Origin of the sequence: Marivita hallyeonensis, from assembly GCF_900129875.1 — a bacterium.
GTDB lineage: Bacteria > Pseudomonadota > Alphaproteobacteria > Rhodobacterales > Rhodobacteraceae > Marivita > Marivita hallyeonensis.
In genome coordinates this window covers 1-55,690 of record NZ_FQXC01000010.1, presented here as the reverse complement: position 1 = coordinate 55,690, position 55,690 = coordinate 1, and the positions used below count along the sequence as shown (strand labels likewise).

Below are 55,690 nucleotides of genomic sequence, written 5' to 3'. Positions count from 1 at the left end.
GTGGAGCGAGTATGATTGGCACGAGGACAAAGACTGGGACCCGTTCGCTAAGATACATGGCCTCATCTGATCAGGCGGAGTTTTTCACCGGTATCGGTCGTTTTTGTCACGTCGCCCTCCTAGGCTAAAAGACCAAATGCTTACCCAGACCACAAACCCCATGCGAAACCTTTGGGGTTTTGCGAGGTTTCTGACACCGACCCACCCTCCCGAACTGAGTTTCCGCTAGCCTGGGTTGGTCCCCTCAGACCCGTATTCCAGCCACGCCCGCTCCTCTGGTGGAAGGTGGGCGTCCATCATCGCGTTGTAAGCCGCCAGTTCGTCGGGTGTCAGAACGCCGTGCCATTTGCCGCTGGTGCCGCTGTGGAAGAACTCCGCATCGGATTTGAAGAAGCCTTTGCCGCCCGAGGGGGCGAAGCGGGTGGCGTTGGTTTTCATGTTGTCGAAGGTGGCGGCCTGAATGAGCTTGTCCACAAGCGCGCGCGGGTGAGAGATGTCGAGCAGCGCCGCAACGGTCTCCATCGTGCCTGCCAGATCGCGCGTCATGTCGGCGTAGTGAAAGAGCGTCACGTTGGGCCGGTCGGCCAAGGCCTTTGCGGCTTTGTAATGCTGCAGGATATGCGCCAGCGGCATTACGTCGGTGTCGAAGCCCTCGGCCCCGCCATCGAGGAAGCGGCGGAAGGTGATGCCGTCGGTGTCGTCCTCGGGATACCACAGATCGAACCACGGCAGCGGCACGTTGCGGACGTGTTTGCGGTACGAGAAATGCGCATCCAGCGGGTGCCGGAAGACGCAGAGATACTGCGCCTCATCGTGGAGCGGCAGGCCGTCCATCGGCGTATGGCTTTTCATGCTGCGCCGGTGGGTCATGGCGTCGAGCCGGGCGGCGACCTCGGACATCTCGCGGACGCGGATATCGACCCAGGGCATCTTGACGGAGAGTTCGGTCTCGACCTCCGGATCACCCGAGAACAGCAGGGCGACGATGGTCTGCATCCAGGTCGTTCCACATTTCGGCGGGGTCACGACGATCACGTCGTCGGGGCGGATGTCGACGCTGTCCCAGCGGCGGTTGTCGGTCAGCGGGCCAAGGTAGAGCTTTGGTGGCGACATATCTGGCAGGCCTCCCACGGGTTAAAACGGTACAACGGTACAAGGTGATGGATCGATCAGCCTTCCTCTGGTGGGACGGCCCGCTGATAGAGATGCCACGTGGTGTGCCCGAGGATCGGCAGTGTGACGATCAGGCCCAGAAACGCCGGAACCATCGACACGACCATGGTGACCGAGATGATTGCCGCCCAGGTGAGCATCACGAAGGGGCTCTCCGCGACGACGCGAATGGACGTCAGCATGGCGGACACGAAATTGGTCTCCCGGTCGAGCAGCAACGGCATGGCGATCACGGTTACCGTGAACAGGGCAGCCGACAGAAACGCGCCCACGCCGGTGCCAATGGCCAGGAAGGTCCAACCGTCCGGGGTGTAGAGGACCGTGTTCAAGAACCCGTCGAAATCCGAGAAGGAGGCGTCCTGCAGGATGATCGCCAGCCAAAGCCGGACCTGATACATCCAGACCCAGAAAATGAACAATGTGACAAAAGCCATCCAGCCCATTTCGCGATTGCGCTGATCGGCCATGACCGTGAGGATATCAGACCAGCCGAACTGCTCTCCGGTTTGCAGCCGGCGCGACATTTCATAAAGCCCCGCGGCGGCGAAAGGCGCGACCAGCGGAAAGCCGACGACGGCGGGAATGATCATCCAGATCATGTTGAACCAAATCAGGCTCCAGACGAGCAGGAGTCCAAAAACCGCGTAGAACAGACCTAAAAAGCCGCTCATGACGGGGCGTGCCAGAAAGTCGGAGACGCCGGCCTTCAGCGCGGCGGCGATATCGGCCGCGGTCACCGTATTGACCTTGGGCATGGCCTGCTGCGGCGTCAGATGATCCGGTGGTGTGGACCCTGCGGTCTTGGACGTCATGGCACCCTCCTCCCGAAGCATGGCACAGGAGTGGCCCGTTTGCCAACAATGGTGGCCGTTGTCGCCCTCCCTTTCCTGCGACCCGTTTCGTGGTACATGCGGGGACGACCGAAGATGACCTGAGAGACACGCCATGACACATGTCCCTGACACCCGCCCCCTCACGCTTTTATGTGTCGGGGAATGCATGGTGGAGCTCGCGCAGCTCAGCTCGGACACCTATCGGCGCGGTTTTGCGGGGGACACGTTCAACACGGCGTGGTATGCGCGGCGGCTTTTGCCGGAGAATGAGGGCATCGGGTATCTGAGCGCCATCGGCACGGATACGGCCAGTGCCGAAATGCAGGCTTTCATGGGCAGTGCAGGTATCGACACCTCGCCTTTGCGTGAAGTGCCGGACCGGACCGTGGGGCTTTACATGATTTCGACCGACCATGGGGAGCGCAGCTTTTCCTACTGGCGCGGGCAATCTGCCGCGCGGTTGCTGGCGGCGGATGAGGCGTGGCTGTCCACCCATCTGGGTTGTGCGCGGATGGTCCATTTCTCGGGGATCACGCTGGCGATCCTGTCGCCTGACCATCGGCTTCGGCTGACGGACGCGTTGAACGCGGCGCGGGCATCCGGAGTGACGGTGTCGTTTGACACCAACCTGCGGCCCCGGTTGTGGGAGAGCGAAGACGCGATGAAAGCGGGATTGGTGCTCGGGGCGTCAGCGGCGGACATCGTGCTTCCGAGCTTCGACGAGGAAACGGTGCTTTTTGGCGATGCAGGTCCGGACGACACGATTGCGCGGTATCGCGAGGCCGGTGCGACCACGGTGGTGGTCAAGAACGGCGCAGAGCCGCTGGTGGCGACGTCGCCCGAGACGGGTCAGTTCACCCTGACGCCCACACCTGTTGGCAGGGTGATCGACAGCACCGCCGCCGGGGACAGCTTTGCCGCAGGTCTACTGTCAGGTCTTGCCATGGGTCAGCCTTTGCCCGAGGCCGCGCAACGCGCAATGGACTTGGCGGCCCGGGTAATCCAGGCGCCGGGGGCGTTGGTTGAAGACGCGGTCTAGACGGTTTGTCTGCGCGCCAACTGATGCCGGATGAACGGGAACAGCAGGGCGATCACCGCAGTCACGCCGAGCACCAGCGCAATGGGATGGCCGGTGAAGAAGGCAAAGAAATTGCCGTCGGTCAGGATGAGCCCCTGACGAAGCGTAATTTCCAGTGTCGGGCCGAGGACCATACCGATCACCAGCGGTGCCATCGGAAAGCCTTGTCGGCGCAGGATGAACCCGACGACGCCGGCGGCACCCATGACAAGCAGATCGAACGGGTTGCCGCGCACGAAATAGACGCCGACGGCGCAGAGAAGCACGATGGCGGTCATCATGTAGGCCTCGCGCACGCGCAGGATGGGGGCGGCGACGCGCGACAAGAGGATGCCAAGCGGCAAAAGCAGCAGGTTGATGATGAAGAAGCCCGCGAAGATGGCGGCGATAAGGGTGGGGTTATCCTCGACCAGTTTCGGCCCGGGCGTGATGCCGTGCAGGGTCAGCGTGGCCAGCATCACGGCGGTGATGGCATCGCCGGGGATTCCAAGCGCCATGGTCGGCACCAGTGCACCCCCGGTGACGGCGTTGTTGGCTGCCTCGGAGGAGACGATACCGTCGGGTTCGCCAGTGCCGTATTTGTCGCCATTGGGTGAGGACCTGCGCCCTTCGGCGTAAGAGATGAAGGCGGCGGTCGCGGCGCCTGTCCCCGGAAGAACGCCGATCAGGTTCCCGATGAGAACGGATTTGCCGAGGTTCTTGTACCGGCCTTTCCACATGGCGAGGCTTGGGAGTTTCACGCCCTTAAAGTCGATCAGCTCTGATGTCTGGGACAGCTTCGCGCTCGCCCGCATCAGGACTTCAGACAGGGCGAAGACACCGATCACGACCGCAAGCAGGTTGAAGCCCGCGAAGAGCTGCCAATTGTCGAAGGTAAAGCGCATCTCTCCGATGATCGGGTCGCCGCCGACGGTGGACAGGAAGATGCCGATCATCCCGGCGAGAAGTCCTTTGATCACCGACCCGGTTGAGACCGAGACGATGCAGGTCATGCCAAGCAGGATGAGGGCGAAGGTCTCAATCGGGCCGAACTCAAGCGCAAAGGCGGCGAGTTGTGGCGCGGCGAAGATCAGGACAATGGCCGAGACGAGACCGCCGATGACGGACGCGACCGTGGCCCAGCCAAGCGCCAGACCGGCCTCCCCTCGTTGCGCCATCGGGTAGCCGTCAAGGCAAGTGGCAGCGGATTGGGGCGTGCCGGGCGTGTTGATGAGGATCGCGGCGATGGAGCCGCCATAGACCGACCCGGCATAGACCGCGAGAAGCAGAAGGATCGCAGGCGCCTGCCCCATGGTGAGCGTGAATGGCAGGACCATCGCGACCGCAACCGTCGACCCGATACCAGGCATGGCCCCGAGGACGATGCCAAGCACGGTGCCCATCACCAGAACCAGCAGCCCTTCGAAGGTCAGCAGGATCGCAATGGCGTCGGGAAGGGCTGACAGCATCGATGGGCCTCAGAACAGATGTGTGAAGCGAGACACCGGCAAGGGCATGCTCAGCATGTGGTTGAAGAACAGAACCAGCGCGCCGGGAACCGCTATGGCGTAGAGCGCGACGAGAAGTGGATTGCGCACGCCAAAGATCGGCAGGCTGATGGCGGCGAAAATGACTGAAGGGATAAAGAACCCTTCGCGCCCGATCACGTTGGTGTAGATGACCGAGGCGACAATAAGCAGACCAAGTCTGGACCAGCTTGCGACAGGGGCATTGGCCTCGGTCCGTTGCATCGTTTGAACAAGCGCGATCAAAGCGAGGCCCATCCAAAGGGTCAGGATGATGCGCGGAAAGAACACTGGTGATTGCGCGGCGACGCCTGCGGTGAAGGTCTGCTGAAAGGTCGACGCATAAAGCCCTGCCCCGACCAGAAAGAGGCCGAGCAGGACGAAGACCCGTTCGTTGAGGATGCGATTCATGGGCATATGGGGCGGTCCGCTTTGGGACCGCCCCGAAGACCTCAGAGACCCGCCGCTTCGATCAGCGCGCCGTTGGCTTCGTATTGCTGACGGAAGAACGCTTCGAACTCTTCCGCGCCACGGAAATTGATCACCGTGCCGGAATTGGCCGCGAACTCCTGGAAGCCTTCGGAATTGACGGCAGCCTCACAGGCCGCTTCGAGCTTGGCGGTCACCTCTGGCTCAAGCCCCGCTGGTGCGAAAAGACCGCCCCAGAGATAGAGCTCGTTCAGGGGCGGTTCGATGCCGACTTCGGTGGCCGTCGGCACATCGGGATAGGTTTCAAGCCGTTCGTTGTTGAACACCATCAGCGGGCGGAAATCGCCCCGGCTCATCAGGATTTCAGTGTCGCCGAAGAACTGGATCGTGCCGGCGGTCAGTTCCTTTACGGCCGGGCCGGAGCCCTGGAACGGCAGGTGCTTCAGCTTGTCCAGAATGCCGAGACCGGCGAAGGCGGCCACCGTCGTCAGGTGGGTCATCGCGCCAGGACCGGAGGAGCCATAGACCAATTCGCCGGGGTTGGCGTTGGCGGCATCCACCACATCCTGCGCGGTCATGTAAGGCGTGTCGGCATTGGTGAAGAGCAATGTCGGCGAGGCCGCGACAGAACAGATCGGCGTCCAGCTATCGACGCCATAAGGCACGTTCTTGATCTGCGGCTGGATCGTGGACACCGTAATCGAGAAGTAGCCCAACTGATAGCCATCCGGGCGCTGGCCCTGCAGGGCCGAAGCGGCGACCGTGCCGGACCCACCCGCCATGTTCGACACGAACGCCTCACCGCCGATGGCTTCGGCGAAATGCGGGGCGAAGCCGCGCAGCAGAAGGTCGGTGCCGCCACCCGCATTGAACGGCGCGATCAGGTTGATCGGGCGTTCCGGAAATGCGTCATCCGCAACAGCGGTCGTGGCAATGAATGCACTGGCGACGATGCCAGCAACGGCTTTGAAATTCATGAAGTGTCCTCCCTGGACGGGACGTCATTGCGTCCCATGGTTTTGTTTTTGAATGACGAAAGAGTAGAGCAGTTTGGGCAAAGGGAAACCATAAATGCGCGTCTGGCTTGGTTATTCCATCATGGCTTTCTGCTCTGTACGCAGCGCGACGATGTCCTGATCCTCGGTCAGATCGACATCATCGAAGGTGACGACATGGTCTTGCGCGACGTCTCGTTTGAGCCGCACGTGATGCGCCAGACCGATGGGCAGCGCGTCCATCGGGGCCGCGATCCGCGCGGGGATGGCTTTGGCCCAGACAGTGAAGCCGCCTTCTCCGTCGAGCCAGTCTCCAGCCTTCAGGTCACGCTTTGCGGTCGCCACGGCATCGGCGCGGTAACGGGTGGAACTGCCGGTGGCCTCACCCCGGAGGCAGGCCGAGAGGACGGAGACGCTGGTCTCCAACCCGATGAGGTGGAAGGGCCGCCACATCGATGCGTACCAGCCGCTGTCATCGGTGAGCAGCCCGTATTGCTGGAAACAGTCGCGCGCGTAGGCGTCAGGCGCTTTGAAGGTCACGAACATGCCGTACTGGATGTTGTTCCAAACCACCCGTCCGTCCGGTTCGCGGCTGGCGGCGATATCGACGAGACCGGTACTGTCGAGGCGTCCACCCTCGGAGACCGGTTTGAAGACTTGCGCCAGATCGTGCAGCCCGGCGGGCGGGAAGGCCAGCCCGTCATCGGGGCAATCCAGCCCGGTCGCATTCGCGACGGCGGCCATCTCGATCGCGGCTTTGGTGCCGTCGGTGAAGGAGTTGTACATCTTGGGATTGAAGTCGCCCTTCGCCACCTCCTCTTCGGTCCAGCCGAAGAAGCTCCAAACCGTGTCCGGGGTCGAATAGCGGTAAGGCGGCGCGAAGTTCATGCCTTTACCCGCCGCGACCAGTTCGAACCCGGCGGTATGGACCCAGTCGACCAGTTCACAGATTGCGGCGGGCTGGTCGCCATAGGCCATCGAATAGATCACATCGGCCTCTTGTGCCCGCTTGGAAAGGATCGGGCCGCAAAGAATGTCGGCCTCGACATTCACCATGACAACGTGCTTGCCGTGCTCAATGGCGGCCAAGGCATGGCGGACCCCGGCAAGCGGATGGCCCGTCGCCTCGATGAGGCAGTCGATCCCGTCAAAGGCACAGAGCGCCTTCGCGTCGTCCAGCACATGCGTTTTGCCAGTGGAAAGCGCGTCGTCCAGCGACGTGGCGAAGCGGTTCTCGGTCCAGCCGACGCGGGCCAGCGACGCGTGCGCCTTCTCGATGTCCAGATCCGCGATGCCGACCACGTGTAATCCGTTCAGGTACTTTGCCTGGTTCAGGATCATCGACCCGAACTTGCCCGCACCGATCAGGCCGATGCGGACCGGTTGCCCGGCGTCGGCGCGTGCTGCCAGCATGGATGACAGATTCATCTTTCTCCCTCCCCGACCTTTTGGTCTTGCACCCTAATCGTGCTGTGGGGAAATGGTATACCAAATTTAGATTGCCAAAACCTGCGCGTGGTGCTTCCCTGCCGCGCAAACAGGGGGACGATGGGGAGGAGCGCGTGACGGATGCAGCGGCGGTATCGCGGCCCAATGTGAGTCTCGCGCAACGTGCCTGGGCAATCCGGCGCAATGCGCTGCTCATGGGCGAGGTGCAGGGTCAGGGCTATATCGGTCAGGCGCTTGGCGCGGCCGATCTTCTGGCCGTCAGCTATTTCCACGCCCTGACCTATCGGCCGAATGATCCCGAATGGGAGGGGCGCGACCGGTTCTACCTGTCCATCGGCCATTATGCGATTGCTTTGTATTCGGCGCTGATTGAGGCGGGTGTCTTGCCCGAAGGCGAGATTCCCACCTACGGCATGGATGACTCGCGCATGCCCATGTCCGGCATGGCCGCCTACACGCCGGGAATGGAGATCACGGGCGGGTCTTTGGGCCACGGCCTTGGCATTGCGGTCGGCGCTGCGATGGGTCTGAAGCGGAAGGGCAATCCGGCCTTTGTCTACAACCTCATGTCGGATGGAGAGCTTGGCGAAGGATCGACCTGGGAAGCGGTGATGTCGGCGGTGCAGTGGAAGCTCGACAACCTGATCTGCTTGGTCGATTTCAACGACCAGCAGGCCGATGGCAAGACGACGGATGCCTTGGCAAGCGGCCCGCAAGCGCCGCAATGGGAGGCGTTCGGCTGGCATGCGCAGGAGGTCGATGGCAACGACCTCGACGCATTGGTCAGCGCGTTCGATACCGCGCGTCATCTCAAAGAAGCGAAACCGCGCGTCATCATCTGCCGTACGAAGATGTGCAAGGGCGTGCCCTTCCTCGAAGAGCGCGAGATGGCGCATTTCGTGCGTGTCGAGCCCGAGGAGTGGGCCAAGGCCTTGGCCATTCTGGACGAGGGCAAGCCCGTATGACCGAGCATTTCCCACCCCATTCGCGCCGCAAGTCGAAATACACGCCACGCACCGTACCAGAGAGCAAGGTCGCGACATCCGCTATGATCGCCTCGCTCGATTCCGAAGGCCGCGACACCATTGCAGCGCCATTCGGAAACGCGCTGATCGAGTTGGCCAAGACCCGAGACGATATTGTCGGGCTGTCCGCAGACCTGTCGAAATACACCGACCTGCATGTTTTCGCGAATGCGTATCCCGACCGCTTCTACCAGATGGGCATGGCAGAGCAGGTGATGATTTCCGCCGCCGCGGGCTTGGCGCGCGAAGGGTTCACGCCCTTTGCAACGACCTACGCCGTCTTCGCGTCGCGTCGGGCCTATGACTTCATCTGCATGGCGATTGCCGAGGAAAACCTGCCCGTCAAAATCTGCTGCGCCCTGCCCGGCCTGACCACGGGCTACGGTCCCAGCCATCAGGCGACCGAGGATCTGGCGATCATGCGCGGAATGCCGAACCTGACGGTTCTGGACCCCTGCGATGCCATCGATACGATGCAGGCGACGAAGGTAATCGCCGACCATCCCGGCCCGGTCTACATGCGCCTTTTGCGCGGCCAAGTGCCGAACGTGCTGGGCGCTTACGATTACCAGTTCAAGCTCGGCAAGGCGCAGATGATCCATGATGGATCGGATGTTTTGTTCATCGCGTCCGGCTTCATGACGATGCGGGTTCTGGACGCGGCAAAGGCGCTTGCCAAAGATGGCGTGTCCTGCGCCGTGCTGCATTCGCCGACGATCAAGCCGCTGGACGCAGAGACGATCACAGCCGAAGCCGCGAAGGGTGGGCGGCTGGTTGTGACGGCGGAGAACCATTCGGTCACGGGTGGTCTGGGCGAAGCGGTTGCAGCGACCCTGATGCGCGCCGGTGTGCATGTGCCGTTCCGCCAGATCGGCCTGCCGGACGAGTTTCTGGATGCGGGGGCGCTTCCGACACTACACCAACAATATGGGCTGACGGTCGATGCAGTCTGTCAGTCGGTTAAATCCTGGGTGGCGCAATGAGCACTTCAATCATCGGGCTGGGTGCCATGGGCCTTGGTATGGCGCGGAATATCCTGAAGGCGGGGATCGATCTGAAAGGGTACGACCTGTCGCCGGAGGCACGCCAGCGTTTCAGCGATGCGGGTGGCGTGCCATGCGATACGGCGGAGGAAGCGGCGCAAGAGGCCGACCTTCTTCTCATCATGGTGGTGAACGCCGATCAGGTGCGCGCGGTTCTGTTCGATACAGGCCTTATGGCTGCCCTCGCGCCGGGTGCCACGGTCATGCTGTCTTCGACAGTTGCGCCATCGGATGCGCGAGAGATCGCGGCGCGGGTGGCCGAGGCGGGGCATGTTCTGCTGGACGCGCCGGTCTCGGGTGGTCAAGTCGGGGCGGAAGCCGGGACACTGACCGTGATGGCGTCCGGTCCTGCGCAAGCGTTCGATCGCGCCGGGCCCGTTCTCGATGCAGTGTCGGGCATCGTGCACCGCTTGGGCGATGAGTCCGGACAGGCCGCGACCTACAAGGTGGTACACCAACTCGCAGCGGGTGTGCATCTGGCGGTGGCGGCTGAACTGATGGCGCTTGGCGCAAAAGCCGGGTGCGATCCGCAGACGCTTTACGACATCGTCACTAATGCGGCGGGCAATTCGTGGATGCTCGCCGACCGGGGGCCACGGATGATGCAGGACGATGCGCCGGTTGCGTCGAGCGTTGACATCTTCATCAAGGATCTCGGATTGGTCCTGCAGACCGGCAAAGACGCGGGTGTGCCCCTGCCCCTGTCCGCCGCCGCGTACCAGATGTTTACCGCCGCTTCGGCCATGGGACACGGGCGACAAGACGACAGCCGCGTCATCCGCGCCTACGAGGCGTTGATGGGACAAAAACTGAAGGACACACCATGACAGCTCTTCTCACCGGCAAGACCGCCATCATCACCGGCGCCGCAAGCGCACGGGGTCTGGGCAAGGCGACGGCGCTTCTGTTTGCCGAACACGGTTGCCGTGTGGCGATCCTCGATCTGGACGGTGACGCGGCACAGGCGGCGGCGAATGATCTGAGCGGCGACGGGCATATCGGACTTGCCTGTGACGTGACCGATCGGACAGCGTGTCTGAAACTGGCGAGCCATGTGGAGGCGAAGTTTGGCGCGGTGGATATATTGGTAAACAACGCGGGCATCACCCAGCCGCTGAAGCTCATGGAGATCGCGCCGGAAAACTACGATGCCGTGCTCGATGTCAATCTGCGCGGGACATTGTACATGTCGCAAGCTCTGATCCCGCACATGCGCGCGCGCAAATCGGGAAGCATTGTCAACATGTCTTCTGTGTCTGCGCAACGCGGCGGTGGCATCTTCGGCGGGCCGCATTACTCGGCCGCAAAAGCGGGTATCCTCGGCCTGACCAAAGCCATGGCGCGGGAACTCGCCCCGGACAACGTGCGGGCCAATGCGATCTGCCCGGGCTTCATCGACACCGACATCACGGCGGGCAAACTGACACCCGAGATGCGGCAGATGGTGCTGGATGGCATCCCGATGGGCCGCGCCGGGGAAGCGAAAGACGTGGCGGGCTGCGCTTTGTTTTTGGCGTCGGATCTGTCGGCTTACGTCACCGGGTCAGAGGTTGATGTGAATGGCGGGTCTTTGATTCATTAAAGTGCTCGCCAAACACGCATCGCGTCCGTCGTGCTTTGCTGTCAGATAAGGAAATAGCCGTCATCTATAAGCGGCGCGAGATTTTGCACGTTCTCTGGACTCTCTGCGAACCGCGCGAGAACTTGTGCCCGGGTGATATCTCCACTGTTCAGGTCATCGCGCCAAAACGCAAACCCCTCAGGGTCTCCGGGGCGTTGCAGTACGTTAAGATAGAGTTGGTTCACAAAATCCGAATTTGAAAGACTTGTGCCATATGTCCTTTCGAATTCATCTGATGTCAGAAAGAAACCAGCGACTTCATCAATACTCATCCCGCCGTCCATCACGTTTAACCAGAATTCGAGACCGTCATTGTCTGGCGTCCGGCTGAAGGCTGCTTGGTAAATGCGATACGCTTCGCCAGCCGTTTCGCCGGCACCGGTGTCTAGAACGAGTGTGCCATCGACAAATGTGATGCGTTCGACGCTATCAAGCACGTAGGTTTCTATGCCGTTCGATAGCTCAATCGAGTCAGCGGAGACTTCCGACGTGAAGCTATCTGATCGAGACGAAATGATGAATCTGTCCAACCCATCACGTAGATCGAGACGTTCACTACGACCCAAGGATCCAATTGTGTCATCGTTCGGCGTGCCGGGGTCACGGCTTCGGATGGTTCCGACACCTGCTGCATCTACGACACCGCGTAGAGGACCAAGTCCTTCATTCAAAAGCCTTATAGTCTGGTCATCTTGACCAAGTGTTACGGCAACAGGCGTGCGACCTCCTGCAAAAACGAGTTCGGTTCCAATTTCGGTGCCATCCGATGCAAAGAGCCCGGCCACATTATCTGCAAACGCCTGAAAATGCGCGACATCATCCAGAACCGTGATTGCAAGACCTTGCTGTCCGGACGTGCCGGGATTCAGGTCAGTCACAAGAGATGTCCCTGCTACTGTCCCATCGGTCACCCAAAGTTCTTGTCCTGCCTCAGCTGTGGTTCCCCAGAAGAAGGCTTTGGAGGTGCCTGAGACGACCGTTTGCAGCCCGGTCAGGTTTGATGTCAGCTGTTGAGTCCCCGCACCTGTCCCATCCGAAATAAATAGGTTGTTGTTGGAGACAAATAGCAGGTTTTCACCGAAATCGACCAATTGACTTGGAGTGATCTGAACACCGTTGATGACCGACGCGATAAGTTCCAGGGCAAACGGTGCGTTTGTGTCCAATCGGAACAGTCCTGTATCGGAATTGAACGTATCTGTTGTAGATAAAGGCCTCCGACCCGACACAAACAGAGTGTCACCAGCGTATTCGATGTCACCTATGAACGGACTGCCGCCGGGATCGTCTGGCTTTGTTAAAACATTGACGTTACCGGCCGCATCACCGAAGACAATGCCGCTACTACCTGCGAAAAACCCACTGCCACCACCATTGGGGAAGTTGGCGACAAAGTAGACACCGCCATCACCCATGACAAAGTCACGCGGGCTGCCGTTTTCAGAACTGGAAGTCACGTGAAAGTCTTCGTATACCGTGCCACCAATGGCACCGGTCCTGATTGCGAGTTCATTACCGGCGTTACCGCCCGCCGCATAAATCGCGTCTCCGGCAATGCCAAGCCAGTCCATATAATGTCCGCCACCGTTGAAGCGATCGTTGAACGGTGACTCGCTGTCATCGACGAGCGTTATCGTCGTGCCTTCGTTCAAGAAGCGAATCGGCTCGCTGCCCGCGACTGCGTAATCCTTGTAAATGACGCCGCCTTGGTACTCAGTCAGAAACGGCGCCCCCGATCCTGCTAGGGCATCCTCGGTATGAATGGTCGTCACCGAGCCGGATTGTGCATCATAGACGCGGAGTTCGTAGATCGGATCGGTTGCGGAGCTTTCATAAAACGCGAAGCCGTTCGACATATCCTCGGCTGTTCGCAATGTGCCGCTAATGTCGAATAATTCGCTAACAGCTACTCCGTCATACGCGTAAATCTTCTTGTTGCCAAAATTCCCGGCTTCGAAAATGATCGTATCTTTCACAATTCTGTTTCTCCAAAAGTGGGAAGAGGCTTTGTGTTCAAGTCGGACAGCGGACGAGCAAGCGGTAAACAACCTGCATCGAGTACGGCTCGGAATAGTGAGCCTATGCACTCTAACGATGCAGCGTCTGGAAACAAATTACAATCGCTGCGAAGGTCGCGTTATCTGAGTACGCTCCAAGCCGAATCGCCAGAGCGCAATTCTGGAAAGATGCGGTTTGAGTGGCTCAAGACCGCACTTTTTTTAACGAACCAGCGTCTCTGATGTGAGAGAAGCAGTCCGCGTTCAGCCTTTAGATTTCTGCCGCCTCTGCCACCTGACGCTGACGGCCCAGCCCTTCGACCTCGACCTCCATCACGTCTCCGGGTTTGAGGAAGCGCTGTGGTTTCATGCCCATGCCGACGCCAGAGGGCGTGCCGGTGGCGATGATATCGCCGGGTTGCAGCTCCATGAACTGGCTCATGTAGGACACGATTTCACGCACGGTGAAGATCATGTCGTCAGTGTTGGAGTCCTGCACCGTCTCTCCGTTGAGGGTCAGAGTTACGCGTAGATTCTGCGGGTCAGGCACCTCATCGGCCGTCACAAGGTAGGGGCCTGTCGGGCCAAATGTCGGCGCGGATTTGCCCTTCATCCACTGGCCGCCCTTTTCGATCTGAAACTCCCGCTCGGAAACGTCGTTGATCGTGCAATAGCCCGCCACGTAGTCCAGCGCGTCGTCCTCGCTGACGTAAAGCGCGGTCCGGCCGATCACGACGCCGAGCTCGACCTCCCAGTCACCTTTGACCGACCCGCGTGGGATGATCACCGGATCGAACGGACCGGACAGGGCCGACGTGGCCTTGGAGAAGAGGATCGGCTCTTTCGGCGGTTCGGCCCCGGTTTCCTCTGCGTGTTTGGCATAGTTGAGGCCGATGCAGAAAAAGTTCGGCACCGCGGCGAGGCAGCTTCCGATGCGCCCCGGCTCGGACACCAGTGGCAGGGCAGCCACGTCCACGGACCGCAACGTGTCGAGCGCTTCGAGCGACACGGTCGCTCCTGCGAAATCGGTCACGTGGTCGGACAGGTCTCGCACATGTCCATCCGCATCCAGAATGCCGGGTTTTTCCTGGCCCTTGGGACCAAATCGCAAGAGTTTCATGTCAGCCTTCCTGTTCAGTAGATGGTCTTTTTTTGGGGTTACGACGCTTCGGCGGTTTCCGCTTCTTCGTGTTCAAAATACTCGCGCACCTTGATGAGGATGTGTTCGAGATGGTCGGACAGGATCCCGCGCACCGCGTCCGCGTCGCGCCGTTTCAATCCTTCAACGATCAATGCGTGCTGGCGCAGCACGCGATCCCGGCTGTCCTGTCGGCGCGCCGACAGGAAACGGGCGCGCCACATGCGGCCGAGGATGCTCCGATGCGTTTCAATCAGCACGTCGTTATTCGAAGCGCGTGCAATCGCGAGATGCACCTGCATGTCCAACTCGAACACCTCGACCGGCTCAAGGACATCGTATTGCGACGCGAACCTGTCCTGGGCCAGAACGATTTCGTTGATTTGCGCGTCGGTCGCGGTTTGACAGGCCAGGTCGGCTGACAACAGTTCAAGCGCCGTCAGCACCTCTATGTTATCTGCAATCTGTTTGAACGACGGTTCCGACACGATGGGGCTGCGGGCGGGGCGCAGAACCAGAAGCCCCTCTTTGGCGAGAATACGAATCGCCTCGCGCATCGGGGTTCGGCTGACGCCCATCTCGGCTGCGTTGTCGCGTTCCTTGATCGTGGTGCCCGGCGCGAATTTCCCGTTCAGGATATCGCGACGAAGCTGCGCGGCGATGCGTTCGGGCAGGCTAGCATCGGTATCAACATCAAAATTTCCGTCGTCCGAACCGACCACTTGCGCACCCTGTGCCAGAATTCAAATTTTGGTATACCAAAAAATATTGATTGTCGACATGGCTTTCGCTAGCGTCGTTTCAGGATGGTATACCATCCATCGGAAAGACTTTGGTCAGACCAAACACAAAACAAGCGGTCGCAAGACTGCTACGGGAGGAAAATACATGAATTTCAAGTCCATTTTCATGGGAACAGCTGCGGCTGCGATGGTGGCAGGCGCTGTGAGCGCGGAACCGGTAACGCTTCGCATTCAGACACATTACGCGACAGAGCATCCGACAGGCCAGTTCCTGCAACGCTGGATCGACGACGTGCAGGTGATGTCGGGCGGCGATATCACCATCGAGATGTTCTATTCTTCGTCGGTTGTCGCGACCGTGGAAACCTTTGACGCGGCGATCAACGGCATCGTCGATTGCGACGCGACCGGCGGCGCCTACCAGACCGGCAAGAACCCGGCATTCCAGTTCGTCGGCGACATCATGGGTGGCTACGACACCCCGTGGCAGCAGTATAGCTGGCTCTATTACGGCGACGGCTACGAAGCCGCGCAGGCGCTTTACAACGAACAGAACATGCAGCTCATCGGTTGGTCGATCTACGGCCAGGAATCGCTGTCGTCCTCGCGCCCGATCGCTGGGTTCGAAGACCTGAAAGGCTGGAAGTTCCGGTCGCCCCCGGGCCTTGAAACCGAGATCTTCGAAGAACTCGGCGCCTCGCCCATCGTGATGGACTTCACCGAAATCTTTACCGCTCTGGAAACCGGTATCATCGACGGCGCAGACGCATCAGGCCTCGCCAACAACGTCGGCCTCGGCATCTATGACATCGTGAAGCACGCCACCTACCCCGGCTTCCACTCCATGCCGTCGGACCACCTTGCCTGTAACCTCGATGTCTGGAACAGCCTGACCGACCAGCAGCGCCGCATCATCGATACGGCCTGGCAGAAGCTGAGCTTCCAGATCGCGCTCTTCAACGAAAAAGCGAACTCCGAAGCCGCAGCAGCGCTGCAGGAACAGGGCGTCACGCTTTATGACTGGTCTGCCGAAGACCGCGCGACCTTCCGTCAGGCCGCACAAACAGCCTGGGAAGGCTGGGCCGACAAGAACCCGGAAACCCGCGCGCTTGTCGAAAGCCACAAGGCCTATCTGCGTCAGCTTGGTTTGATCAACTAAGCCTGCGCCGCCTTTGACTAAAGGCTGCAGCGGGCCCGCCATTGGGCCCGCTGATCCAAGAACATCCATCATCGTCCGCGAGGGGGAGCGCGCGTTATGACACAGGAAAGCCTGTGGCTGGGATCGTATCGAAAACGGGTGCGAACGGCCATGATCGCGAGCATAGTGATCACGCTTGCCCTTTATGCCTGGCTTGTCTTCAACCGCATTGCCTTCGGCGACGATGCACTTGGCATGCACGAGATGATCCGCCCCGTGGGCCGCCCTGTTGTCTGGGCCATGCTGACATTGACCTTCCTGTCTTTGCTGCTGGGATCGATCTACCTGTCTGACTGGGCCGTCTCGATCGAAACCAAGCCTGACGGGTTCTTCGACATCTTTTCGCTGATCTGCTCTCGCCTTGCCATGATCGCCACCGCTTTCATCGTGCTGGTCATGTTCTACGAGGTCGTCTCGCGCTACGTGTTCAGTCGACCGACGCTTTGGGCGAATGAACTGTCGCTCTGGATCGCCGCGTTCGTCTTCCTGTTCGCTGGCCAATACGCCATGCAACAGCGCTGCCATATCCGCATCTATATCATTTACGACATGTTCCCGCGCTGGCTGCAGAAACTGTCCGATCTGATCTCAGTTGCGCTGATCTGTGTCTTCACCTTCGCCATGATCTGGGGCGGATATAACGACGCGATGCGCCGGATGCTGCGGATGGAGACCTTTGGCACGGCATGGGATCCGCCCCTGCCCGGCACCGTCAAACCCGCCATCCTGATTATCATCCTTGCCGTGACGCTTCAGGCCGTGTCCAACCTGATTGCCGACTGGGACAAGGAACCGGGCGAACACACGCCGGCGGACGATATCGACGAAGAAGAAATCGAAAAGATCAAACAAACGCTCGGCGAGGTGAAGTAAGATGGTCGATATCGGCACCCTCAGCCTCATTATCCTGCTGGCCATGTTCGCGCTTCTGGCCATCGGGATGCCGCTTGGCTTTGCCTCTGCCTTCCTTGCGGTGGTGACGCTGGTTCTGAAGTTCGACTTCGACATCCTGTTCCGCACCTTCGGACAAGGGCCGCTTTCGGTCGTGGGTCAGGCGGTCTACCGACAGATGACGAACTACGTCCTGATATCGGTCCCGTTATTCATCTTCATGGCGGCCTTACTCGAGCGATCCGGCATCGCGAAGGACATGTATTCCTCGCTCAATGTCTGGCTGTCCCGGACACGCGGCGGCATCGCCATCGTGACGTCGATCATGGCGGTAATCATGGCAGCGATGTCGGGCATCATCGGCGGCGAGGTGGTTCTTTTGGGCCTGATCGCCCTGCCCCAGATGCTCCGCCTCGGCTACAACCAGAACCTCGCCATTGGCACGATCTGCGCGTCGGGGTCTCTGGGCACGATGATCCCGCCGTCAATTGTTCTGATCTTCTACGGGCTGGTGACGGAAACCTCGATCAAGGCGCTTTTCACCGCGTCCTTCCTGCCCGGCTTCATGCTGGCCACCTTCTTTATCGTCTACATCGTGGTGCGCACGAACCTGAACCCATCGCTTGCGCCGCTGCCCGAACCCGTACCGGGTGAACCAGAGGGCAACGAGAAGCGCATGATGTTCCTGGGCTTCCTCGCCCGGATGGGCATGTGGATTTCCGGTGTTCTCTTGGGACGCGCGCTGTTCTTCACGGCCACCGGCGACAATCAGGTGGTTGAGAATACCGACCCCATTCCGCTCGGCATGGTCGCGGATATCCCCTACCTGATCGGCGCCTTCGCGATTTTCGCAGCCATCGCCTACCTCGTCGTCGGTGCGGAACGCACGCGTAGGGGCTGGCAAATGGGCAAGGGCCTCGTCGCGCCTATTGTTGTGATCGGGGTTGTTATGGGCTCGATCTACGGCGGGATCACCGGCATCACCGAAGCCGCTGGCATGGGCGTCGTCGCGGTCTTCGTGATTGGCCTTCTGCGGCGCGAGATGAATTTCGAGATCGTCTGGGATGCGCTGGTCCGAACCCTGCGATCCACCGGGACGATCATCTGGGTCACCATCGGTGCCTCGGCGCTGGCCGCCGCCTACACGTTGGCGGGCGGTCCCACCTACGTGGCAAACCTGATCGTGGGCTATGACCTGCCGACCATGGGTGTGATCCTGATGATGATGCTCATCTTCCTTATCATGGGGATGTTCATGGACTGGATCGGGATCGTGCTTCTCATCATGCCGGTCTTCCTGCCGATCGTGGTCCGACTTCCGGCCGAGGAAATCGGCTGGCTCGGCACCATCGACCCGCGCATGATCCCGATCTGGTTCGGCGTGGTGTTCTGTATGAACATGCAGGTCAGCTTCCTCTCGCCCCCGTTCGGCCCGGCGGCCTTCTACCTCAAATCGGTGGCGCCGCCCCATATCTCGCTGACGGACATCTTCCGGGGCTTCCTGCCGTTCATTTGCCTGCAGCTGCTCGCTCTGGCCGTGCTGCTGGCCTATCCGCCGATCATCACGGTGTTCCTCTAGTGCCATGGCAACGCTCGACAGGGTTCAGACCGATCACTACCTGATCCCCCTGCCCCGGGCGCTGGAGGACTCGATGCACGGCACCATGACCGTCTTCGAAGTCGTGACAGCACGGGTGACGGACTCCGACGGCGCGACGGGTGTCGGTTACACCTTCACCTGCGGCGTGAATGGTGGTGCGATAGCCGACATCCTCGCCCGCGAGATGACACCGATGGTGCTGGGCCGCGATCCCGCGATGATCGAGGCGATCTGGAAAGACCTGTGGTGGGCGTTTCACTATGGCGGGCGCGGCGGGCCGACAGCTCTTGCCTTGTCGGCTCTCGACATGGCGCTTTGGGATTTGAAAGCGGTCAAGGCGGGCCTGCCGCTTTACCAACTCCTTGGCGGATATGATCCCAAGGTGCCGTGCTACGCGGGCGGGATCGACCTTGATCTTACGCCTTCTGAACTTGTCGATCAGACCCACGAGAACATCGCGAACGGTCACCGCGCCATCAAGATGAAAGTGGGCCGCGACCTCTTGCGGGAAGACGTCGCCAAGATCGTCGCCATGCGCGACGCCTTCGGCCCCGACCTTCCGCTGATGGTCGACGCGAACATGAAATACACCGTGGACGCCGCCGTGCGCGCCGCCCGCGCCTTCCGTGAATTCGACCTTGTGTGGTTCGAAGAACCCATCCCACCAGAGGACCCGGCAGGCCACCGTCGTATCCTGACCGAGGGCGGCATCCCCATCGCATCCGGCGAAAACCTACGCTCGCTGTGGGAATTCCGCACCGCCATCGAAGGTGGTGTCACCTTCCCCGAACCGGACGTCACGAATTGCGGCGGGGTCACACCCTTCATGAAGATCGCGCGCCTGGCCGAGGCGTTTCACCTGCCTGTCACCAGCCACGGCGCGCATGACATCACCGTCCACCTGCTCGCCGCCTGCCCGAACCGGTCGTATCTCGAAGCGCACGGGTTTGGCCTCGACAACTATGTCGAAACCCCGCTTGCCATCACCGAAGGCCACGCCATTGCCCGCGACGTGCCGGGGCACGGCGTGGCGTTCGATTGGGACAAACTGGAAAGGGTCCGCGCATGAGCCTGTTTCTGTCCGCCGACCAGATCATAAGCTTCGAGCGTGACGGCGTGCTGGTTGTCGAGGATGTGCTTCCGCCCGACATGCTCAACGCGGTCAAAGCCGAATACACCAATTTGCTGGACGAGATGTACGACGCCTGGCACGCCGAAGGCCGCGTCCCGCCGCCAGGCGACATGGACTTCTTCCAAAAGCTGCTCGTCGCCTACGACGCCGGTTGCGAATGGTTTCAGCCCATGGACATCACCCTGCCGGGATCAAAGATCGAAGCAGACACCCCGTTCCACATCGGGCCAGAGGTGTTCAACATGCTCACCTGCCCCCAACTGCTCGACATGGTCGAAGATCTGATCGGGCCAGAGATCACGTCGAACCCGATTCAACATGTACGATTGAAACCGCCGTCCCGTACACTTCGTACAACGGAAACAACGGCGCATATCATGGCGACCGACTGGCATCAGGACCGCGCCGTAGCGCATGAAGATGGCGACCATACGAAAATGGTCACAGTCTGGCTCGCCATCACGGACGCGACGCTCGACAATGGCTGCCTGCAAGTCATTCCCGGCAAACCGCAGATGTATCCGCATTGTCCGAAGCGCCAGACCTCCATCGCGGATGGCTTTATCGACGAGTCAAAGGCGCAGCCTTTACCCGTGAAAGCCGGTGGCGCGGTGATCTTCCACCCGCTCACACCGCACGCTGCCCTCGACAACACGACCGACGGTTTCCGCTGGTCCTTCGACATCCGCTACAACGTGACGGGCCAGCCGACAGGGCGCGCGCATTTCCCCGATTTCGTTGCGCGCTCGCGCGAGAACCCGAACTCCGAACTCCGCGACTGGCGCGCATACAAACAGATGTGGCTCGACGCCCGCACGAACCTCGTCCCGAAACCGCATATTCCCATCCACCGATGGACCTCCGACAGCCCGGCTTGCGCCTAAGCCTGCCTCTTCATCTTGCCAAACAAACTCCGGGGGTTTGGGGGCTGGCCCCCAATGAGACATAGACATGAACACCGTCCGCCTGTCAGACCAAGACAACGTCGTCACCGCGATCCGCCCGCTTGAAGTTGGCGCCGAGGGCGCGATCCAACTCATCCCGCGCGGACACAAGATGGCGACAGAGGCCATCGCCAAGGGCCTGCCTGTCCGCAAATACGCGCAGATCATCGGCTACGCCGCCGAGGACATTGCCAAGGGTGCCCACGTCCACACGCACAACCTCGAATTCCGGGGCGTCGAGACAGAGTACGAGTTCTCGACCAACCTGCGCCCTGCCCCGCCGGCGGAGACCTTTGACACATTCATGGGCTACAAACGGGTGACCGGCCGTGTCGGCACACGCAACTACATCGCCGTTCTGACGAGCGTGAATTGCTCGGCCACCGCCGCGCGGATGATCGCGGCGCATTTCACGCCGGACAAGCTCGCCGCCTATCCGAATGTCGATGGCGTCGTCGCCTTCGTGCATGGCACCGGATGCGGCATGGCCGGGAGCGGCGATGGGTTCGAGGCCCTGCAGCGCGTGATGTGGGGCTACGCCCGCAACCCCAATGTCGGCGCGGTCTTGATGGCGGGTCTGGGCTGCGAGATGAACCAGATCGACTGGCTGGTCGAAGCCTATGGCCTGACGCCCGGCCCACTTTTCCAGACGATGAACATTCAGGATGTGGGCGGACTACAAAAGACGATCCAACTCGGCATCAAGAAGATCGACGCGATGCTGCCCATCGTCAACGAAGCGAAACGCGAAGAGGTCCCGGCCTCTGAACTGATGGTCGCCCTGCAATGCGGCGGATCGGATGCGTGGTCGGGCGTGACCGCGAACCCCGCCGTGGGGTACGCCTGCGATCTTCTCGTGGCCCAAGGTGGCACGGGCGTGCTGGCCGAAACGCCGGAAATCTACGGCGCGGAACACCTGCTCACCGCCCGTGCCAAGGATCGTGCAACGGGCGAGAAACTGATCGACCTGATCCGCTGGTGGGAGGACTACACCGCCCGAAATCATGGCAGCATGGACAACAACCCTTCCCCCGGGAACAAGCAGGGCGGGCTGACGACGATCCTTGAGAAATCCCTCGGCGCGGCGGCGAAAGGCGGAACGACACCTTTGACTGGCGTCTACAAATACGCCGAACCCGTCACCGCGAAGGGCTTCACCTTCATGGACAGCCCCGGCTACGATCCGGTCTCGGTCACTGGCCAGATCGCCAGTGGCTGCACTCTTGTCTGCTTCACCACGGGGCGCGGATCGGCCTTTGGCGCAAAGCCCAGCCCCTCCATGAAAGTCGCCACCAATACCGAGATGTACAGCCGCCTGTCCGACGACATGGATATCAACGCGGGCACGATCCTGTCCGATGGCAAATCCGTCGAAGAGGTCGGCCGCGAGATCTATGAGATGTGGCTGCGGATGGCGTCTGGCGAGCCGTCCAAATCCGAAGCGCAGGGGCTTGGCGATTACGAGTTCGTTCCCTGGCAAATCGGCGCCACGATGTGAGCCAGCCCGTCCCCCTTGTTGTAATCGGCGCAGGCTCCATCGGTCAGCGCCATATCGACGTCGCGCAGAGCAGCGCGGCGGTCGATCTGGTAGCGGTTGTGGAGCCGCACGACGCCACGCGCGACCGGTTGGCGCTGCAGGGACTGCCCGTGGTGGCCGATCTGGAGGATGTACCAAGCCAGACAAGGGCGGCGATCATTGCCACGCCGACACCGGATCACGCGCCCACCGCGATGCGCTGCTTCGACAAAGGCTGGGCCGTTCTGGTCGAAAAACCAACCGCGCACACCGTGGATGCTGCACATACGCTGATCACGGCGGCGGCGCAGAAGGGACTGCCGTTTTACACCGGCCACCATCGGCGCTGCCATCCCTTTACCATCCTCGCGCGGGAGATGCTGGCGGATTTGGGCGATCTCGTCGGCCTTCAGGCCTTTTGGTCCCTCCGCAAGCACACTGCCTATTTCGATGCAGAGTGGCGGCGACAGCCCGGTGCCGGTCCGCTGATGACCAATCTCAGCCACGAGATTGACCTCCTGCGCTTTCTGGTCGGTGACATTATCGAAGTGACGACGCTTCTGTCCTCGGCGCGCCGAAAACTGGCCATCGAAGACACCGCCGCGCTGGCCTTGCGCTTTGCCAATGGCGCGCTGGGATCGGTGCTGATGTCCGATGCAGGCGCGTCACCCTGGTCTTTCGAATCCGGCAGCTACGAGAACCCCGCCATCGCCGGCTCGGGCGAAGACTACCTGCGCGTTACAGGCACCGATGGCGCGCTGGCCTTCCCGTCGCTGACCCGCTGGGGGCGCAGCGACGACAGCGAAATCGAATGGTCCAAACCCCTGCACCGGCATCCGCCCGTCGCGCTGCCCAGGATTGACCCGATTGCCGACCAGCTGACCCGATTTGCACATGTGGTGAAGGGCGGCGAAGATGACGTGCTCTGCACTGGCGTGGACGGGGCGAAGGCATTGCAACTCACACTGGCCGCTGCCCTGTCGGGGCGCACGGGCCAACCGGTGCGCGCAAGCGACGTGCCCGGGGACTTTACCGGCATTTGAAAGGGAGACGAGAGATGAAGGTTGGATATATCGGATTGGGTCTGATGGGCCGCGCTATGGTCGACTGCCTGCAGAAGGCGGATTATGATGTCATCGTTCTTGGCAACCGCGACCGCACCGGCGTCGAAGAAGCGCTTGCGCGCGGCGCGACTGAGGCCGCGCATGCCCGCGAGGTGGCAGAGCAATCCGATGTTGTGATGTTCTGCATGGGCACCTCGGACCACGTCGAATCCCGCGTCTACGGCGATGACGGCGTGCTGGCCGGGGTGAAGCCCGATCAGGTTGTGATCGATTTCGGCACGTCCCTGCCTGCGTCAACGATCAAGATCGGCGCAGATATGGAGGCCAAGGGCGCCGCCTATCTGGACGCACCTTTGGGACGCACGCCCGCGCATGCGGTGGACGGGTTGCTCAACATCATGTGTGCCGGTGACAAGGCCGCCTTCGACCGGGTGAAACCGGTACTGGATGTGCTGGGCGAAAACGTCTTCCACCTCGGCAAGCTCGGCAACGGTCACACGATCAAGCTGATCAACAACTACTTCGGCATGACGACGGCCTGCGCGATGGCCGAAGCCTTTGCCACCGCTGATGCGGCCGGCATCGACCGTCAAACGCTGTTCGAAGTGATGGCCGCAGGCCCATTGCGCTCTGGCATGATGGAGTTCGTGCGCAATTATGCGGTCGATGGCGATGTGAACCTCGCCTTCTCGATTGCGAACGCGTCGAAAGATGTTGGCTATTATCGGCAAATGACGCAGGATTTGGGGCTGCACAGTCGTATGTCCGGATGTGCGGATGACGCGTTGAAGGCGGCCAAGAATGACGGTGACGGCGACAAGATGGTGTCAGAGATGGTCGATTGGATGAGCAAAAACCTGAGCACGTCATGACCGGGCGGCTTTCCGGAAAACGCGCCTTTGTCACGGCGGCCGGTCAGGGTATTGGCCGCGCCTGCGTCGAGGCCTTGATCGCCAACGGAGCCGAGGTGGTCGCTACGGATCTGCGCGGCGACCTTCTTGACGGGCTTGATGCGACACGAGCGTTCGCGCTCGATGTGCTGGACAAGGCCGCGCTGCAAAGCGCCGTTAAGGACGCAGCGCCCGATATCCTCGTCAATTGCGCCGGGCACGTGCATGGCGGTTCTGTGCTTGACGTCACGGATGATGAGTTCGCTTTTGCGATGCACCTGAACGTGCGCGCGCAGATGCACGCCATTCAGGCCGCTTTGCCGGGCATGCTCGATGCGGGCCGCGGATCCATCGTGAACATCTCCTCTGTCGCCTCAAGCGTGCAGGGCCTCCCCAACCGCTGCATCTACGGCACGTCGAAGGCGGCGGTGGTCGGCCTGACCAAATCGGTGGCCGCTGACTTTGTGACCAAGGGGATCACCTGCAATGCCATCGCCCCCGGAACAGTGGACAGCCCGTCCCTGCATGAGCGCCTCAAGGCCACGGGCGACTATGACGGCGCCATGAAGGCTTTCGTCGCGCGGCAGCCGATGGGCCGGATCGGCACCGCGCCCGAAATCGCCGACCTCGTGGTCTACCTCGGTTCGGATGAGGCGCGCTACATGACAGGTCAGTGCATCAGCATCGACGGCGGTATGACAATATGAGGCGCGCTTGGTAGGCGTTCTTCCCCGCGAAGACAAAACCGCCGCCGGCATTGGCGTCATGCTGCTGGCGGTGGCGCTATTCACCTGTATCGACACCTCGGCCAAATGGCTTCTGATCGCGGGTCTGCCCGCGCTGCAGGTCGTGTTCGCGCGCTACGCCGGGCACCTGATCGTGGCGCTTCTCGTCTATTTGCCGCAAGAGGGGCGCGCGGCGCTGCGCTCGCAAAGTCCGAAACTGCAATTCCTGCGATCTATCTGCCTTCTGGGCAGCACGATTCTCAATTTTCTGGCGCTCAGCTATTTGCCGATCACGCTCACCACCACAATCCAGTTCACGATCCCAATCGTCGTCACATTGCTGGCCATCCCGATGCTTGGTGAAACCGTCGGCATCCGGCGCATCGTGGCGGTCTGTGTCGGCTTTTCCGGCGTACTGGTGGTCACCCAGCCCTGGGGCGCGGAGTGGCATCCCGCGATGCTGTTCTCAATCACGTCGGTGATCGTGGCATCGCTTTATTTCGTGATGACCCGCATGCTCGCGGGCATCGAAAGCAACGCGACCCAACAGGTGTGGTCTTCCGCCGTTGCCACCGCCGTCCTGTTGCCCTTTGTCATCAAAGGCTGGACCTGGCCGTCCGATCCGACCGCCTGGGTCGTCTTCTGCGGGATCGGCTTTTTCGGAGCCACGGGCCACATCGCCGCCACGACAGCGCATCGCTGGGCTGACGCCTCGCTCCTGTCTCCGATGTTCTACGCCCAGATCGTCTTTGCCGCGTTTGCCGGGATCGTCGTCTTCAACACATGGCCCACGATTTACACGCTTGGCGGTGGCGCGATCATCATCGCCTCCGGCCTCTACATCTGGGCGCGCGAGCGCAAGGTGAAGGGCGGTTGATTTTTGCGCCGCCTCTGCCACTGTCACCGGATGAAATTCGCTGTCCTTGCCGATATCCACGGGAACTCTGACGCTTTGAAAGCCGTGTTCGCGGATATGGACGCGCTTGGCCTGACAGATGCGGTCAACCTCGGCGACCATTTCAGCGGCCCACTGGATGCGCATGGTACGGCCGAGCTTCTGATGTCGCGCGATTTCCCATCCATCCGCGGCAATCACGACCGATGGCTGATCGAAAAAACCCCCGAGGACATGGGCCCGTCCGACCGCGTCGCCTACGATCAACTGCGCCCCGAACACCTTGATTGGCTCCGCACGCTGTCGCCGACCCTGACGGTCTTCGAGGATGTCTTCCTCTGCCACGGCACACCGGCAAGCGATCTGGCCTATTGGCTCGAACGTGTCGAAGACGACGGCACGATCAGAGCGTCCACGCGTGCGGAAATCGAAGCCGAGGCGCAGGGGATCGATGCCAGCCTGATCCTCTGCGCGCACACACATGTTCCAAGGGTCGTCCGCCTCACCGATGGCAGAGTTGTCCTCAATCCGGGGAGTGTCGGTTGTCCGGGTTACGATGACGATCATCCGGTCTATCACGAGATGCAGACCGGAACGCCCAATGCTTCATACGCCATCGCTGAACAAAAGCATGCCGGTTGGCTGATCACATTTCGTTCGGTGCCCTATGATCCGCGCGGGATGGTCGCCCTTGCCAAGGCGCAGAACCGCCCCGAATGGGCCCGCGCGGTGGGCACCGGCTGGGTGTCAGCCTAACCTCGACCGATGTAGGGCATCGCTGACGCCATCACCGTCATGAACTGCACATTCGCCTCCAACGGCAGCGACGCCATGTGCAGCACCGACTTGGCCACATTGGACACGTCCATCACCGGCTCCACCGCAATCGATCCATCCGCCTGCGGCACGCCCTTGGTCATCTTCGCCGCCATGTCGGTCAGCGCATTGCCGATATCGATCTGGCCGCACGCGATGTTGAACGCCCGCCCATCCAGAGAGATCGATCGAGTCAGCCCGGTGATCGCGTGTTTCGACGTGGTGTAGGCCGCCGACCCGTAGCGGGGCACGTAAGCCGAGACCGAGCCGTTGTTGATGATCCGCCCGCCCTGCGGATCCTGCGCACGCATCAGGCCAAAAGCGACCTTGGCGCAGATGAAGCTGCCGGTCACGTTGATGTCGATCAGGTTGCGCCAGTCGGCGACGTCGATCTCGTCCACCGTGGCGGCGCCCAAAGACACGCCGGCATTGTTGAAAAGCACATCAACATGCCCCCAGGTCTCGGCCGCCTTGCCAAACGCATCCGCTACCGAGGCTTCATCCGTCACATCGCAGGGCATCGCCAGCGCGTTCTCATGGCTGTCCGCCACGTCCTGAAGCGCCGAAGCCGTGCGCCCGACCACGCCTACATGCCAGCCCGCGTTCAGAAAAACCTCCGCCGTCGCCTTGCCGATCCCGCGCCCGCCGCCTGTGATGATGATGCTCTGTGACATGAGCGCAGGTCCTTATCTTCTCTGGTTCAAAAATATTCCCGGGGGTTTGGGGGCAGCGCCCCCAATCCGATCTCAGTGATTGTCGCGCGGCAGATCATGGCGAATGCGCTGATACGCCGTCGCCAGTTCGAGGCAGCCTCCGTCGGACAACTGACCGACATGCTTTCGGTAAATCTCCTGCCACGGCGTCTGGTGTTTCAGCTCCGGCGCTTGCCACGCGTCGATCCGCGCCTGCCAATCGTCATCCGACACCAGCGCGTTCATTGTGCTGTTATTGAGGTCGAGCCGCACGCGGTCGCCGGTCTGCAAGAACGCCAATCCGCCGCCCACGACCGCCTCGGGCGAGGCGTTCAGGATCGACGGGCTTTCCGACGTGCCGGACTGACGCCCGTCGCCCACGGTGGGCAAATGGTTGATCCCCTGCTTCACAATCGCATCCGGCGGCAGCATATTCACCACCTCCGCCGATCCGGGATACCCGACGCATCCAACCCCACGAATGAACAGGATCGTGCGGTCGTCAATCTCGAGCGACGCGTCGTTGATCCGGTCGTGGTAATCCTCGGGGCCCTCAAAGACGACAGCGCGGGCCTCGAACACACCTTCGTTGCCCGGTTCCGACAGATACCTATCGCGGAAATCTTTGGAAATGACGCTCGTCTTCATCAACGCGGACTCGAACAGGTTGCCCGACAGCACCTTGAACCCGGCATTCGTGCGCATCGGCTTGGCGTAGGTGGTGATAACGTCGGTGTCTTCGCTTTCCCAACCTTTCAGGTTCTCACCCATCGTCTTGCCGGTTGCGGTCATCACATCCAGATGCAGGCGGTCGGCCTTGACCAACTCGCCCATCACCGCAGGCACACCGCCGGCGCGGAAGAAGCTCTCACCAAGGTATTCTCCGGCGGGCTGCATGTTGACCATGAGCGGTACGTCGAAGCCATGCTTCTCCCAGTCCGTCACGTGCAGGTCCACACCGATATGCCGCGCAACGGCTTGCAGATGCGGCGGCGCGTTGGTCGATCCACCAATCGCGGCATTCACCACAATCGCGTTTTCAAATGCCTCACGCGTCAAGATATCGGACGGCTTGAGGTCCTCATAGACCATCCCCACGATCCGCTTGCCGGTCTCATAGGCCATCGCCATCCGTTCGCGGAAGGGGGCCGGAATCGCGCTGTTGCCGGTCAGGCTCATGCCCAACGCCTCGGCCATCGCGTTCATCGTGCTGGCGGTGCCCATCGTGTTGCAATGCCCGTGCGACGGCGCAGAAGAACAGACGCGCTTCATGAACTCTTCGTAGTCGATCTTGCCCTCGGCCAGCAGGCGACGGCTTTCCCAGACGATCGCACCCGATCCGGCGCGCTTGCCTTTCCACCAGCCATCCAGCATCGGCCCGCCATTCAGCGCAATCGCGGGCAGGTCCACAGTGGCCGCCCCCATCAGCATCGCTGGCGTGGTCTTGTCGCAACCGGTCGTCAGCACAACACCGTCAATCGGGTAGCCGTGCAGCACTTCGACGAGGCTCAGATATTGCAGGTTCCGGTCCAAGGCGGCGGTCGGGCGCTTGCCAGTCTCCTGGATCGGATGCACCGGGAATTCCATCGGAATGCCGCCTGCCTCGCGGATGCCCGCCTTGATCCGGTCCATCAGGAAGACGTGGATCTTGTTGCACGGCACAAGGTCGGACCCGGTCTGCGCGATACCGATCACGGGGCGGGCGCTTTGCAGCTCTTCGCGGGTGAAGGTGCTGTTCTGATAGCGCTCGGTATAGAGCGCGGTCATGCCCGGGTTGTTGGGGTTGTCAAACCACTCCTGCGAGCGGAACCGCTTGTTGGCGCGGGTGTCCGACATCTTACCCTCCCATGGATTCTGTCCGCCCTCGTGGATGGGGCGCTTGGCATAGCATTTCGAAATGGTATACCAAATGCAAGGGCAAATGACGCCTGTGTAACGGGGGAAACAGGATGTTCGCAGTTTTTATGCGGTGGCGGAAAACGGCGAGCGCCCTGCTCTGTATCCTGTCTTCCTCCGCCTCTGCAGACGTCAACCTGGTTGCCGCTGACGCGTGTCTGGCGGCGCGGCTTGTCCAGCAGCAAAATCCGGCCTCTTGCGTGGATGAAGCGCATCAGCGGTGCCTGACCACGCCGGACGATATGACCGCCTCTGCGGTGCTCTGTTACAATCAGGCGCGCGAGGCGTGGCGCATCGGGATTTCCGCGGAAATGGAGCGCATCGCGGAAACCGCCGATGACCGGATCGCGGCGATCGCAGGGGTGGAGTTGAAATACGATCTGCTTGCCAACCTCATGCAGTGCGACCGGATGGAGGAGCTGGCCAAGGTCGGGTCAGAGGCAACCGGAAACCAGATCGCCCGACAGCGCGCGCAATGCGAAGCGTCGGCTTCGGGCTTGGCCTATCTGCGGGTCAAGATGCGGGCGCAAAGCCTGCGATGACCCCAACCAAAGCCTTCTGGCGCGGCTATCTCGACTGCGCGCCGTTTATCCTCATCGTCGTCCCTTACTCCATGTTGTTCGGTGTCGTCGCGCGGGATGCCGGGCTGGACGTGTTGCAAACCATGTCGATGTCCGTGCTGGTGATCGCCGGGGCGTCGCAGTTCACCGCGCTGGCGCTCTTGCAGGATCAGGCGCCGGTTTTCATCGCACTTCTGACCGCACTGGCGGTGAACCTGCGGATGGCCATGTATTCCGCCGCCCTCGTCCCGCATGTCGGCCACGCGCGCTTTGGGACGCGTGCCTTGATGGCCTACCTCATGGTCGATCAGGCCTTCGCGGTCGCGGTCAAAACATATGAGGACCGGCCCGAGATGACGCCGGACGCCAAGGTCGCCTACTACTTCGGCGCGATGATGCTGATCTGCCCGATCTGGTACGGCTGCACCTTTCTGGGCGCGGTCATGGGACAGGCGATCCCCGACAGCTGGTCGCTCGATTTCGCGGTGCCGGTCTGCTTCATTGCCCTGACCGCGCCGCTCTTGCGGTCCCTGCCCCACGTCGTCGCTGCCCTGACCTCCTGCGCGATGGCCATCGCGTTCGGATGGGTGCCATGGTCGCTCGGCATCATCTTCGCCGCTTTGATCGCCATGGCAGTCGGCGCGCAGACCGAGCTTTACCTCAAACGGCGCGAGGCGCGGGCGGCATGATCGACGACACCACGTTTTGGCTTCTGACCATCGGGCTGGGCATCGGCACGTTCGCAATCCGGTTCTCGTTTCTTGGCCTGTTGGGCGGCAAAGAACTGCCCGACTGGGCGCTGTTGCATCTGCGCTATGTCGGGGTCGCCGTTTTCCCTGCGCTTTTCACGCCGCTCGTGCTCTGGCCCGACGCCACCGGGGGCGAGGTCGACCCCGTGCGCATCCTCGCCGCCTGCGCCGCCTTTCTGGTCGGGCTGAAAGGTTCCGTCATCGGAGCCATCGTCGCCGGGATGGGCACATTTTATGCGCTTCACTTTCTGACGTGATCCGCGACACTAGGGCAACCGAGGAGGACCCACACCATGATCGAAGAACCCCCGAAGCTGCAGATCAAATCCGACATCCGCCGCCCGAAACAGGCCCAGATCGACGCGTTCAGGAATATCCCAACCGGGTTTCTGTGCGACGCGATGGAGGGCCAGGGCGCGCTTGGCATGGCGATCCAGCCGGTCTGTACCGATGGCTCCCTGCCGCTGCACGCTCACGGCCCGGCATTGGTCGCCGATAATGGCCCCGCCGAAATCCTCGCCACGATGGGCGCGCTGCACATTGCGCAACCGGGTGACATCATCGTCGCGGCGGTGCATGGGCACAAAAACTGCTCGGCTGCGGGCGACCGTTTCTGCGGCATGATGAAGAACAAGGGCGTCGCGGCGTTCGTCACCGACGGCCAGATGCGCGACTATCCCGGCATCGTTGCCGCAGGCCTACCCGCTTGGTGCGCGGGGCTCAGCCCGAACTCGCCCTATTCCAACGGACCCGGGAAGGTCGGCTTCGGCGCGACGCTTGCGGGGCGGCATGTCGAAACCGGCGACATTATCGTCGCCGACCATGACGGCGTGGTCGTGGTGCCCTTCGACCGGATCGACGCGGTCATCGCGCAGTTGACCGCGATTCAAGAGCTGGAAGTGTCGCTCGATGCCAAGGTGCAGGGCGGATACTGCGAGATGCCCGCGGTTGAGGCGATGCTGGCGGATGGCAGTGCCAAGATGATGTGACGTTGACCGCTACAAGGCTAAATGCTACTCAGTAGCATATCCGAAGAGGTACTCCCATGTCCGTCAAAGCGTCGGTTTCCATGTCCGAGCAACAAGAAGCATTCGCGCGGTCCCTTGTCGAAGAGGGCAAATTCTCCAGCGTCAGCGCCGTGGTGCAGCACAGCCTTGACCTGCTGAAGACCAAGACGGAACTGGAGGAAGCCGAACTCAACGCGCTCCGCAGCTTCTTTGCAGACCGGCGTGACGGCGGTTTCGAAACAACAGACGCAGCGCGCTCTGCGACCCGTGACATGATCACCCGCAAGCGCCGCGCGCATGGGCTATAGGGTTCTCAGATCGACCGCAGCGCGGGACGATCTAGAGGCGATCTTCGATTTTCTGGTCGACGCCTATGTTGCCTTGGGAACAGAGATCGGAGACGCGCTCGATCAGGCGGAAACGCGTCTCCTCGGGATCGAGGACGACATCGACGCGTTGGGTGATACCCCGCATCAAGGCACACTCTGGCCCGAGGTCATGGATGGCCTGCGCTGGACCACCAAGAACCGCGCGATCCTCTATTTCACCGTCGATGACACGTCAGAAACAGTCTTTCTGCTCGCCGTGTTCTTCGGAGGTCAGGATCACAAGACACATATCCTTGAGCGCATCCGTTCGGATTAGGGTACGCGCGCTTTCGAACGCGCGGACCCGTCAACCAAACGCGCTTTTCGCACCCGCGCTTTCCTGTGTCTTGAAAATCGACCCGGTGTCGGGCGCAGGTGGCAGCGGCATCACCACTGGCACGTCTGCCATCCGGGCCTGAAGCTGCGGCTCACCTGTGATCTGCCGCTCCTGCACATCGTCCCAATAGGCACGCTGACCCAGCGAATGGATGTAGCTCGACGCGCCAAGGATCGGCCACGCGTCCGACGCGCTGCATTCGTAGAACAGGATGAGCCGGTTGCGGTCGCTCATGTTCGGGGCCGAGCCATGCAGGATGCGCGCATGATGCACCGTCATGTCGCCGGCCTTGCCGGTCAGCGTCACCGCCTTCGCCCGCTCGAACAGCGGATCGTCGGGATCAATCGCCCCGGCGAAATAGCCGTTCGCCATGTGGCTCAGAATCGGGCCTTTATGCGTGCCCGGGATCACCATCAGCGGCCCGTTGGCCTCGTCCACATCCTCCAGCATCAGACCGAAGGCCAAAAGGCTGTCATTCGTCGCGGGGTAGAACGCCCAGTCCTGATGCCACTCAACCGCGCGCCCACCACCCGGGGCCTTGGTGTTGAGCTTGGAGGTCAACAGGTTGGTATGCGGCCCCAGCAGGTCAGTCAGCACCTCGGTGAGCTTTGAGTCGCGGATCAAATCCCAGAAATACGGGTCGCGCTTGTGCGGCAGCTTGATCCGCGTCAGGCGCGGGGCCTCTGCAGAGTGACCGGCGTCGAGGTCGTAGACCTCGTTGCTCTCGGTCACCTCCCGCGACGCATCGATCAGGCGATAGGTGATCTCGCGCAGTCGCTCAAGTTGCTCGGCCGTAACCGCGTTCTCGACCAACAGATACCCGTTTTCATTATAGAACCGCTTCTGCTCCGCGCTCAGCATCAGCTTTGGCCTTTCTTCACCGCCTCCGGAAGATCGACGCCGTTCAGCCCGGCGATGTGATTGGCGATGGTCGGCACGTAATCCTGACCTTTCCCCGCCGCCTCGGCCTGATCGAAATAGTTGCGCACAGCCGCACCCATGGGGTTCATTACACCCGCCGCCATCGCCATGTTGGCCACGTAGCGCACGTCCTTCGCCGCGTTGGCGATGGCGAATTTATGCGCGTTGGGATCGCCCCCCACCGCTGCCGAAAAGAACGTGTCGAAGAACCCGCAGCCCATCCGCGACGGCCCCATCACGTCGCGCACCGTTTGCGGCGTCAGGCCCGATTTGACGGCCAGGCTCAGCGCTTCGGAATAGACACTGGCATACGACATCGACATGAAGTTCATGATGAGCTTCATCTTGTGGCCCGAGCCGACCGGGCCGATGTGATTGATCGACCCAGACCAGCACTCGATGATCGGCTTGACGGTCGCGAACGCCTCGTCCGACGCGCCCACCATCGCATCGAGCGTCCCGGCCTCCGCCTCTTTCGGCGTCCGCCCCAAGGGCGCATCGACCATATGCACCCCCTGCGCCACCATCTCCTCGGCCAGCGCCATGGTCGAGGTTGGATCAGCGGTGGTCGTGTCCACGACGATCAAACCGTCTTTGGCGCCCGCCAGAATGCCGTCCGGCCCGCGGATGATCGCCTCGACCTGGGGCGAGTTCGACAGGCACAGATGAATCACATCACACAGCTCCGCCATCTCGCGCGCGGTCTGCACCTCGGTCGCGCCCATGCCGACAAGGCTCTCCACCGGTGTTCGGTTGCGATTGCCCTTGATGACCAGCGGGTAACCGCCTTGCAGGATGTTCTTTGCCATCCCGTGTCCCATCAGGCCCACACCGATAAAGCCAACCGTCAGTTTCTCGCTCATATCCCCTCTCCCCTCAAAGGCTTGCCGTGATGCCACCATCGACAAACAGCGTGTGCCCATTCACGAAACTCGCCGCGTCCGACGCCAGAAATACCGCCGCGCCCTGCAGTTCCTCGACCTTGCCCCACCGCCCCTGTGGTGTGCGCTTGGCAAGCCACGCCGAGAACTCCGGATCCGCCACCAGCGCGGCGTTGAGCGGCGTCTCGAAATAGCCCGGCGCAATGGCGTTGCAGTTCAGCCCATGCTTCGCCCAGTCCGTCGCCATGCCCTTGGTCAGATTTCCAATCGCCCCTTTCGACGCCGTGTAAGGCGCGATGCCGGGGCGGGCGAGACTGGTCTGTACGGACGCGATGTTGATGATCTTGCCCCGCCCCCGCCCGATCATGTGCCGCGCAACCGCTTGTCCGACGTAGAAGACGGAATTGACATTGGTCCGCATCAGCCTGTCGAAAGCATCGACTTCGAACTCCTCAAGCGGCCCGCGATGCTGCATCCCGGCGTTGTTGATAAGGATATCGATCTGGCCGTCCGCCTCGTACCCGTCAATCGCGTCGCGCGCGGCCTGCGCATCCGTGACGTCGAATGGCAGCGTGTCCACCTGGGCACCAGTCCCACGCAACCGCTCTGCCGCAGTCTCCAGATCGTCGAGTCCGCGCGCATTCATCACGATGCGCGCGCCCGCCTCGGCCAAGCCTTGCGACAGCGCAAAGCCAATGCCCTTGGACGACCCGGTGACAAGTGCCACGCGGCCGGTGAGATCGAAATTCGGCATGTCTCCTCCCGGTCGACCGCCGTGTCAGGGTGTTTGACAATTCCCTGCCGACGCTCTTACTTGGCAAAAATGGTATACCATTTGCCGCGCGACGCAAGCCGCGTTTTCGGAAGGCTGGGGAGGGTCGTCTGATGCAAGCACTCTACGCGCACGGGCCGAAGGATCTGCGCCTTGGCGATGCTCCGGCCGAAGCGCTTGGCCCGGGTCAGGTGCGCATTGCAATGGCGCGCGGCGGCATTTGCGGCAGTGACCTGCATTACTTCAACCACGGCGGGTTCGGCACGGTGAAACTGCGCGAACCGATGATCCTTGGGCACGAAGTGTCCGGCCACGTGTCCGAAGTTGGACCCGACGTCGAAGGACTAAGCGTCGGCGACCTCGTCGCTGTCTCTCCCTCACGCCCCTGCGCCACTTGCACGGAATGCCTGCGCGGCTTGCCGAACCAGTGCCTGAACATGCGGTTCTACGGCTCGGCCATGCCCTTCCCGCACATCCAGGGCGCGTTTCGCGAAAGCCTGATCGCCGAAGCCAGCCAATGCGTCAAAGCCGATGGTCTGACCCCGGCCGAGGCCGCAATGGCCGAACCGCTCGCCGTCTGCCTGCACGCCATGACGCAAGCCGGAACCGTACTGGGTAAGCGTGTTCTGGTCACCGGCTGCGGCCCCATCGGCGTTCTGGTGATCCTCGCCGCCCGTCGCGCCGGAGCGGCCGAGATCATCGCGACCGATATCTCGGACACCGCGCTTGAGCGCGCCAGGGCGGCGGGTGCGGATGTTGCTCTCAACACCATGTCAAACGCCGAAGCCCTGACCCCATACTCCGCCGCAAAAGGTTCTGTCGATATTGGGCTCGAATGCTCTGGCGCCGAACCCGCCCTGCGCGCGATGGTCAGTGCTCTGCGGCCCCGCGCAATTTTGGTACAGTTGGGCCTCTCGGGAGACATGACCCTGCCGATGATGCAGATCACCGCAAAGGAACTGTCGCTCCAAGGCTCCTTCCGCTTCCACGAGGAATTCGCCCAAGCCGTTGCTTTCATGCAGAAAGGCCTGATCGACCTTGCCCCGCTCATCACGCACAGCTTCCCGCTGGCCGAGTTCGCGACGGCTTTCGCCACCGCGAATGACCGCACGCAGGCGATGAAGGTGCAGTTGGAGTTCGCCTGATGGGAACCTTCGCTCTTGCCGTGATCCTGCTCATCATCACGCCCGGACCGGGTGTGCTGACCACGGCAGGGTTCGGCGCGGCTTACGGGTTCAAGCCCTCACTCAAATACGTGCTGGGCCTCTTCATCGGCACCAACCTCGTGCTGCTGGCCGTCATCACCGGTGTCGCTGCCGTCGTTCTCTCGGTGCCATGGCTGCGCACGCTTCTGCTGATCGCCTCCATTGGCTACCTGCTCTACCTCGCTGCGCGCATCGCCTTCGCCGGATCAAAGATCGCCTTCATGGAAGCGAAACAGCCTCCCGGCGTATTTGGCGGCGTGGCGCTTCAGGCAATCAATCCCAAAGCCTATGTGGTCAACACCTCGCTGATCTCGGGGTTCAGCTACGCGCCCGACAACCTGACGTTCGAGATCATCACCAAGGTGATCATCATGAACGCCATCTGGATTCCGATCCATCTTGCCTGGCTCTGGGCAGGCACCGTGCTGCACGAGCTGAACCTCAGCCACGCCGCCCAACGCGCCATCAACATCGGCATGGCGCTGGCCATGTTGGCAGTCGTGGGCCTTGCCGCATGGACGGCAACAACATGAGCATCGCGGCTTGCATCGACGCGCTCAAGGCGCAGCTGGGCGACCGGATCAGCACCTCCGCCGCTGACCTGACGCTGCACGGTCAGAACGAGACGTATTACCCCAACACGCCCCCCGATGCCGTCGCCTACCCGACATCGACCGAAGACGTGCAAACCATCGTCCGCACCTGCGCGGAACATGCCTGCCCCATCACACCCTATGGCGCGGCGTCGTCTCTGGAGGGACAGCACCTCGCCACCTCCGGCGGGATAAGCCTCGATTTCCGCGACATGAATCGCGTGCTCAAGGTGCATCCCGAAGACCTCAACTGCGTCGTCCAACCCGGTGTCACCCGCAAGGCGCTGAACGAAGACCTGCGCAGTACTGGCCTGTTCTTTCCCGTCGATCCCGGCGCCGATGCCAGCATGGGCGGCATGGCAGCCACCCGCGCCAGCGGCACCACCGCCGTGCGCTACGGCACGATGCGCGAAAACATCCTCGCGCTGGAAGCGGTGCTGGCCGATGGCACGGTGATCCGCACCGGCAGCGCCGCGCGCAAGGCGTCAAACGGTTACGACCTCACGCATCTTCTGATCGGCTCCGAAGGCACGCTGGGGATCATCACGGAACTGACGCTCAAACTGCACGGCCTACCCGAAGCCATCACCGCCGCCACCTGCCGCTTTGCTGATGTCGAGGACGCGGTGAACTGCGTCATCACCACAATCCAGTGCGGGATCCCGATGGCGCGGATCGAACTGCTCGACCACATGATGGTGCGCGGGTTCAACCGCTACTCCGACGCGGGGCTTCCCGAACTGCCGCACCTCTTTCTCGAATTTCACGGCTCCCCCGCCGCCGTCGAGGACCAGCGCAAAGCCTTCGCCGAGATCGCGCAGGAGTTTGGCGCAGAAGGCTGGCAAACCGCCGACACGACGGAGGACCGCAACGCGCTTTGGGCCATGCGCCACAATGCACATTACGCCTCTGCCGCGTTGGGCAAGGGCAAGCATATCTGGCCAACGGATGTTTGCGTGCCGATCTCAAAACTCGCCGAAGCGGTGCGCCAGTCCCAGGAAGACGCAGTGAAACTCGGGCTGACGGCCACCATCGTCGGCCATGTCGGCGACGGCAATTTTCACGCCGGTTTGTCGGTCGACCCGAACGATCCCGACGAGATGCGGCGCGCCGAGCAATTCACCAGCGATCTGTGCAAGACCGCCCTGCGCCTTGGCGGCACGGTGTCGGGTGAACACGGCATCGGCCTTGGCAAACAGCGGCATATGGAGGCCGAACACGGCAATGCCCTGATCCCGATGCGCGCGATCAAGGCGGCGCTCGACCCGAAAAACATTCTGAACCCCGGAAAAATGCTGCCACCGACGAACGAGGTGCCCCTTGCTGCCCAATGATTCCAACGCCCTTCTCGCCGGTCGCGTCTGGCGGCCCAACATTGGCCCCTGCGTCGTGACTGTCCGGGGCGACCGGGTGATCGACATCACGTCGAAATCTATCCCGACGATGCGCGACCTCTGCGAGGGCGACAGCCCCGCCGATATTCTTCGCACCGCACCGGGCGAGGATATCGGCAGCGTCGCTGACATGACCCCCCATCTGCTCGCCCCGGTTGACCTGCACGCCATCAAAGCCTGCGGCGTGACATTCGCCGACAGCATGGTCGAGCGCGTGATCGAGGAACAGGCCGATGGCGACCCCGAACGCGCCAACGCGATCCGGCAAAAGGTCGGCAAGAACATCGGCGACAGCCTGTCGGGTCTGAAACCCGGATCCGCCGAGGCCGAGAAGGTCAAATCGGTCCTGCAAGCCGAAGGTCTCTGGTCGCAATACCTGGAGGTTGGCATCGGCCCCTACGCCGAGGTTTTCACCAAATCCCAACCGATGAGCGCCGTAGGCTACGGCGCGGATGTCGGTCTGCACCCGATCAGCAAATGGAACAACCCCGAACCCGAAGTGGTGCTCTGCATCACCTCCCAAGGCACTATCATCGGCGCAACGTTGGGCAATGACGTCAACCTGCGCGACGTCGAAGGCCGCTCTGCCCTGCTCTTGGGCAAGGCCAAGGATAACAACGCCTCCTGCGCCATCGGCCCGTTCATCCGCGTCTTCGACGATCACTACACGCTCGACGACGTGCGCCGCGCCGAACTGACCATGACGGTGACCGGAGAGGATGACTTTATCCTCGACGGCACGTCCTCCATGACGAAGATCAGCCGCGATCCGGCAGATCTGGCGCAGCAGACTATCGGGCGGCACCACCAGTACCCGGATGGGTTCGTCCTTTTCTGCGGCACGATGTTCGCCCCCACCAAGGACCGCGACGCACCGGGACAGGGCTTCACCCACCACACCGGCGACGTGGTCGAGATCCAGGAACCGCACCTCGGAACCCTGCGCAACACCGTGCGACTGTCCACCGAATGCCCGGAATGGACCTTTGGCACAGCCGCCCTGATGCGCAATCTCGCGGGCCGCGGCCTGCTTTAGACATTGAACAACGGAGAATCGCGATGAACATCCTCATCCTTGGCGGCGGCGGCGTGGTCGGCCAGAAACTGGCGCAGGCGCTTGCAAAACGCGGAACGCTGCGCGGGCAGGAGATCAGCAAGATCACCCTCGCCGACATCATGGACCCGACCCCGGTCGAGGCCCCCTTCCCCGTTGAGACGGCAACCTGCGACATCGCCGATCCGGCGTCGGTGGAGGCCTGCATCGGTGCGGATACGCACGTGATCTACCTGCTCGCCGCCATCGTGTCGGCCCATGCCGAAGAAGACTTCGACCTCGGCTATAAGATCAACATGACCGGCACCATCAACGTCTTGGAACGCGCCCGCGCGTTGGGCACCAAGCCCGTCGTCGTCTTCACCTCGTCGCTCGCGGTCTTCGGCGGAGAGGTGCCCGATCCGATCACCGACCACACCTTCCTGAACCCGCAAACCTCCTACGGCACGCAGAAAGCCATCGGGGAACTTCTCCTCACCGATTACAGCCGCAAAGGCTTCATCGACGGGCGCGGGTTCCGCCTGCCCACGATCTCGGTCCGCCCCGGCAAACCCAACCGCGCCGCGTCAAGTTTCATGTCCTCGATCCTGCGCGAACCGCTGAACGGGCAGGAGGCGATCTGCCCGGTCGACGACGATTTCCTGCACTACTACCTCAGCCCCCGGAAATGCGTTGAGAACCTCATCAAAGGCGCGGAGTTGGCCGAGGACGACCTCGGCATGAACCGCAACATGATGATGCCCGGGCGCATCTGGTCGGTGCGGCAACTGATCGATGCGATGACCGCCGTCGCCGGGCCAGAACCCGCGAAACTCATCCGGTTTGAGGCACAGCCCGACATCCAGCGCATCGTCAAAGGCTGGCGCTACGATCAGGCGCCCGAGAAGTCCCTGAAGCTGGGCCTGACGGCCGACGACAGCTTCGAGGACAACATCCGCTACTACCTCGAAGACGACAAACCCGCCTCATGAAGATCACGCGCGTCACCAGTCACGTCTTGGGCTACGACCTGCCCGAGGAACTCGGCTACTCGCAGCAATACTATGCCCGCCGCACCGCGCATCTGGTCGAGGTCGAAACCGACGAAGGCGTCACCGGTTGGGGTGAGTGTTTCGGCCCCGGCCCGGTGGCGGTGGCGAACAAGGGGATCGTCGAAGGCGTCATCCAGCCGATGATCCTTGGGCAGGACCCTCTCGACCGCGACGTGCTCTGGCACAAGGTCTACAACCTCCTGCGCGATCACGGGCAGAAAGGCATGCCGCTCCAGTCGCTATCTGGCGTCGACATCGCGCTTTGGGATATCGCCGGAAAGGTCGCAGACCTGCCGCTGCACAAACTCATCGGCGGCGCGCATCGCACCCAAATCCCGGTCTACGGCTACGGCATGATGCTCAAGCGCGAAGGCATCGCGGACCATGTCGCCCGGTTTAAGGACGAGGCGGCGGCGATCCGCGATATGGGCTTCGTTGCCACCAAGATGAAGGTGGGCCTCGGCGCGAAAGACGATGTGAAACTCTGTCAGGCCGTGCGCGACGGCATCGGCCCCGACTTCGAATTCATGGTCGACGCCAACCATTGCTACACCACGTCCGATGCCTTCTATGTCGGTCGCGCCCTCGACGACCTGAACGCCTACTGGTTCGAAGAACCCATCGCCCCTGAAGACCTCGACGGCTACCGCGAATTGCGCGCGGGGCTCAAGGTGAACATCTCGGGCGGAGAGGCCGAATTCAACCGCTGGGGCTGGCGCGCGATCCTTGAAAACCGCGGCCTCGACATCGCCCAGCCCGAGGTCTGTGCGTTAGGCGGGATCAGCGAATACCTCCGCGTCCTGGCGCTCTGCCACGCGCACCACACACCGGTCATCAACCATGTCTGGGGCAGCGCCGTTGCAGTCGCCACCAACATCCAGCTGCTCGCCGCGATGCCACCCCTACCCGGTGGCCTCTTCCCGCGCGCGCCGTGGCTCGAGTTCGACACAACGCACAACACCTTCCGCGACGACCTTCTGCAAGAGCCGCTCAACATTCAGGATCAGGTCGCGCGCAAGGGCACCGTATCCGTCCCGACAGCCCCGGGCATTGGTGTCACTCCCGACGCGCAGGTGATTGCCAAGTACAAGATCGCCTGACCCTTCATCTTGCCCAATAAACTCCGGGGGTCTTTGGGGGGCTGGCCCCCCAACCGGTCGGATGGGCAAAGCCCATTCGACCCCAGATCAATTCACCGGCGTCAGTAAATCTTCTCCAGCGAGATACGCCAGAACGTTGTCCCGCTGCAGCTTCGCCATGGCGGCACGCGTCTCGACCGTACCGGACCCCTGATGCGGCTGGATGACGACGTTCTCCAAGGCATAGAAGCGCGGGTCGATATTCGGCTCGTTCTGGAAAACGTCCAACCCAGCACCTGAAATCGCGCCGCGTTCCAGCGCGTCCAGAAGCGCACCTTCTTCCACCGTGGACCCGCGAGAGATATTCACCAGAATCCCGCGCGGACCAAGCGCGTCGATCACCTCTTTCGACACGAAACCTTCTGTATCCGGCCCGCCCACAAGCGCCACGATCAGGTAATCCACTGCCCGCGCGAGCGAGACCGGATCGCCGTGGTGCGTCCAGCCGGGCGTGTCCTTCGCCGACCGCGACCAGTAGTGGATGTCCATCTTGAAGGCCGCTAACCGGTCCGCGATCTCGCGCCCAATACGGCCCAGCCCGACAATCCCGGCGGTGCCACCACTCACCTTGCGGTTCAGCCGATACTCCCCCTGCTCGGCCCATTTGCCGGATCGCGCCCACTGGCTTGCATGCTCCATCTCGCGGCCCTGCATGATCAGCATCGCAACGGCAAGATCGGCCACATCGTCGTTCAGAACACCGGGCGTGTTGGACACCGTGATCCCGCGCGCCGAGGCCTCGGCGACGTCGATCGCGTCGTATCCCACGCCGTAATTCGCGATCACGCCGACATTCGGCAGAAGCGCCATTTCAGCTGCGCCAAAGGGGTGGTGGCCTTTATACGCGACCGCCGTGAACGCCTCTCGCTGCGCAGCATCGAGGTCGGAAACGCCCGATGGGCCATCAAGGTAAACCGGCGCAAGTTCCTGTGTCAGGCCAGCTTTTTCGCTCTCGTTATATGGCCCGATTGCCAGCGTTTGTGTCATTGCCCACCCCTCATGCGCAGTCTTGGAAAATGGTATACCATCTGCAATGGTGCTCGGGGGCGGGGAAAGTGTCAACAGCGCGCGACCGACCCGAACCACAAGATGTCGCCACACAGGATCCGCGCGATGCCCGACATTCAATCCATGGCCCACGCCATCCGGTTTCTGGCCCTCGACGCCATCCGCAACGCCGGCGAAGGCCATCAGGGCGTCCCCCTCGGCATGGCCGAGATTGCGGCGACGCTCTACGCCAATCACCTCAAGGTCGACCCGAAAGACCCGCTCTGGCCAGACCGCGACCGTGTGGTCCTGTCCAACGGGCACGGCTCCATGCTGCTCTACGCGTTGCTACATCTGTCGGGTTGCGAGGCGGTGTCGCTCGACGCGATCAAAACCTTTCGGAAGCTCGGGTCCGTTTGCGCAGGTCACCCGGAGATTGAACAACATGCCGGGATCGAGATCACCACCGGGCTCCTCGGTCAAGGCATCGCTTGCGCCGTCGGCATGGCCGTGGCGGAACAACGCTTGCAGGCCGAATTCGGCGCAGACCTCGTCGATCATCGCACCTGGGCCTTCGTCGGCGACGGGTGTCTGCAAGAAGGGATGGGACAGGAAGCGATCTCTCTCGTCGGGCACCTTCAGCTTGGCAAACTGACCTTCCTCTGGGACGACAACCAGATCACCGATGACGGCGCGACGTCTTTGTCCATCAGCGAAGACATCCCGGCCCGCTTCCGTGCCGCGCAATGGCAGGTGATCGAAGTCGATGGCCACGATATCGACGCCATTGATGCTGCGCTGACCAGCGCCAAATCCGATCCCCGCCCCAGCCTGATCGCCTGCCGCACCGTAATTGCGCGCGGCATCCCCCGTCTCGAAGGACAGCGCGGCGGCCATAGCGCGCCACTGACCGATCAGGACAGCATCGAGATGCGCGCGGCACTCGACTGGCCGCACCCGGCGTTTCACATCCCTGACACGATCTACGCGGACTGGGACAACGCCATGCAGCGCGGGCGCGACGCGCAGGAGGCATGGCGCACCCGCAAGCAGGACCACCCCAAAGCGCAGCCCTTCGACAGCTGGCACCAAAGCCCCCTGCCCGCGCCATGGCCGTCCCTGCCCCATCCCAACGCGCCGACGCCGACAATCCAGTCCTCCGGCGACGTCTGCGATCAGCTCATGGACGCGATGCCGAATACCCTGGTCCTCTGCGCCGATCTGGAGGCGCCGACCAATCACAAACGCCGTCGCAGCGCATTCACTGCGACGGACCGCAACGGCAGCTATGTGCATTGTGGCGTGCGCGAGCACTTGATGGGGGCGATGGCCTGCGGGATCGCGGCGCATGGCGGGTTGCAACCCATCGCCGTGACGTATCTTGCCTTCTCCGACTACGAACGCGCCGCAATGCGGATGGCTGCGTTGATGGCGTTGCCGGTTCTCTTCGTATTCAGCCACGATTCCATCGGTGTCGGCAGCAATGGCCCCACGCATCAGCCGATCGAAGTGCTCGCCAGTTTCCGCGCGATGCCGAACATGCGCGTCTTCCGCCCCGCCGACGCTGTTGAAACCGCAGAGGCCTGGCAGATCGCGTTGGAAACGCGCAACGGCCCGTCGCTTCTGGCGCTCTCTCGTCAACCGGCCGACCAAGTCCGGCAGGACACAGACACCAACCGGTCCCGCTCCGGCGCATATGTGCTGTCCGAGCCCTCCGCATCCCGTGCGCTCACCCTGATCGCGACGGGCACCGAGGCGGGCCTCGCGATTGAGGCACAACAGGCGCTTGAGGCCGAAGGCATTCCAACCGCCGTCGTTTCGATGCCCTGTTGGGAGCTCTTCGAGACGCAACCCGCCGCGGCCCAGACCGAAATCCTTGGCACCGCCCCCCGCATCGCCATCGAGGCGGCATCCCCCTTCGGCTGGACCCGCTGGCTCCGCCCGCAAGACGCGTTCATCGGAATGACCACCTTCGGCGCGTCGGCAACGGCGGATGTCCTCTATGAGCATTTCGGCATCACCGTGGATCGGATCATCGAGAAGGCACGCGAATTGGTCAAATCTGACTGAGCTGTACAAGTTGGCAATGAGGCCATTCCAGATGCATTTCTATTAAAAGTCAATTGTTTACACCACTGTCACGCCCCCTGCCCGCTCAATCGCCCGTAGATGCTGCGTTCGAGATTGAGGTCTCCGGTTCCGGATTTACGGGCCATGCCGCGCAGGTAGCCACCTGCAGAGGAGACTTCACCTTTTGCGTGTTTGTCGAACACAAGCGCCATCGCCGTCACGGCGGTTTGTTTGCCCATAATGGACTGGGTGGTGTGCCACGTTCTGTCTGATACGCCGATCATCTTGGTGAGGTCACAGGCCGCGCGGAAAAGATCGCCCCAATCGCGCAGGCAACCGACCATGTTCCGGGCCCAAAAGGCGAATTCCGGACAGGCTTGCATCACGGTTCGAATGTCCAAAACCCTTTCAGAGGGTGGTTTCGGCGTTGCTCCCCTATCCTCGTTTTCAAAGGCAGGTTTCACTGGAAGTGTTGCTGGTGGCTCGTTTCCTTTGGGATTACGGATTACAGATCCATGATATTTGGTAGTTTGTATGTGCGGTTCATAATTGGGCTCCTTGGGGTCCATTTCTTGGGATTTTTCCAAGCTTGCCGCGGGATTTGGCCGGGGGTTTTCCAAGGCGTTGTCCACTCGCGACGCCGCAAGATACGCGTGTTCGACCTGTGCCAGGAGGCTGTGAAAGCCTGCCAGGAGGTGTTCCAGTCCCTCTGAGCCCACTCCGCGTCGGGGCAACTTTCCCAACAGGGTCTCAAAGCCAGCCAGATATCGCTCCCAAGGGCCGTTCAGCCCGTCGGTGAGCGCGGCCTCGATCCGCGCGCGGATCATGCGGCGGGTGACGGTGATTTGCCGTTTCAGGCGTTGGCAGAGGGCGCGCTCGTTCTGAAGCTGCGTGTGCAGTTCTTCGAATTCCATCGCGCGGGCGGCCAGTGGCGACAGGTCGATGCCATACGCCTCCACAATCACGCCCTCCGCGTCCCTGTGGCCCCAGCGCTTGCCATTGGGGCTGTCGCAGAACGCAATCACACCCGCGTCGGCCAAACGCCGTGTGTGGCGTTTCAGGGCGGAGAGGGAAAAGCCGGTTCGATCAACCAGATAGGCGTTCGACGGCCAAACAATGGGCCGCCTGCCCTGCTCCCAATCCTGCGGCTGTGTGAACGCAGCGAGTGTGTCCAGAAGCATCAGATCGCCCGCTTTAAGACCGATCTGTGCGCCCACACGTTTCACCGCCAGAAAGGCCCGTGATTTTGGGACCGTAGCGTTTACACCGGCCTCTGCCAGTTTTTCGGCCACCGCCAAAGATGCCGTTGCCTTGCGCCAACCTGTCGGACGCGCGGACATACGGGTTTCGTCCGGCGATATGCGAGTCGCCGGTGCCCCATAGGGGGTGTCGCACATATTTTTCATAGCCTTTGCGCACAAAAAAGCTGTTCACCCAGAGGCGTTTTTCGTTGTTCTGTGATTCGCGAGCTGCTATGAAAGTTGTGTCAAAACATGTTGCGCTTTTTGCGCTGCAGCCCTCGAAGCCTCGGTTTCGGGGGTTTTTTGTGCCTGTCTCCTCTTGTTGCTCGTGTCCTCGTTTCACCGCAGCGATGTGCGGCCCCTACTCCTTGCGGGTTTCTTTTTCGAACCTCACAAAGGCAGTCTCGATCATGGTGTCCAGCTGGCCATCCAGCCATTCCGCGAAAGCCGCTGTGTCGCCGGTTTTGCGGACAGACAGCGCGACGGCAGAGCCTGTGCTTTTGATCTGCACTCCCGAGACCGGGCTGCGTTCCTTGGCGGGCGCACGCTCCTGTCGGCCACGTTTCGCGATGTGATCCAGAAGCGCTTCAAGCCGCACGTCCGAGGGTGCATCGTCGTCCAGCGCTTCGAAGATCGCAGACGCCTGGCGGTCGGTCATGCTCTTGGCCTCAAAGGCTGCGGCAAGTGCCATCCATTTCGGTCGCCCGGATTTCGGGGCGGCCCCGATGGCGTCGCCGACCGCATCGGGTACAAGCCGGGTGACTCGCTCCATCTGCGACAGTGTGTTCTTGCTGATCGCCAGCGCCTGGATCACCTCGGCGCGGTCGTGGCCCATCGCTAGGCTTGCCTTCGCAAATCGGGCGCGCTCGTAATAGCTCAGATCGGCGCGGCTCGCATTCTCAAGCCCTTTCGCCATCAGCGCATCGGAGTCGTCCAGCGTCCGGATCAAAGCTTTGACCGGGATGCCGATCTGGTGGCAGGCCAGAATGCGGCGGCGGCCATAGATCACTTCGAAATGCCCATCCCGATTGGGCGACGGGCGGAGCAGCACTGGCACTTGCTGCCCTGACAGGCGGATGGAATCGCGCAGGTCCTGCACATCCTCGTCGCCGCTGTTAACAGCTGTTAACTCAAGCCGGTCTTGCGGCCCCCAAGACAGGATCTTGTCCGTATCGACATCCTGAATGCCGCCAAGCCCGGCGCGCACCGATCCGATGGTGCCTTTCGGCAGAGACGGTTGCGCCCTGCCCTGCCCGCCGGTTTTCGACACCTCGTTGGCCGCGGTGATCGCAGCCATGATGCCCGTCTTGTTCTTTCCCATTGCCATCGGTCTATCGTCCCCATGCAGATTGAATCATCCGCGATACGTCCGCCCCAACCGCATCCATGCTGTCGCGCGCCCGGTCATAGGTCGACCGGATCATGTCGGCGCGCGCCACCTCGTAGATCGACATCTTGAGCATCGCCGCGTCGGCAACGGCCGTGCTGCGCAACGAGGTCGATGGCACCACGCGATCCTGAAACAGAGCACGCATGAGCGTCACGATCTGCTGGCTTGGAATATCGCTTGGGTCATCTCTTGCGATGAGAAAGGAAAAGAAATCGTGACTTAACCGAACGCCGGTTTCCTCGATCACACCAAGATAGGCCGAGGTCATCTCGATGAACTGTTGCGTCGACGCGAGGTCGAGCATCGAAGGCGTCATCGGCACCAGGACCGAGGTCGCGGCATATAACCCAGTGAGCGTCAGGAACCCAAGGGCAGGGGGGCTGTCGATGATCACAACGTCAAAACGGTCGTCCACCGTGTCGATGGCATGTTTCAACCGCTCGAAAAACGAAATCCCACGGCCCGCATAGACGGCGGTTTCCGTCTCGAACTCGCTCAGAACCAGCTTTGCTGGGGCAAGCGCCAGTCCCGGGAAATAGGTGTCGACGATCACCTCCGACATGGGCAGCGGGTCTTCGTAGCGTAGTGCGTCGTAGATCGACGTCCCTTCGAATTCGATCTCAGGCTGGATGCCACAGAACCCGGTCAGACTGCCCTGCGGGTCCAGGTCGATGGCCAGCACGCGATAGCCCTGCAGGGCGAGATAGTGACACAAATGGATGGCAGAGGTCGACTTGGCCGACCCGCCCTTGAAGTTCATCAACTGAACCACTTGCAGCTTGTCGTCGCCGCGCCGTCCCGGAACGTACTTGCCCGGCGTCCGCGCCGTTTCCTCAAGCGCGCGGCGAATGGCGAACAGCTCTTCGCCAGAATAGAACCGGCGTCCGTTCCGGTTCACGTCGGGCTCGGGCAGGGTGCCGTCGCTGTGGCACTTGCGCAGGAACTGGCCGGTCACGCCCAGTAGGTCAGCGGTCTCTGTAGCGCTGAATAGTCTCAAATATTTGCGGTTGTCCGGGGCGTACGCCTGCTCCAGATGCGTTGACAACGCCACCTCTAGACGTGCGGCCATCTCGCGTGTAAGCTCGGTCTGCGACGTTGCCTCTATCGGGGCCGTCTGGAACATGGTTGCCTATTTCCTGCTCGAATGCGCTTATTTGCGCAACTTGGCACGATAGGTCGCGATTCACCTTGCTAAGTCAAGAAAAATATCCACAGGTCGCGGGTGCGCAAGCGGCCGCTACAAAATCCAGTGGCGTGCATATCGGCTGTTAACAGCTGTTAACTCCGCATCATGGACAGCCAGCCCAACGTGTCCTCTGTCGGACCGCCGGGCTTGTACTCTGCCCCAAGCGGCGCGTCGTACCCCATGTCGCGGATCACATCGAAGACATGCCCGTAATTCACCTCACCCCGATCCGGCGCGCCGCGATCCGGGACCGAGGCGAACTGGATGTGACCGATCTGCGGCTTCAGACGCTGAAGCCGATGGGTCAGATCGCCCTCCATGAGCTGGATGTGATAGCAGTCGAACATCAGTCTGAGGTTCGACGCGCCGACCTCCTCGATGATGCGGATCGCTTGCCCGGAGGTTTTCAGAAAATAGCCCGGCGCATCGTAGTGGTTCAGCGGTTCGATCAGGATCGTCCGATCCGGCGCGGCGTCGCAGGCGTACCGAAGGTTGCGGACGAAGGTGTCATGCGCGTCTGTCCCGTCCGCGAACCCGGCCATCAAATGGATCGCGTCCGCAGTGACGGCTTGGGCATACGCAACCGCTTCATCAATCGCCAAGCGCGCGTCGTCGTCGCGGCCGGGCAGGGCGGAGAGCCCGTTTTCCCCGCCGGCCACATCGCCGCGACGGGTGTTGAGACCCAGCATCGGCAGCCCGGTCTCTTTCAATGCAACTGCAACCTCGGCCGCGGGTGTTTCGTAGGGCCAGTGGCATTCGACCGCGTCGAACCCGGCAGCTTTGGCGGCGCGGATGGCGTCGGGCAGCGGGCGGTCCTGCCAAAGAAAGCCCAGGTTGGCCGAGAATTTCATACGTCCCACTCCACATCGAATTTCATCACCACCGCGCGCACCTGATCGTCGGTCAACGCGCGGGGGCTGAGGCCGCGTGTCAACATCGCAAGCCGGGCCGTGTCTTCCAGTTCTTCCACCGCATTGCACGCAGCCTCGACATCCTTGCCCGCCACAACCGGCCCGTGATTGGCCAGCATTACTGCACTGCGCTTGCCTGCGAGCCCGCGCACGGCTTCGCCCATCGCTGGATCGCCGGGTAGGAAGAACGGCAGGAGCTTCACCTTGCCCAGCTTCATGATCCCGTAGGGCGTGAGCGGCGGCAGGAAGTTGTCCTCGTCGACATCCGGCATCATCGACAGCGCGACGGAATGGCAGGAGTGCAGATGCACCACGGCCCCGGCGGTGCTGCGCGTGTCGTAGAAGGCGGAATGCAGCGGCATTTCCTTGGTCGGTTTGTCGCCGCCGATCAGCGTACCTTGCGCGTCAAAGCGGCTGAGCCTGCCGGGGTCGAGCCTGCCGAAGCTGGTGCCCGTGGGGCTCACCAGAAGCCCGCCATCATCGGTCCGGGCCGATATGTTGCCGGTGCTGCCACCGGTCAGCCCGCGGTCGAACATCGATTTGGCGAGCAGGCAGATCTGTTCGCGCAGTCGGGCCTCGCTGCTCATGCCGCGTCAAGCCTGTCTTGCGCGTCGGTGAAGAAGGTCTCAGCCCCGAAGTTCCCGGATTTCAGGGTCAGCGCGAGGGTGTGCCCGTCCGAGGTGCAGAAGGTCCACGGCACGCCCGGTGCGATCTCGGCTCCGATGTCGAGCTGCGTTACACCAAGCGCCTTGGTCACCGCGCCGGATGTCTCGCCCCCCGCTACGATCACCCGCCGCGCGCCCATGTCCCGCGCAGCGACAGCGCAGGCGGCCAGCGTGTCTTCGATGAGCACACCCGCCTTTGCGGTGCCAAGCGCCTCTTGCGCCGCCTTGACCGACGCCGGGTCCGCCGTGGCGTAGATGAGGGGGGCTTGGGTAAGGTTCTGCCCGGCAAGCCAGTCCAGCGCCGGTTGCGCGCCGGTCTTCGCCACCTCTAGCGGATCAAGCCGGAACGTCGGCGCGCCCGTATCGACGTAGCGCGCGACCTGCGCGTTGGTCATGGCGGAACAACTGCCGGACAGGATGATCGTCTGCTTCGGGATGTCCGGCTTTGGCGTGCTTGGCGCATCCTCGGGCAGCAGTCCTTGCGCCTTGTAGAGATGGGGCAGGGGCATCGCGACCGCGGATCCGCCGGTCATCAGGGGCATGTCCTGGCACGCCTCGGCGATGATGTGCAGATCGTCGTCAGCCACCGCATCGACGACCACATGTGCATACCCCCCGGCCTGCAAGTCGGAAAGCCGCGCGCGCAACGCCTCCACGCCACGCGCAACCGTCAGGCGGTCGGCGAGGCCCACGGGTCTGGTCACCTGCGGTTCCAACAACCGCATCAGGTTGCTGTCGCGCATCGGCGTGAGCGGATGATCCTTCATCGGGCTTTCCGCCAAAGGCTGCTGTCCGACGAACAGATACCCCATGAAGATCGCACGTCCGTTTTCGGGGAAGGCGGGGCAGTAGATCGTTTGGCCGGTCCCGAGCGTCTTCATCAACGCCTCCGCGACCGGGCCGATATTGCCTTCCGCCGTGCTGTCGAAGGTGGAGCAGTATTTCCAGAAAAAACGTTTTGCACCAGAGGCTTGCAACCATTCGAGCGCCTTCTGCGTCTCCGCGACTGCCTCTGTCACAGGCGCGGTGCGGGACTTGAGCGCGATCACTTCGAACGGGCTGGTCTCCTCAGGCGGCTCGGTCGGCACGCCGATGCGAAGTGACACGCGGACACCGCTGCGGGCCAGCAGCCCGGCCAGATCCGTCGCGCCGGTGAAATCGTCGGCAATGCAGCCGAGCAGGGTGGTCATGTATCTTCCCCGGGCAAGGTCAAGCCTGCGTTACGCGCATAGACCTTGGCGACCGCTGCGTCGTCCTCGTGGCCCAGCCCCATCCCGGCGGCGGCCACGAATTGCTGAAGCGCCGCGGCGGTGATTGGCGCGCTGAATTTCGCGTCCTTCGCGATATCGAGCACGATGCCCAGATCCTTCGGCCAGATATTGACCGAGCTGTGCGGCGTGTAATCGCCCGCCACGATATGCGGCGCGCGGTTTTCCAGCATCCAGCTGCTCCCGGCGCATTTGCTGATCACGTCTACGAACTTGTCCGGGGTCACGCCCTGCGTCATGCCAAAGGTCAGTGCCTCGGCCATTGTCGCGATATGAACGCCTGCCAGAAGCTGGTTCACCGCCTTCATCGCACTGCCCGCGCCAGCGCTGTCACCCAGTTCGAACACCGTCTCGGCAATGCTGTCGAGCACCGGGCGGAGCGCGGTGAACGCGTCGGGCGTGCCGGAGGCCATGATCGACAATTGTCCGTTCGCCGCCTTGACCGACCCGCCCGAGATCGGCGCGTCGAGATAGTGCAGGCCAAGGGCTTGGCAGCGCGCCTCCATGTCCTTGGCGAAGGCGGGTGGGACCGTTGCGCAGGACAGGATCGACGCGCCGTTGGTCAGTTTCGGTGCGATCCCGTCTTCGCCGAACAGCACCGCCTCGGTCTGTGCCGCGTTCAGGACGCAGACGATGACGCTGTCCAGGTCCGCGAAGGGCAGGGGGCCGTCCTGCCCGCCCTCGTTCACCAAACGTGCCATCTGGTCGGTGTTGATGTCAACGCCCCAGACCATGTGCCCGCCGCGCAAAGCTGATTGCGCGATGCCGTAACCCATCGAACCAAGGCCAATGGCCGCCAATTTCTGCTGTGTCATAATGCTCCCCCCGATGGTCAGTTTAGCCGCCCGTCAGATCGCCGGGCAAGAGCGCGTCGGGGATATCCTGGTAGCAGACCGGTCGCAGGAAGCGCCGGATCGCCAGCGTGCCAACCGAGGTGGCGCCGAAATTGGTCGAGGCAGGGTAGGGGCCGCCGTGCACCATCGCGTCCGCGACTTCGACGCCGGTCGGGAATCCGTTGGCAAGGATGCGCCCCGCCTTGCGTTCGAGAATCGGCATCATGCAGGTGCCAAGTGCGACGTCCGCCTCATCGAGATGGAGCGTGCAGGTAAGCTGCCCTTCCAGCGCGCGGGCGATGTCGGCCATCTGGTCTTCGTCGCTGGCGCGGACGATCAAGCCCAGCGGGCCGAACACCTCGTGGTGCAAAGACGGGTTGGCGAGGAACGTGTCCCCATCGGTGTCATAGACAAACGGCGCGGCGGCGCGACCCTCGCAGGGGGACGCGATCACCTCTTTCACCGGAGCCTCTGCCACGTCCGACTGACCCGCGCGGAACGCCTCGGCGATCCCTTCGGTCAGCATCGTCTGTGGTTGCACCTCGGTCAGGGCGTCTTTCGCGGCGCTGATGAAGCCGTCGATGGCAGGGTCGTCGATCATCACGAGGATACCCGGGTTGGTGCAGAACTGCCCCGCGCCCATTGTCAGCGATCCGGCCCAGCCTTTGGCAATCGCCTCGGCCCGGTTGGACAGCGCGTTCGGCAGGATGAAGACGGGGTTCACCGATCCCAATTCACCGAAGAACGGGATGGGTTCCGGCCGTGCCGCGCAGAGATCGTAAAGCGCCCGTCCACCGCGCAGCGATCCAGTGAAGCCGACGGCCTTGATCCGCGGATGCTGCACCAGCGCGGTGCCGACATCGGTGCCGTTGCTCTGGAGGAAGGAGAACACGCCGGGGTGCACACCTTCCTTCTGGATGGCGGCATGGATGGCCTCTGCGATGATCTCGCCCGTACTGGGATGCGCCGGGTGACCTTTGACCACCACCGGGCAGCCCGCCGCCAACGCACTTGCCGTATCACCACCGGCGGTCGAGAAGGCCAGCGGGAAGTTCGATGCGCCGAACACGGCGACCGGGCCGATTGGGCGTTGCACCATCTTCAGATCGGGCCGGGGCAGGGGGGTGCGATCGGGCAGCGCCTCATCGTGACGCCGGTCGAGGTAGGCGCCCTTTTGGATATGCGTCGCAAACAGGCGCAACTGCCCCACCGTGCGTCCGCGTTCACCTTGAAGGCGCGCCTCGGGCAGTCCGGTTTCTTCGGTCCCGATCTGGGTGATGGCCTCGGCACGGGCGTCGATCTCGTCAGCGATGGCGTTCAGAAATGTCGCGCGGGCCTCGCGGGGGGAATAGCCGTAGCTCCAGAAGGCCTCTTCCGCCGCTTCGCACGCGGCGTGAACATGATTGGCTGTTCCGGCGCTGAAGCTGTGCGCGGTGCCGTGCGCGGGCATGGAGGTGAAGGTTTTGTCGCTCGCGGTCCAGTTCCCGGCGATGAGGTGTTTCCCGTGGGGCGTGAAGCTCATGGTCAAAGTCCTTTTGGTCTTGGTCGTCCGGCGCATCGCGTCAGACGTAGAGTGCGGTCGGGGTCCTGTAGATCCGGCGGTTTCGAAGCCTCAACGGCCCCAACGCAGAACCACCGGGTCAAGCGGGCGGATCAGGCGCAGAAGTGCTGCGCGGGTGTCGGGATGTAACGGCGGGATTGGATGGCGGCAGAAGTCGGATGTGATCACACCGCCCTCGACCATGGCAGCCTTTGCGGCGCGGAAGCCGCATTGGCGGTTTTCGTGGTTGATGGCGGGCAAGACGCGGGCATAGGCGGCCTCCGCCTGTGCAAGATCACCGGCAGCGAAATGGGTGAGGACCGGCTTGATCTGGTCGGGGATCAGGGCGCTGGTCATCGACCCGGTTGCCCCCGCTTCGAGATCGGCGAGCAGGGTGATGGCTTCTTCCCCGTCGAACGGACCTTCGATGGCATCCCCGCCTTCGGCGATCAGTGCGCGCAGCTTGGCGGCGGTTTGCGGGCATTCGATCTTGAAGAGCTTCACCATCTCGATTTCGCGCGCCATCCGCACGAGGAGCGGCACAGGAAGATCGACACCTGAGAGCGGCGCGTCTTGGATCATGATCGGGATACCGACCTCTCCAACCGCCTGAAATTGCGCGAAGGTTTGCTCTGCCGTACCTTTGAGCAGCGCGCCGTGATAGGGCGGCATCATCATCACCACATCCGCGCCGAGCGATTTGGCAAAACGCGCACGCTCGACTGCGATCTGCGTGGCGAAATGGCTGATCGTGACGATCACCGGCACGCGCCCCGCGATGTGTTCGACCGACAGGCGCGTCAGGCGTTCACGCTCTTCGTCGGAAATCAGGAACTGTTCCGAGAAGTTCGCCAGCACGCAAATCCCGTCAACGCCCTGGTCGATCATGCAATCGAGCACGCGTGTCATCCCGTCATGGTCGACGCTGCCATCGTCGTGAAACGGCGTAGGCGCGACGGGCCAGATGCCGGAATAGGCAGTCATGGGGCAACCTCCACAGATGGTCTTCTTGGCGCAGGGCGCGGTGACTTGGCTAGCACATTCGCGCCGATTTGGTATACCAAAATTCCGAACAGGGGCAGGAGGAGCAGCGCCATGATGGAGACTGTCACAGTCGATCCGGCAGAGATCACGCAGACCATGGTCGACATCCTGCGCGCGGGCGGCTGCGCGGAGGACGAGGCGCGTTGCGTGGCGGAGCATCTGACCGACGCCAGCGCCACGGGGCATGACAGCCACGGCATCATCCGAATCCTGCGCTATCACCAGTGGTTGCAGACCGGGCAGATCCGGGCGGGGCAGGGTCTCACCCCGATGGTGGAGCTCGATGCATTCACGCTTTTCGACGGCAACAGCGGCATGGGGCAACGGCTTGCCCGGGATGCGGTGGCGCGCGGGATCGCGATGGCGAAGGACAGGGGCTTTGCCGGAATCGGCTTGCGGCGGGCCGGGCATATCGGACGGCTCGGCGCCTATACCGAACAGGCGGCGGCAGAGGGGCTGGTGTCGATCATGTTCGTGAACGTGGCCGGGTCGCAGCTGGTGGCGCCGTTTGGGACGGGTCAGCGCGCAGCCTCCACCGCGCCGGTGTCGGTGGGCGTGCCCAATCCGGGCGGCGACGATTTCATCCTCGATTTCGCGACCTCGATGGTGGCCGAGGGAAAGGCGCTGGTGGCGGCGCAGGGCGGCGCGCCTTTGAAGGTCGATGCGCTGGTGGACAGCGACGGTCGCCCGACCCGAGACCCGGCGGTGCTTTATGGCGAGAGCGTCTCATCCGCGGTGCCGGACCCGCGCGGCGGCGACGGTGCCCTGCAGGCCTTCGGGTTGCACAAGGGGTCCGGGCTGATGCTGGCCTGCGAGCTTCTGGCGGGCGCGTTGACCAGCAACGGCACCAACGGCGCGACCGAGCATCCGTTCGGCAACGGGCTGCTGGCAGTTTTCATCGACCCCGCGCGTCTGGACGCCGAGGGCGCAATCTTTCCCGAGGTGGCAGGCTATATCGATTTCGTCCGAGGCCTGACCCCCGGCACCGACACCGACCGCGTCCTCATCCCCGGCGACCGCGAACGCACCCTGCGGGCCAAGCGGATGCGGGAGGGGATTCCTCTGCCAAAGCGCGTGGCGGAGGAGATTGAGGCGCTGGCGCGGAACGAGTTGGGCTGAGGCTTATTGAAAGGGAGTGACGAGGTTTGGGTGCTTTTTCGGATAATGTGATGGATTGGATGCCCCTCCTGCCGTTTCATAATGGACTCGGTTTAGAAAGAAGGAGGGAAACCAATGTCAGAGCTTCATATTTTAGG

General features: G+C 62.2%; 54 protein-coding genes. 30 read left to right on the top strand and 24 right to left on the bottom strand.

The window, feature by feature from the left end; all coding sequences use genetic code 11:
* Nucleotides 1-225: 225 nt before the first annotated feature.
* Nucleotides 226-1,113 carry a sulfotransferase domain-containing protein gene (locus tag BUA42_RS20150; protein WP_072780147.1) on the bottom strand — a complete coding sequence of 296 codons (888 nt, stop codon included), beginning with the start codon at nucleotides 1,111-1,113 and terminating at the stop codon, nucleotides 226-228.
* A gap of 56 nt (nucleotides 1,114-1,169) precedes the next feature.
* The gene (locus tag BUA42_RS20145; protein ID WP_072780152.1) at nucleotides 1,170-1,985 is read right to left on the bottom strand and encodes a DUF2189 domain-containing protein; all 816 of its coding nucleotides are present in this window, start codon (nucleotides 1,983-1,985) and stop codon (nucleotides 1,170-1,172) included.
* Nucleotides 1,986-2,118: 133 nt separating this feature from the next.
* Here BUA42_RS20145 and BUA42_RS20140 point away from each other — a divergent pair, with 133 nt between their 5' ends.
* Complete coding sequence (locus BUA42_RS20140) at nucleotides 2,119-3,045, top strand: sugar kinase (protein WP_072780146.1); 927 nt, start codon at nucleotides 2,119-2,121, stop codon at nucleotides 3,043-3,045.
* On the opposite strand, the gene BUA42_RS20135 is transcribed toward BUA42_RS20140, so the two are convergent.
* From BUA42_RS20135 to BUA42_RS20120, 4 genes are all read right to left on the bottom strand, one after another.
* Complete coding sequence (locus BUA42_RS20135; protein WP_072780145.1) at nucleotides 3,042-4,532, bottom strand: tripartite tricarboxylate transporter permease; 1,491 nt, start codon at nucleotides 4,530-4,532, stop codon at nucleotides 3,042-3,044. The genes BUA42_RS20140 and BUA42_RS20135 overlap by 4 nt on opposite strands.
* A gap of 9 nt (nucleotides 4,533-4,541) precedes the next feature.
* Complete coding sequence (locus BUA42_RS20130; protein WP_084066318.1) at nucleotides 4,542-5,006, bottom strand: tripartite tricarboxylate transporter TctB family protein; 465 nt, start codon at nucleotides 5,004-5,006, stop codon at nucleotides 4,542-4,544.
* A gap of 35 nt (nucleotides 5,007-5,041) precedes the next feature.
* Nucleotides 5,042-5,995 carry a Bug family tripartite tricarboxylate transporter substrate binding protein gene (locus BUA42_RS20125; RefSeq protein ID WP_072780144.1) on the bottom strand — a complete coding sequence of 318 codons (954 nt, stop codon included), beginning with the start codon at nucleotides 5,993-5,995 and terminating at the stop codon, nucleotides 5,042-5,044.
* Nucleotides 5,996-6,106: 111 nt separating this feature from the next.
* The gene (locus tag BUA42_RS20120; RefSeq protein WP_072780143.1) at nucleotides 6,107-7,441 is read right to left on the bottom strand and encodes an NAD(P)H-dependent oxidoreductase; all 1,335 of its coding nucleotides are present in this window, start codon (nucleotides 7,439-7,441) and stop codon (nucleotides 6,107-6,109) included.
* Between the two features lie 215 nt (nucleotides 7,442-7,656).
* Here BUA42_RS20120 and BUA42_RS20115 point away from each other — a divergent pair, with 215 nt between their 5' ends.
* Genes BUA42_RS20115 through BUA42_RS20100 form a run of 4 tightly spaced genes read left to right on the top strand, consistent with a single transcriptional unit; the run spans nucleotide 7,657 to nucleotide 11,112 of the window.
* Entirely contained in the window at nucleotides 7,657-8,427 is a 771-nt protein-coding gene (locus BUA42_RS20115; RefSeq protein ID WP_143152763.1) for a transketolase, read from the top strand.
* A complete protein-coding gene (locus tag BUA42_RS20110; RefSeq protein ID WP_072780142.1) occupies nucleotides 8,424-9,470 on the top strand; it encodes a transketolase family protein in 1,047 nt (348 codons plus the stop codon). The genes BUA42_RS20115 and BUA42_RS20110 overlap by 4 nt, the downstream gene beginning before the upstream one ends.
* A complete protein-coding gene (gene ltnD, locus BUA42_RS20105) occupies nucleotides 9,467-10,357 on the top strand; it encodes an L-threonate dehydrogenase (RefSeq protein WP_072780141.1) in 891 nt (296 codons plus the stop codon). The genes BUA42_RS20110 and ltnD (BUA42_RS20105) overlap by 4 nt, the downstream gene beginning before the upstream one ends.
* Nucleotides 10,354-11,112 (top strand): SDR family NAD(P)-dependent oxidoreductase, encoded by a 759-nt coding sequence (locus BUA42_RS20100; RefSeq protein WP_072780140.1) that lies wholly within the window; start codon nucleotides 10,354-10,356, stop codon nucleotides 11,110-11,112. The genes ltnD (BUA42_RS20105) and BUA42_RS20100 overlap by 4 nt, the downstream gene beginning before the upstream one ends.
* Nucleotides 11,113-11,153: 41 nt before the next feature.
* Here the strand turns inward: BUA42_RS20100 and BUA42_RS20095 are convergent, their stop codons facing one another.
* The 3 genes from BUA42_RS20095 to BUA42_RS20085 form a co-directional block, all read right to left on the bottom strand.
* Nucleotides 11,154-13,127: a DUF4214 domain-containing protein gene (locus BUA42_RS20095; protein ID WP_072780139.1), complete on the bottom strand. Its 1,974-nt coding sequence runs from the start codon at nucleotides 13,125-13,127 to the stop codon at nucleotides 11,154-11,156.
* A gap of 292 nt (nucleotides 13,128-13,419) precedes the next feature.
* A complete protein-coding gene (locus BUA42_RS20090) occupies nucleotides 13,420-14,268 on the bottom strand; it encodes a fumarylacetoacetate hydrolase family protein (RefSeq protein WP_072780138.1) in 849 nt (282 codons plus the stop codon).
* 38 nt (nucleotides 14,269-14,306) lie between these two features.
* Nucleotides 14,307-15,008, bottom strand: a complete 702-nt coding sequence (locus BUA42_RS20085; RefSeq protein ID WP_072780137.1) for a GntR family transcriptional regulator — start codon at nucleotides 15,006-15,008, stop codon at nucleotides 14,307-14,309.
* Nucleotides 15,009-15,174: 166 nt separating this feature from the next.
* On the opposite strand from BUA42_RS20085, the gene BUA42_RS20080 reads away from it, so the two are divergent.
* The 11 genes from BUA42_RS20080 to BUA42_RS20030 all read left to right on the top strand — a co-directional run bounded on the left by BUA42_RS20080 (nucleotide 15,175) and on the right by BUA42_RS20030 (nucleotide 26,640).
* Nucleotides 15,175-16,188 (top strand): TRAP transporter substrate-binding protein, encoded by a 1,014-nt coding sequence (locus BUA42_RS20080; RefSeq protein ID WP_072780136.1) that lies wholly within the window; start codon nucleotides 15,175-15,177, stop codon nucleotides 16,186-16,188.
* 96 nt (nucleotides 16,189-16,284) lie between these two features.
* Nucleotides 16,285-17,100, top strand: coding sequence for a TRAP transporter small permease subunit (locus tag BUA42_RS20075; RefSeq protein ID WP_072780135.1), 816 nt, complete (start codon nucleotides 16,285-16,287; stop codon nucleotides 17,098-17,100).
* Between the two features lies 1 nt (nucleotide 17,101).
* Nucleotides 17,102-18,697, top strand: a complete 1,596-nt coding sequence (locus tag BUA42_RS20070; protein ID WP_072780134.1) for a TRAP transporter large permease — start codon at nucleotides 17,102-17,104, stop codon at nucleotides 18,695-18,697.
* Between the two features lie 4 nt (nucleotides 18,698-18,701).
* On the top strand, nucleotides 18,702-19,787 hold the full coding sequence (locus BUA42_RS20065; RefSeq protein ID WP_072780133.1) for a mandelate racemase/muconate lactonizing enzyme family protein: 1,086 nt from the start codon (nucleotides 18,702-18,704) through the stop codon (nucleotides 19,785-19,787).
* The gene (locus BUA42_RS20060; RefSeq protein WP_072780132.1) at nucleotides 19,784-20,734 is read left to right on the top strand and encodes a phytanoyl-CoA dioxygenase family protein; all 951 of its coding nucleotides are present in this window, start codon (nucleotides 19,784-19,786) and stop codon (nucleotides 20,732-20,734) included. Before BUA42_RS20065 ends, BUA42_RS20060 begins: the two co-directional genes overlap by 4 nt.
* Before the next feature lie 67 nt (nucleotides 20,735-20,801).
* Entirely contained in the window at nucleotides 20,802-22,292 is a 1,491-nt protein-coding gene (locus tag BUA42_RS20055; protein WP_072780131.1) for a UxaA family hydrolase, read from the top strand.
* Entirely contained in the window at nucleotides 22,289-23,353 is a 1,065-nt protein-coding gene (locus BUA42_RS20050; protein WP_072780130.1) for a Gfo/Idh/MocA family protein, read from the top strand. The genes BUA42_RS20055 and BUA42_RS20050 overlap by 4 nt, the downstream gene beginning before the upstream one ends.
* Entirely contained in the window at nucleotides 23,350-24,246 is an 897-nt protein-coding gene (locus BUA42_RS20045; RefSeq protein ID WP_281249794.1) for an NAD(P)-dependent oxidoreductase, read from the top strand. The genes BUA42_RS20050 and BUA42_RS20045 overlap by 4 nt, the downstream gene beginning before the upstream one ends.
* Nucleotides 24,243-24,971, top strand: coding sequence for an SDR family oxidoreductase (locus BUA42_RS20040; RefSeq protein ID WP_072780128.1), 729 nt, complete (start codon nucleotides 24,243-24,245; stop codon nucleotides 24,969-24,971). The genes BUA42_RS20045 and BUA42_RS20040 overlap by 4 nt, the downstream gene beginning before the upstream one ends.
* A 7-nt stretch (nucleotides 24,972-24,978) precedes the next feature.
* Nucleotides 24,979-25,866, top strand: coding sequence for a DMT family transporter (locus BUA42_RS20035; protein WP_245819080.1), 888 nt, complete (start codon nucleotides 24,979-24,981; stop codon nucleotides 25,864-25,866).
* A gap of 30 nt (nucleotides 25,867-25,896) precedes the next feature.
* Complete coding sequence (locus tag BUA42_RS20030) at nucleotides 25,897-26,640, top strand: metallophosphoesterase family protein (protein WP_072780126.1); 744 nt, start codon at nucleotides 25,897-25,899, stop codon at nucleotides 26,638-26,640.
* Here BUA42_RS20030 and BUA42_RS20025 read toward each other — a convergent pair.
* Nucleotides 26,637-27,374 (bottom strand): SDR family oxidoreductase, encoded by a 738-nt coding sequence (locus BUA42_RS20025; RefSeq protein ID WP_072780125.1) that lies wholly within the window; start codon nucleotides 27,372-27,374, stop codon nucleotides 26,637-26,639. The genes BUA42_RS20030 and BUA42_RS20025 overlap by 4 nt on opposite strands.
* Nucleotides 27,375-27,446: 72 nt before the next feature.
* Nucleotides 27,447-29,228, bottom strand: a complete 1,782-nt coding sequence (locus BUA42_RS20020; RefSeq protein ID WP_072780124.1) for an IlvD/Edd family dehydratase — start codon at nucleotides 29,226-29,228, stop codon at nucleotides 27,447-27,449.
* A gap of 128 nt (nucleotides 29,229-29,356) precedes the next feature.
* Between BUA42_RS20020 and BUA42_RS20015 the strand changes: the two genes are divergently transcribed.
* Genes BUA42_RS20015 through BUA42_RS19990 form a run of 6 tightly spaced genes read left to right on the top strand, consistent with a single transcriptional unit; the run spans nucleotide 29,357 to nucleotide 32,249 of the window.
* On the top strand, nucleotides 29,357-29,830 hold the full coding sequence (locus tag BUA42_RS20015; RefSeq protein WP_218588655.1) for a hypothetical protein: 474 nt from the start codon (nucleotides 29,357-29,359) through the stop codon (nucleotides 29,828-29,830).
* Nucleotides 29,827-30,537 (top strand): AzlC family ABC transporter permease, encoded by a 711-nt coding sequence (locus BUA42_RS20010; RefSeq protein ID WP_072780122.1) that lies wholly within the window; start codon nucleotides 29,827-29,829, stop codon nucleotides 30,535-30,537. The genes BUA42_RS20015 and BUA42_RS20010 overlap by 4 nt, the downstream gene beginning before the upstream one ends.
* The gene (locus BUA42_RS20005; protein ID WP_072780121.1) at nucleotides 30,534-30,854 is read left to right on the top strand and encodes an AzlD domain-containing protein; all 321 of its coding nucleotides are present in this window, start codon (nucleotides 30,534-30,536) and stop codon (nucleotides 30,852-30,854) included. The genes BUA42_RS20010 and BUA42_RS20005 overlap by 4 nt, the downstream gene beginning before the upstream one ends.
* A 36-nt stretch (nucleotides 30,855-30,890) precedes the next feature.
* Nucleotides 30,891-31,586 carry an RraA family protein gene (locus BUA42_RS20000; RefSeq protein WP_072780120.1) on the top strand — a complete coding sequence of 232 codons (696 nt, stop codon included), beginning with the start codon at nucleotides 30,891-30,893 and terminating at the stop codon, nucleotides 31,584-31,586.
* A 56-nt stretch (nucleotides 31,587-31,642) separates the two neighbouring features.
* Nucleotides 31,643-31,912, top strand: coding sequence for a ribbon-helix-helix domain-containing protein (locus BUA42_RS19995; protein ID WP_072780119.1), 270 nt, complete (start codon nucleotides 31,643-31,645; stop codon nucleotides 31,910-31,912).
* Nucleotides 31,902-32,249, top strand: coding sequence for a type II toxin-antitoxin system RelE/ParE family toxin (locus tag BUA42_RS19990; protein WP_072780118.1), 348 nt, complete (start codon nucleotides 31,902-31,904; stop codon nucleotides 32,247-32,249). Before BUA42_RS19995 ends, BUA42_RS19990 begins: the two co-directional genes overlap by 11 nt.
* A gap of 30 nt (nucleotides 32,250-32,279) precedes the next feature.
* Here BUA42_RS19990 and BUA42_RS19985 read toward each other — a convergent pair whose 3' ends face one another.
* Genes BUA42_RS19985 through BUA42_RS19975 form a run of 3 tightly spaced genes read right to left on the bottom strand, consistent with a single transcriptional unit; the run spans nucleotide 32,280 to nucleotide 34,865 of the window.
* Nucleotides 32,280-33,170, bottom strand: coding sequence for a phytanoyl-CoA dioxygenase family protein (locus BUA42_RS19985; protein WP_072780117.1), 891 nt, complete (start codon nucleotides 33,168-33,170; stop codon nucleotides 32,280-32,282).
* On the bottom strand, nucleotides 33,170-34,093 hold the full coding sequence (locus BUA42_RS19980) for an NAD(P)-dependent oxidoreductase (RefSeq protein WP_072780116.1): 924 nt from the start codon (nucleotides 34,091-34,093) through the stop codon (nucleotides 33,170-33,172). The genes BUA42_RS19985 and BUA42_RS19980 overlap by 1 nt, the downstream gene beginning before the upstream one ends.
* A gap of 13 nt (nucleotides 34,094-34,106) precedes the next feature.
* Nucleotides 34,107-34,865, bottom strand: coding sequence for an SDR family oxidoreductase (locus BUA42_RS19975; RefSeq protein WP_072780115.1), 759 nt, complete (start codon nucleotides 34,863-34,865; stop codon nucleotides 34,107-34,109).
* Nucleotides 34,866-34,996: 131 nt separating this feature from the next.
* Here BUA42_RS19975 and BUA42_RS19970 point away from each other — a divergent pair, with 131 nt between their 5' ends.
* Genes BUA42_RS19970 through BUA42_RS19945 form a run of 6 tightly spaced genes read left to right on the top strand, consistent with a single transcriptional unit; the run spans nucleotide 34,997 to nucleotide 41,260 of the window.
* The gene (locus tag BUA42_RS19970) at nucleotides 34,997-36,028 is read left to right on the top strand and encodes an L-idonate 5-dehydrogenase (RefSeq protein ID WP_072780114.1); all 1,032 of its coding nucleotides are present in this window, start codon (nucleotides 34,997-34,999) and stop codon (nucleotides 36,026-36,028) included.
* Nucleotides 36,028-36,621, top strand: a complete 594-nt coding sequence (locus BUA42_RS19965) for a LysE family translocator (RefSeq protein WP_072780113.1) — start codon at nucleotides 36,028-36,030, stop codon at nucleotides 36,619-36,621. Before BUA42_RS19970 ends, BUA42_RS19965 begins: the two co-directional genes overlap by 1 nt.
* Complete coding sequence (locus tag BUA42_RS19960) at nucleotides 36,618-38,015, top strand: FAD-binding oxidoreductase (protein ID WP_072780112.1); 1,398 nt, start codon at nucleotides 36,618-36,620, stop codon at nucleotides 38,013-38,015. The genes BUA42_RS19965 and BUA42_RS19960 overlap by 4 nt, the downstream gene beginning before the upstream one ends.
* The gene (locus tag BUA42_RS19955; RefSeq protein ID WP_072780111.1) at nucleotides 38,002-39,111 is read left to right on the top strand and encodes a fumarylacetoacetate hydrolase family protein; all 1,110 of its coding nucleotides are present in this window, start codon (nucleotides 38,002-38,004) and stop codon (nucleotides 39,109-39,111) included. Before BUA42_RS19960 ends, BUA42_RS19955 begins: the two co-directional genes overlap by 14 nt.
* 23 nt (nucleotides 39,112-39,134) lie before the next feature.
* Entirely contained in the window at nucleotides 39,135-40,100 is a 966-nt protein-coding gene (denD, locus tag BUA42_RS19950) for a D-erythronate dehydrogenase (protein ID WP_072780110.1), read from the top strand.
* On the top strand, nucleotides 40,097-41,260 hold the full coding sequence (locus tag BUA42_RS19945) for a mandelate racemase/muconate lactonizing enzyme family protein (protein WP_072780109.1): 1,164 nt from the start codon (nucleotides 40,097-40,099) through the stop codon (nucleotides 41,258-41,260). The genes denD and BUA42_RS19945 overlap by 4 nt, the downstream gene beginning before the upstream one ends.
* 87 nt (nucleotides 41,261-41,347) lie before the next feature.
* On the opposite strand, the gene BUA42_RS19940 is transcribed toward BUA42_RS19945, so the two are convergent.
* Entirely contained in the window at nucleotides 41,348-42,286 is a 939-nt protein-coding gene (locus BUA42_RS19940; protein ID WP_072780108.1) for a 2-hydroxyacid dehydrogenase, read from the bottom strand.
* Between the two features lie 126 nt (nucleotides 42,287-42,412).
* Between BUA42_RS19940 and tkt the strand changes: the two genes are divergently transcribed.
* Nucleotides 42,413-44,356 (top strand): transketolase, encoded by a 1,944-nt coding sequence (tkt, locus tag BUA42_RS19935; RefSeq protein WP_143152761.1) that lies wholly within the window; start codon nucleotides 42,413-42,415, stop codon nucleotides 44,354-44,356.
* 68 nt (nucleotides 44,357-44,424) lie between these two features.
* Here tkt and repC read toward each other — a convergent pair whose 3' ends face one another.
* The 9 genes from repC to BUA42_RS19890 form a co-directional block, all read right to left on the bottom strand.
* Nucleotides 44,425-45,696, bottom strand: coding sequence for a plasmid replication protein RepC (gene repC, locus BUA42_RS19930; RefSeq protein WP_072780106.1), 1,272 nt, complete (start codon nucleotides 45,694-45,696; stop codon nucleotides 44,425-44,427).
* 262 nt (nucleotides 45,697-45,958) lie between these two features.
* The gene (gene repB / locus BUA42_RS19925; RefSeq protein WP_245819079.1) at nucleotides 45,959-46,894 is read right to left on the bottom strand and encodes a plasmid partitioning protein RepB; all 936 of its coding nucleotides are present in this window, start codon (nucleotides 46,892-46,894) and stop codon (nucleotides 45,959-45,961) included.
* A 34-nt stretch (nucleotides 46,895-46,928) separates the two neighbouring features.
* Nucleotides 46,929-48,110 (bottom strand): plasmid partitioning protein RepA, encoded by a 1,182-nt coding sequence (gene repA, locus BUA42_RS19920; RefSeq protein ID WP_072780105.1) that lies wholly within the window; start codon nucleotides 48,108-48,110, stop codon nucleotides 46,929-46,931.
* Between the two features lie 155 nt (nucleotides 48,111-48,265).
* Complete coding sequence (locus BUA42_RS19915; protein ID WP_072780104.1) at nucleotides 48,266-49,024, bottom strand: hydroxypyruvate isomerase family protein; 759 nt, start codon at nucleotides 49,022-49,024, stop codon at nucleotides 48,266-48,268.
* Nucleotides 49,021-49,671, bottom strand: coding sequence for a 3-oxo-tetronate 4-phosphate decarboxylase (gene otnC / locus BUA42_RS19910; protein WP_072780103.1), 651 nt, complete (start codon nucleotides 49,669-49,671; stop codon nucleotides 49,021-49,023). Before otnC ends, BUA42_RS19915 begins: the two co-directional genes overlap by 4 nt.
* Complete coding sequence (gene otnK / locus BUA42_RS19905; RefSeq protein WP_072780102.1) at nucleotides 49,668-50,939, bottom strand: 3-oxo-tetronate kinase; 1,272 nt, start codon at nucleotides 50,937-50,939, stop codon at nucleotides 49,668-49,670. The genes otnC and otnK overlap by 4 nt, the downstream gene beginning before the upstream one ends.
* Nucleotides 50,936-51,832 carry an L-threonate dehydrogenase gene (gene ltnD / locus BUA42_RS19900; protein WP_072780101.1) on the bottom strand — a complete coding sequence of 299 codons (897 nt, stop codon included), beginning with the start codon at nucleotides 51,830-51,832 and terminating at the stop codon, nucleotides 50,936-50,938. Before ltnD (BUA42_RS19900) ends, otnK begins: the two co-directional genes overlap by 4 nt.
* A gap of 22 nt (nucleotides 51,833-51,854) precedes the next feature.
* Nucleotides 51,855-53,372: an aldehyde dehydrogenase (NADP(+)) gene (locus tag BUA42_RS19895; RefSeq protein WP_072780100.1), complete on the bottom strand. Its 1,518-nt coding sequence runs from the start codon at nucleotides 53,370-53,372 to the stop codon at nucleotides 51,855-51,857.
* 90 nt (nucleotides 53,373-53,462) lie between these two features.
* Nucleotides 53,463-54,374: a dihydrodipicolinate synthase family protein gene (locus BUA42_RS19890; protein ID WP_072780099.1), complete on the bottom strand. Its 912-nt coding sequence runs from the start codon at nucleotides 54,372-54,374 to the stop codon at nucleotides 53,463-53,465.
* Nucleotides 54,375-54,485: 111 nt separating this feature from the next.
* On the opposite strand from BUA42_RS19890, the gene BUA42_RS19885 reads away from it, so the two are divergent.
* Nucleotides 54,486-55,553: an Ldh family oxidoreductase gene (locus BUA42_RS19885; RefSeq protein WP_218588654.1), complete on the top strand. Its 1,068-nt coding sequence runs from the start codon at nucleotides 54,486-54,488 to the stop codon at nucleotides 55,551-55,553.
* The last annotated feature ends 137 nt before the right edge of the window (nucleotides 55,554-55,690 follow it).

Excerpts from the sequence above, each read along its gene's own strand:
- otnK (WP_072780102.1), bottom strand. The coding sequence starts at position 50,939 with ATGACCACCCTGCTCGGCTGCATTGCCGACGATTTCACCGGCGCGACG.
- otnC (WP_072780103.1), bottom strand. The coding sequence starts at position 49,671 with ATGAGCAGCGAGGCCCGACTGCGCGAACAGATCTGCCTGCTCGCCAAA.
- BUA42_RS20030 (WP_072780126.1), top strand. The coding sequence starts at position 25,897 with ATGAAATTCGCTGTCCTTGCCGATATCCACGGGAACTCTGACGCTTTG.
- BUA42_RS19890 (WP_072780099.1), bottom strand. The coding sequence starts at position 54,374 with ATGACTGCCTATTCCGGCATCTGGCCCGTCGCGCCTACGCCGTTTCAC.
- BUA42_RS19990 (WP_072780118.1), top strand. The coding sequence starts at position 31,902 with ATGGGCTATAGGGTTCTCAGATCGACCGCAGCGCGGGACGATCTAGAG.
- BUA42_RS19995 (WP_072780119.1), top strand. The coding sequence starts at position 31,643 with ATGTCCGTCAAAGCGTCGGTTTCCATGTCCGAGCAACAAGAAGCATTC.
- BUA42_RS20040 (WP_072780128.1), top strand. The coding sequence starts at position 24,243 with ATGACCGGGCGGCTTTCCGGAAAACGCGCCTTTGTCACGGCGGCCGGT.
- BUA42_RS20150 (WP_072780147.1), bottom strand. The coding sequence starts at position 1,113 with ATGTCGCCACCAAAGCTCTACCTTGGCCCGCTGACCGACAACCGCCGC.
- BUA42_RS20120 (WP_072780143.1), bottom strand. The coding sequence starts at position 7,441 with ATGAATCTGTCATCCATGCTGGCAGCACGCGCCGACGCCGGGCAACCG.
- BUA42_RS20115 (WP_143152763.1), top strand. The coding sequence starts at position 7,657 with ATGGGCGAGGTGCAGGGTCAGGGCTATATCGGTCAGGCGCTTGGCGCG.
- BUA42_RS20025 (WP_072780125.1), bottom strand. The coding sequence starts at position 27,374 with ATGTCACAGAGCATCATCATCACAGGCGGCGGGCGCGGGATCGGCAAG.
- BUA42_RS20135 (WP_072780145.1), bottom strand. The coding sequence starts at position 4,532 with ATGCTGTCAGCCCTTCCCGACGCCATTGCGATCCTGCTGACCTTCGAA.
- repA (WP_072780105.1), bottom strand. The coding sequence starts at position 48,110 with ATGTTCCAGACGGCCCCGATAGAGGCAACGTCGCAGACCGAGCTTACA.
- BUA42_RS20070 (WP_072780134.1), top strand. The coding sequence starts at position 17,102 with ATGGTCGATATCGGCACCCTCAGCCTCATTATCCTGCTGGCCATGTTC.
- BUA42_RS20090 (WP_072780138.1), bottom strand. The coding sequence starts at position 14,268 with ATGAAACTCTTGCGATTTGGTCCCAAGGGCCAGGAAAAACCCGGCATT.
- BUA42_RS20000 (WP_072780120.1), top strand. The coding sequence starts at position 30,891 with ATGATCGAAGAACCCCCGAAGCTGCAGATCAAATCCGACATCCGCCGC.
- denD (WP_072780110.1), top strand. The coding sequence starts at position 39,135 with ATGAACATCCTCATCCTTGGCGGCGGCGGCGTGGTCGGCCAGAAACTG.
- BUA42_RS19975 (WP_072780115.1), bottom strand. The coding sequence starts at position 34,865 with ATGCCGAATTTCGATCTCACCGGCCGCGTGGCACTTGTCACCGGGTCG.
- BUA42_RS19945 (WP_072780109.1), top strand. The coding sequence starts at position 40,097 with ATGAAGATCACGCGCGTCACCAGTCACGTCTTGGGCTACGACCTGCCC.
- BUA42_RS20010 (WP_072780122.1), top strand. The coding sequence starts at position 29,827 with ATGACCCCAACCAAAGCCTTCTGGCGCGGCTATCTCGACTGCGCGCCG.
- BUA42_RS19940 (WP_072780108.1), bottom strand. The coding sequence starts at position 42,286 with ATGACACAAACGCTGGCAATCGGGCCATATAACGAGAGCGAAAAAGCT.
- BUA42_RS19965 (WP_072780113.1), top strand. The coding sequence starts at position 36,028 with ATGGGAACCTTCGCTCTTGCCGTGATCCTGCTCATCATCACGCCCGGA.
- BUA42_RS20100 (WP_072780140.1), top strand. The coding sequence starts at position 10,354 with ATGACAGCTCTTCTCACCGGCAAGACCGCCATCATCACCGGCGCCGCA.
- BUA42_RS20140 (WP_072780146.1), top strand. The coding sequence starts at position 2,119 with ATGACACATGTCCCTGACACCCGCCCCCTCACGCTTTTATGTGTCGGG.
- BUA42_RS20020 (WP_072780124.1), bottom strand. The coding sequence starts at position 29,228 with ATGTCGGACACCCGCGCCAACAAGCGGTTCCGCTCGCAGGAGTGGTTT.
- BUA42_RS19915 (WP_072780104.1), bottom strand. The coding sequence starts at position 49,024 with ATGAAATTCTCGGCCAACCTGGGCTTTCTTTGGCAGGACCGCCCGCTG.
- BUA42_RS19960 (WP_072780112.1), top strand. The coding sequence starts at position 36,618 with ATGAGCATCGCGGCTTGCATCGACGCGCTCAAGGCGCAGCTGGGCGAC.
- BUA42_RS19895 (WP_072780100.1), bottom strand. The coding sequence starts at position 53,372 with ATGAGCTTCACGCCCCACGGGAAACACCTCATCGCCGGGAACTGGACC.
- BUA42_RS20015 (WP_218588655.1), top strand. The coding sequence starts at position 29,357 with ATGCGGTGGCGGAAAACGGCGAGCGCCCTGCTCTGTATCCTGTCTTCC.
- BUA42_RS20125 (WP_072780144.1), bottom strand. The coding sequence starts at position 5,995 with ATGAATTTCAAAGCCGTTGCTGGCATCGTCGCCAGTGCATTCATTGCC.
- BUA42_RS20055 (WP_072780131.1), top strand. The coding sequence starts at position 20,802 with ATGAACACCGTCCGCCTGTCAGACCAAGACAACGTCGTCACCGCGATC.
- BUA42_RS19970 (WP_072780114.1), top strand. The coding sequence starts at position 34,997 with ATGCAAGCACTCTACGCGCACGGGCCGAAGGATCTGCGCCTTGGCGAT.
- BUA42_RS19885 (WP_218588654.1), top strand. The coding sequence starts at position 54,486 with ATGATGGAGACTGTCACAGTCGATCCGGCAGAGATCACGCAGACCATG.
- BUA42_RS20005 (WP_072780121.1), top strand. The coding sequence starts at position 30,534 with ATGATCGACGACACCACGTTTTGGCTTCTGACCATCGGGCTGGGCATC.
- ltnD (WP_072780141.1), top strand. The coding sequence starts at position 9,467 with ATGAGCACTTCAATCATCGGGCTGGGTGCCATGGGCCTTGGTATGGCG.
- repC (WP_072780106.1), bottom strand. The coding sequence starts at position 45,696 with ATGTCCGCGCGTCCGACAGGTTGGCGCAAGGCAACGGCATCTTTGGCG.
- repB (WP_245819079.1), bottom strand. The coding sequence starts at position 46,894 with ATGGCTGCGATCACCGCGGCCAACGAGGTGTCGAAAACCGGCGGGCAG.
- BUA42_RS20060 (WP_072780132.1), top strand. The coding sequence starts at position 19,784 with ATGAGCCTGTTTCTGTCCGCCGACCAGATCATAAGCTTCGAGCGTGAC.
- BUA42_RS20145 (WP_072780152.1), bottom strand. The coding sequence starts at position 1,985 with ATGACGTCCAAGACCGCAGGGTCCACACCACCGGATCATCTGACGCCG.
- BUA42_RS20110 (WP_072780142.1), top strand. The coding sequence starts at position 8,424 with ATGACCGAGCATTTCCCACCCCATTCGCGCCGCAAGTCGAAATACACG.
- BUA42_RS20075 (WP_072780135.1), top strand. The coding sequence starts at position 16,285 with ATGACACAGGAAAGCCTGTGGCTGGGATCGTATCGAAAACGGGTGCGA.
- BUA42_RS19980 (WP_072780116.1), bottom strand. The coding sequence starts at position 34,093 with ATGAGCGAGAAACTGACGGTTGGCTTTATCGGTGTGGGCCTGATGGGA.
- BUA42_RS20065 (WP_072780133.1), top strand. The coding sequence starts at position 18,702 with ATGGCAACGCTCGACAGGGTTCAGACCGATCACTACCTGATCCCCCTG.
- BUA42_RS20080 (WP_072780136.1), top strand. The coding sequence starts at position 15,175 with ATGAATTTCAAGTCCATTTTCATGGGAACAGCTGCGGCTGCGATGGTG.
- BUA42_RS19985 (WP_072780117.1), bottom strand. The coding sequence starts at position 33,170 with ATGCTGAGCGCGGAGCAGAAGCGGTTCTATAATGAAAACGGGTATCTG.
- ltnD (WP_072780101.1), bottom strand. The coding sequence starts at position 51,832 with ATGACACAGCAGAAATTGGCGGCCATTGGCCTTGGTTCGATGGGTTAC.
- BUA42_RS20130 (WP_084066318.1), bottom strand. The coding sequence starts at position 5,006 with ATGCCCATGAATCGCATCCTCAACGAACGGGTCTTCGTCCTGCTCGGC.
- tkt (WP_143152761.1), top strand. The coding sequence starts at position 42,413 with ATGCCCGACATTCAATCCATGGCCCACGCCATCCGGTTTCTGGCCCTC.